The sequence below is a fragment of the Dyella jejuensis genome (assembly GCF_044904675.1).
GTDB classification, from domain to species: domain Bacteria; phylum Pseudomonadota; class Gammaproteobacteria; order Xanthomonadales; family Rhodanobacteraceae; genus Dyella_B; species Dyella_B jejuensis.
In genome coordinates this window covers 173014-229135 of sequence record NZ_JADIKJ010000001.1, presented here as the reverse complement: position 1 = coordinate 229135, position 56122 = coordinate 173014, and the positions used below count along the sequence as shown (strand labels likewise).

Sequence of the window (56122 nt, the reverse complement as noted above, 5' to 3'; positions counted from 1 at the left end):
AAGGCTCAGGCAATTTCCGCCTTGATGCGTGGTGTCGCAAGCGTGGCTTCTCTCCCCCCGCCGTTTCCCGAAGGGGGAAGGAACAGGAACGAGGCGCGCTATCGCACGGCAGTGGATGCACTGCTTGAGGAAGACGGAGGAGGCGGCGCGAAGGGCACGGCAGGGCCCGGAGTTACCTCCTTGCGCCACGCAGCCAGCTGTTGCGCAATGCCTGCGCCGACATCCATCTGTGGTTCCGATGGCGTGAGCTTGCCCTGTTTTTCCCAGTCGGCAATATCGTTCCGTGCGAACTGGAAGGCGTCGACGAAATTATCGGTTTTGTTCAATCCGTCGACCAGCCACGCCTTGCCGAAATAGGTGATGTTGGAATCGCTGCCGCAGCCGAACGAGCTGCGATCGGCGCGCGCCGCCGTGAGCACGAGTGTGCCGGGGCCGCGCAGATCCGGCACAAAGCCGCCGGAATAACACGCATTGACCACCACGACTTTCCATTTGAAGGGGCGCTTCTTGAGGATGCCAGCCAGATCAGGGGCGCCGATCTGGTCCAGCGGCAGCGGGTCCATGTCGACGAGCAGGTTGTGGTCCTCATCGCCGTGCGAGGTCATGTAGAGCAGCAGGATGTCCTGGTCCGGCTTCATGACGCCGGCCAGCTGGTCCAGCGCGGTTTCCAGGTTGCTCCAGTCCGCCAGCGGATGCGACTGCAAGGTAGTGGGATTGTTCTCCAGCACCAAGGCGTGCGTAGTGGCGCCGAAGCGGCGAGTAAATAACTGGGAGGCATACTCGGCTTCGTTGCGGAATACGTCTTCGCCACCGTCGCCGGCAAAGGTGACCACATAGAGATTGGCCTTGTCAGGAACGCGCGGGCTCAGTGCCGACAAAGCCTGCCGCACCATCTGCGGTTGCGCATAAATGACCTGCTCGGGCGAGGGTCCCTGGCTTGGCCAGTTGTCATCGTTATCGCTGTCGTCGTTATCACTGCTGGAACTGGCCGGCGCCGGCGCGGAACTGCTGTTGGCCGCGGTCGCGGCGGGTTCGTTGCGGATCAGCTGGCGGCCGGTGACCAGCAGCATCAACAGCACGCCCGCGGCAAAGGCGAGCAGGGCGGTCAATAAGGTGCGCATGGTTCGGTTCGCTCAGAGCCGGATCGCGTCGAAATCGGCGTAGGCCGGATGCCGGGACTCGGTCGGGATGTCCAGTGGGGGGCGCATAAGCCAACCCGTGCGCAGGCCGGCGGCACCGGCGGCGTCCAATTCTTCGGCAATGTCGGACAGGAACAACACGTGTTCGGGGCGTTCGCCGATGGCTTCAGCGATACGCTGGTAGGAAGCCGTCTCCCGCTTGGGGCCGGTCTCGGTATCGAAATAGCCGGCGAACAGGGGCGAAAGATCGCCAGCCTCGCTGTAGCGAAAGAATAGTTGCTGCGCCGGTACGGAACCGGAGGAATAGACATACAGGCGCAGTCCTTCGCCGCGCCATCCATGCAGGCGGGCGGCGACTTCCGGATACATATGGGCGCGGAACTCGCCGGCTTCGTAACCGTCCTTCCATATCATGCCCTGCAGCGCCTTCAATGCCGTGGATTTGCGGTCTTCATCGATCCAGCGCAGAAGCAGTTCGATGATTTCCTGGCGGCTTGCTTCGATCAAGCCGGCTTCCTTCGCCGCTTCGTGCAGCCAGTGCTGTACGTCGGCGTGATCGGCGTGGGTCTCTACATGGGCCGGCAAGCGCTCGCGCGCGTAGGGAAACAGCACATCCTTGACGAAGCTGATCGAGCTGGTGGTGCCTTCGATGTCGGTAACGATGGCGCGAATGGCGGTCATGGGAGGCCGGAGCAAGGTTGGGTTCCCAAGCTTAACTCGCTGCGGGTCGTGCGCAAGCGAATGCGTTCCCGAATTAGATTTCAAGCGCGGAGAAAACGTGAAGACAAGAACAAAAATGGAAGGCAGGCCGCGGCTTGCATCCTCGCCAGCAACCAGGCCTAGGTAGTTGCCAGCGGATCCATCCTGGGGAACTGTGCGGCGATATCGGAGCCGGTGAAATTCGCGACCCAGCCGTCCTTGTTGGTGAACAGGCGAATCGCGATGAAATAGGGCGATTCGCTCATGTCGAACCAGTGCGGGGTACCATCGGGCACGCCGATCAGGTCACCCTGCTCGCACAGCACGTCGTACACCTTGCCTTGGATGTGCAAGGTGAATTGGCCCGCGCCGGCGACGAAGAAGCGCACTTCATCCTCGCTATGGGTGTGTTCGCTGAGGAATTTCTGACGCAGCATTGCGCGATCCGGATGATCTGGCGTCAGGCTGATCACGTCCACGGATTGATAGCCTTCTTCACGCATCAGTCGATCGATATCGTGACGATAGGCGGCGATCACCTGTTCCTGGCTGGCGCCTGGCGCAACCGGCTGGCTGGCCTCCCATTGCTCGAATCGCACGCCGACCTTGGCCAGTTCACGGGCGATTCCGGCGTGCTCAACGTGCACCGAGGGAGGGTTCTGCGGTTGTTGTGCATCGAAAATACGCAGGCGGCTCATGCGTTCAACCTCTTCAAGTCGAGTTCGCAGCCGAGCAGGAACTCCAGCGCCTCGAGGTGGCGCCGCGCTTCGGCCATGTCATGTCCCCACGTATAGATGCCGTGGCCGTTGATCAAGTAGGCGTGCAAGGGTTTGCCGGCATCGATCCAGGCGTCGACCCTCGCCACCAACTCCGGCATGTGCTGCGTATTGGGAAAAACGGGGATATCGAGCACGCTTTCATGGGTGGCATGGCCACGGATCGCTTTTTGCAGTTCCCACCCTTCCAGCCGGATGACGCCATGCTTGGCGAACAGGCGCGATGCCACGCTTTGCGTGCGCGAGTGGGTATGCAGTACCGCGTTCACCTCGGGCCAGCGGCGGTATGCCTGGGTATGCAGTTCGGTCTCCGCGCTGGGGCGCGCGTCGGTCCCAACGGCTTTGCCATCCATGTCCACCAGCATGATGTCGTTGCGGCCGAGCTTGCCCTTGTCCCGGCCGGAGACCGTGATGGCGGCATGAGCGGCGTCCACGCGCATGGAGAAATTGCTGCTTGTGGCGGGGGTCCAGCCTCGTTGCGCAAGGTCGCGCGCGGCATCGGCGATCGCATCGGCGCGCTCGTGGAACAGCTTAGCGGGAATGGTGGCGGGCAGAACTTGGCTCATGGCAAATGGACGTCCAAACGAGGTGCGACTATAGCATGGGCCAGGCGACCCGAAATGCGAGTTATTCGCGAAGGCGCTCCGGCATATCCGCTCGGGTTAGGATGCCTCGGAGGCCGCGTTCCTGCGGCGCGCAAACCGTGATGAGGATGGATATGCCAGGGTACGAAGATATCGAATCGCGTCGTCGCTTCCTCAAGCTGGCCGCCGGCACTGCCGCGGCGGCGATGGTGGTGGGTGGATTGCCGCGCATCGCGCGCGCCGACGATCTGCCGCATGTTTCCGAATCCGATCCTACCGCCAAGGCGCTGGGCTATGTCGACGACGCCACCACGACCAAGGATCCCAAGCATAAACCCGGCGATGCATGCGCCAACTGCCAGTTCTATTCCGGCGCCGCGACGGGCTACGGTCCTTGCCAGCTGTTCCCCGGCAAGTCGGTGAGTGCGAAAGGCTGGTGTATCTCGCACACGCCAAAGAAAGCCTGACGCGCCGTTTCATGCTTGTCGAGGCCGGCGCATGCCGGCCTTTTTCATGGCGCGCAAAAAAAACGCCTGCGCGAGGCAGGCGTTCGATGAAAAACGAAAGGGGTAATGCTGAAAGTGCTACCCGGACGCGCCAAGCTGAGGAGCTGACTCGCTTGACGCGCCGGGTCGCGATCCGGGGCCCACTGCCAAGTGATCAACCCACGGGCTGATGATGATACTCCGGTTGGTCGAAGTAGGGCGGGCCGGGATTCGAAATTTATATGGCGTAGGATTTTTTCCTTTTTTAATCAAGCAATTACGATGTAAACCAAAAGTGATACATCTGCTTTATTAAAACAAGGTTATACGCATGTTCGATACTGTTCGGCGATCTTGGACGAAGATCACATCCGTTTGCGGACATTCAAGGCTTGTTCGGTTGATTGGCAAGCCGTAGATGACTGTGACGTACTCCATAGGTGAAATAAATCGCAAAGCCCACCAGGGTCCAGGCGGCCATCAGCGCCCAATTGAACCAATCCATGGTGGCCAGTAGCGCCAAGCAGCTGAGCACGCCGGCGATACAGACGAAATGAGCCCATGGCACGCGAAAGGTGCGTGGCAGCTCGGGCGACGTGTGGCGAAGGATCAACACACCTGCGCACACCGCGACGAATGCGATCAGCGTGCCCATCGAGGTGAGGTTCGCCAGCAGGTCGAGTGGAAACACGGCCGCGAGCGCCGCGATGCCGACGCCGGTGATGACGGTATTGAGGTGTGGCGTGCGGTGGCGCGGGTGGATGCGGTTGAATACCTTCGGCAACAAGCCGTCACGCGCCATGATCATGAAGATGCGCGGTTGCGCGATGATCATCACCAGGATCACGGAAGACAAGCCGATCATCGCGCCGATCTCCACGATCAGTCGCAGCCAGCCGAGTTCAGGATGCGCCCGGATCGCCGTTACCACCGGTTCGTCCGTGCCTAGCTGGGTGTAAGGAATAAGGCCGGTGAGCACGGCGGCCATCGCCAGGTACAGCACTGTGCAGATCACCAGCGACACCAGCGTGCCGAACGGCAGATCGCGCTGCGGGTTTTTGCATTCTTGCGCCGCGGTGGAGGTCGCCTCGAAACCGATGTAGGCAAAGAACACCATGGCCGCGCCACGCAGGATGCCGTCCCAGCCGTATTTATCGTTGCCTTGCGGTGCGGGAATGAAAGGGTGCCAGTTCGCCGGGTTCACATAGCGGTAACCCGCGACCACCACCACGATGATCAGGCCCACTTTCAGCAGCACCATGAACAAATTGAGGCCGGCCGATTCGCGGATGCCCACGTAGCACAGCCACGTCAGCGCCAGCACGATCAACACGGCGGGCAGGTTGATCAGGTGTCCCGTCGCGACCAGCGCGCCATTGGTATAAGCAAGTGGCGCGTCGGTAAGCGAAACCGGCAAATCGATGCCGATATGGTCGAGCAGGCTGGTGAAATACCCAGTCCAGCTTGCTGCCACGGCGGAGGCCGAGATGCCGTACTCCAGCACCATGTTCCAGCCGATGAACCAGGCGACAAGTTCGCCTAGCGTGGCGTAGGCGTAGGAATACGAGCTGCCGGAAATCGGAATCAGCGTGGCGAATTCCGCGTAGCAAAGCGCGGTGAAGCCGCTGCAGATCGCCGCGAGAATGAAGGAGATCAGTACCGCCGGGCCGGCATGATCCGCGGCCGCCTGGCCGGTCACCACAAAGATGCCGGTGCCGATCACCGCGCCGATGCCTAGCGCGGTGATACCCCACGGCCCTAGCGTGCGCCGCAGGCTGGGGCCGTGGGAGCTATCGGCGTCTTCCGAGAAATCGGTTTTGCGGGCGAACAACTGCTTGAGCATAGGGCTCCCTGACATGAAGCCGGCACGGTTATTCACCGTGCCGGGCGGGATTCAATCGGTGATGCGAAGCGGCCTCAGGCGGGTTCTGTGCCGTTGGCCAGATGGCTTTTGCGATAACCATACAGCGCGTACACCACCAGGCCGATGATGGCCCAGCCGAAGAACAGTGCCAAGGTATGCACGCCGAGGTTCACGAACAAAAGCAGGCAGCCAAGGATGGCCAGCGGGCAAATCACCCATACGGCAGGCGTGCGGAACGGTCGATGGCGATCCGGCTGGCGTACCCGCAGCACCATCACGCCGAGCGACACCATCATGAACGCGAACAGGGTGCCGGAATTGGTGATGTCGGCCAGCACGCCTACAGGGAATAGTGCCGCGAAAAGGGATACGGCAATGCCGGTGATGATGGTCAGGATGTGCGGCGTGTGGAAGGTGGGATGCAGCCTGGACAGCCTGCCCGGGAGCAGGCCATCGCGCGACATGGTGAAGAAGATGCGGGTCTGGCCATACATCATCACCAGGATCACCGAGGGCAATGCCAGCACTGCGGCCAGGCCGACCAGATTGCCGATCTTTTCAAAGCCAAGCGTGCGCAATACATGCGCCAGCGGTTCCTTGCTGCATACCAGCGCTGCGGAGTGCTTGCATGCGGCTGCCATTTCCGGCGTTCCTGGCTGGAAGGCGATGCCACCCGGTCCCATCATCGGTTGCGAGCCGACCGAGCCGACCGCGCCGTAGCCAACCAGCAGATAGAAGACAGTGCACACCGCCAGCGAACCGATCAGGCCGATCGGTATGTTGCGGTTGGGATTCTTGGTTTCCTCCGCGGCAGTCGACACGGCATCGAAACCCACATACGCGAAGAAGATGGATGCGGCTGCGCCGAGCACGCCGATGCCGCCCAGCGGACTGCCCCAGCCGTTAGGCAGGAACGGCTGGAAGTTCGAGCTCTTCACCGCCGGGATGGCGAGGATGACGAATACAGACAGCGCGACGATCTTGATCGCTACGAGTACGGCGTTGACCTTGGCGGATTTCGAAGTCCCGATGACCAGCAAAAGCATGACGACGAGCGAGATCAGGAAGGCCAGCAGGTTGAACGTGCCGCCATCCCAAGGACCCGTGCGCAGGAATTCAGGAAGCGCGAGCGCGCCGGGCGAGACCAGGCCGAACAGGTCGCTATGCATCAGCAGGCCATTCATATAGCCGGACCAACCGACCGCCACCGTGCCGGAGGCAATGGCATATTCGAGCACCAGCGCCCACCCGACGATCCAGGCGACGCCTTCGCCGAGCACGCCATAGGTATAGGTATAGGCCGAACCGGCGACCGGCACCATGGATGCCAGTTCGGCGTATGACAACGCAGCGAGCGCGCAAACGACGGCGGCGATCACGAAGGCGACCATCATGCCGGGGCCGGCCTTCTGGCCTGCTTCGGCAGTCAATACGAAAATGCCGGTACCGATAATCGCGCCAACGCCCATCAGGGTGAGTTGCAGCGCGCCGAGTTGCCGTTTGAGGCTTTTTTTCTCGGCCGTCGCAATGATCTGGTCGATGGGTTTTACGCGTTTGAATAGCATTGAGTGCTCCCCGTAAAGAACAGATGCCCCGCTCATCGAGAGCGCGACGAAATGAGCGCGACGAGCCGAGGTATCGGCGAACCATAGCCCAGCGGAGGGCGACGGTACAAGCTGCATTGCGGTTAGGCTGGCCGGATCCGTGAATGGATCCGGCACCTTTTCATTCGAAGCCGGATGGCACTTGCATCGAATGGTTTTTTCGTCGCGGTGCGTCTTAGAAAACCATGTTGAAAGCAGCCATTGGCGTGATGAACGCATCGTTGTTGCGTCCGGCAAAACTGAATTGCACGCCACCGATCAGGCCGAAGCGGTCGTTGAAGTTGTATTCCACTGCAGGCGCGAGACTATAGACGTCATGCGAAGCGTCGCGTCGCGCGAACGGCATGGCTGCATTGCCGTGGCCCTGCAGACCCTTGAGTTGCGATGCCGAGGCACGGTTGTAGGCAAGATCCATCGCCAGTACCCATTGCGGATTGATGCTGTATTCGACCGAGGTGGAAATGCCGAGCGCGTTGCCCAGTCGAACGCCGCCGCGGAAATCCTGCGGCGTGCCGTAGGCGCTCAAGCCTTTTACCTCGACGCGGCTCGGCGGCAGGCTATAGGAAGCGACGGCACGGAAGCGCAACGGGCGACCATTGGGCAGCCAGACATATTGCTGCAGCATCAGCGAGAACGTATCGACGTTCGCGCCGTTGCCGGTGGCGTTGAGCGGGTTTTCGTCGAGCTGGTCGTAGGCGCCGGTTGGGAAACGATGCGAATAATTCAGCGATACCGCCGGCTTCTTGCCGTCTTCCCCTGGCGATAAAAGCAGGTACTGCGCGCCGATCGTCGTATCGGTCGAGCCCCAGCCATCGGTGTGCGAGCCGCCGGACATGGCGTGCGCCGCGCCGAAACTGGCCTGCAACTGGAAGCGGTCGGTTATGCCGTAGAACACCGGCACCAGCGTCTGCCACTGGCGCACGCCGGTGGCTTTGGCATGGCGATCGCCCTGCTCGTTATAGGCATCGTCGCTCTTGTAGTACATCAGATAGGGCTCGACCACGAGCGTGCCCTGGGGAACGGTCATCGGATTGGGCGTGAGCAGCGGTCCGGTAAAATTGGCGATGGTGTCCGTTGCCGCGACCTGAGTGCACCACAATAGAGGAGCAAGCAGGCAGGCGAGGGCACCGAGTTTTCGGTTTGAGCGTGTCATGGGCGCGCCTTGTCGTGATGGGGAGAGGCGTCGGCCCGGATAACGCAAGCCGACGTGCACGACTCAAGCTAATGATTGCCCTGAAGCTGATCTATCGTAAAAATCTCAAAAGCCTTGCGGCTGTCATCATGCGCTTTGGACTTTTTCAGTGATCTAAACGATCTATGGAGAATTAGCGCTATCGAATAGCCGGTGTACGATTTTTTCGCCACGCTGCGTGTTTGCAAATCTTGCGTTACATAAAAGGAGTTGCTTGTGGACCTGCATACATCATTACACCACTATGCGCAGCGCCATCCCGGTGATAGTCATGCGCAGGCCTGCCTCGGCTTTCTTGCCGAGGCCGCGCGGCCATTCGATCGCGAGCATGAAGCCGGACATTTCACTGGATCCGCGTGGCTCGTCAGTAAAGATGGGGAACGGGTGTTGCTTACCCACCACCGCAAGTTGAACCGCTGGCTTCAGTTGGGCGGCCATGCGGATGGCGATAGCGATCTGGCGGCGGTCGCGCTACGTGAAGCGCACGAAGAGTCGGGGCTGGCCGGGCTGATGGTCGAACCTGGCATCTTCGATGTGGACCGGCACTGGATTCCGGAACGTGGCAACGAGCCGGGACATTGGCACTACGATGTGCGTTATGTCGTTCGCGCAGGCCAGGACGAGGCGTTCGTGGTGGGCGATGAATCGCTGGACTTGGCCTGGGTGCCGGTCCGCGACCTGGCCGACGCCAGCGCTACCGATGATTCGCTGCGCCGCATGGCGCGCAAATGGCTGGCGCGCACTCAGCCGTAGCGGGCCGGCGCGGGATTGAGGTGGCCACAGGCGGCGCAGGTGCGTTTCTCGCGCGAGGCATAGAAGCGGTCGAACACCGGCGGGAAATCGGCTTCGATGCTTTGCAGAGTGAAATATTCTTCGTATAGCTTGTGGTTGCACTTCTCGCAGAACCACAGCAGGCCGTCTTGTTCGTGGGCGAGCCGGCGCCGCTCGATGACCAGGCCAATCGAATCGGGCATGCGCTGCGGCGAATGCGGCACGCGCGGCGGCAGGTAGAAGATTTCGCCGGCACGGATCGGAATGTCGCGAGCGGCCCCGTCATCTTGCACCTTCAGCACCATCTCGCCTTCGATCTGGTAGAAGAACTCCGGGCCTTCGTCGTGATGATAGTCGGTGCGTGCATTCGGGCCGCCGACGATCATGATGATGAAGTCGCCATCGACGATGCACTTGTTGCCGACGGGCGGCTTGAGCAGGTGACGGTGTTCGTCGATCCAGCGCTGGAGATCGAAGGGCGGCAGCAAGGACATGCGGCAGATCCGATGGAGGCAGGCCGTCACCATAGCGCCGATGCCGCGTTACAGGGAAGACGCGGCGCTGGAGATCTCGCCGACCGGCAGGAATTGCAGGAATTGGCCGCCGAAGAAACTTTGCCCGTAATCGATGACCGAGCGTCGGTATTTTTCCGCGGTGAATTCCGCCACCAGGTCCGTGCGTCCGATCATGGATCCGAACAGGCGCTCGAAGCTGAGATTCTGCACGTCGCCCGCCATGGCGTTAGAGAGCAGCAAGGGTTGTCCGTTGGCAGCTTTGCGCTGCGCCAGCAGCCATGCCGCGATTTCCAGGTTGCGCGCGGCGTTATAGACCCGCTGGGCATCGAGTCCGTCGAGCAGGTAGAGATTACGCTTGCCGCCATGGGCGGTCAGCAACATGTCGCCGAGGCCATAGATAAGCGTGCCGACGCGGTCGCCCTTGAAAGCGGCGTCAAAGGCCAGTTGCACGGCTTTGGTATCGCGCTCTTGCAGGCCAGGCAACGGCAGGTGGTTGTCGACCGCATGGCGCACGTGTGCTTCGGCGGCCTCGCGGCTTGCGGCTCCCTTTTTCCATTCGGATGGATTGCGTTGGTAGAGCTTGTCCATGAGCAAATACAGCGCATTGAGGTTGTCGCGTATTTCCAGGTTCGCCATTCGATTGGAATCGGACTGGATTAACTGGCCTTTGGTGAGACCAGCCTCGGGCACGATGTGTCCGTTGACCGGGGGCGTGGGTTTGCAGCCTGCAGCGGCCACCATTGCCAGCAACAGGAATGGCCATCCATATGCCTTCATACTGAACGCTCTGTTCCTACGCAAAAAAAGCGCCGCTCGGAGCGGCGCGTGTATCGCGAATAGTATGTCAGCAGTGGCGTTCGGCCTTGGCTCCAATCGATGAAGGCGAAAGCTGCTAAACGACTCAGACTTCAAGCGTGGCGAGGTCGCCTTTTTCCTCCAGCCAACTCTTGCGATCGCTGGCGCGCTTCTTGGCAAGCAGCATGTCCATCAGCTTGTTGGTGCCGTCGTTGTCTTCCACCGTTAATTGCACCAGGCGGCGCGTATCCGGATAGATGGTGGATTCGCGCAGCTGCGAGGGGTTCATCTCGCCAAGGCCCTTGAAGCGGGTGACGCTCACCTGGCCTTTGATTTTTTCGCGTTCGATGCGCTGGAGCATGGCCGCCTTTTCATTTTCGTCCAGGCAATAGAACACCTGTTTACCGACGTCGACACGGAACAGCGGCGGCATCGCTACGAATACGTGGCCCTCGCGCACCAATGCCGGGAAGTGGCGCAGGAAGAGCGCGCTGAGCAAGGTGGCGATATGCAGTCCATCGGAATCGGCGTCGGCCAGGATGACTACCTTGCCGTAGCGCAGGCCGCTCAGGTCGTCCTTGCCGGGATCGCAGCCGATTGCCACGGCGAGGTTGTGCACCTCTTCCGAAGCCAGCACCGACGTGGATTCCACTTCCCAGGTGTTGAGGATTTTGCCGCGCAGCGGAAGGATCGCCTGGAAGTCCTTGTCGCGCGCCTGCTTGGCGCTGCCGCCGGCCGAATCGCCTTCGACCAGGAACAGCTCGGTACGGGTGAGGTCGGTAGCGGCGCAATCGGCCAGCTTGCCGGGCAGGGCGGGGCCCTGGGTGATCTTCTTGCGCACCACCTGCTTGGCGGCTTTCAGTCGTGCGCTGGCCCGCTCGATCGCCAATTGCGCGATGCGTTCGCCCAGGTCCACATGTTGATTGAGCCACAGGCTGAAAGCGTCATGCGCCACGCCTTCCACCAGCGCGGCCGCGTTGCGCGAAGAGAGACGTTCCTTGGTCTGGCCGGCGAATTGCGGATCCTGCAGTTTGGCCGAGAGCACGAAGGCCAGCCGTTCCCAAACATCTTCTGGTGCCAGCTTCACGCCACGTGGCAACAGGTTGCGGATATCGCAGAACTCGCGCACGGCATTGGTCAGCCCAGTACGCAGGCCGTTGACGTGCGTGCCGCCCTGCACGGTGGGAATCAGGTTGACGTAGCTTTCCTGTACCAGTTCGCCCTCCGGCAGCCAGGTCAGGGCGACGTCCAGCCCTTCGGTGTCGCGTGCGACGTGATGCACGAACAAGTCGGCCGGCAGGCATTCGGCGCCGTCGAGTTCGCCACGCAGATAATCGCGCAGGCCGTCTTCGTAATACCACTCGCTGACCTCGCCGCTGGCCTCGTCGGTGAGCTTGACGCTAAGCCCCGCGCACAGCACGGCCTTGGCGCGCAGCAGGTGCTTCAGCTTGGAGAGCGATATCTTGGGCGAGTCGAAGTACTTCGGGTCGGCCCAGAAACGCACGGTAGTGCCGGTTTTTTTCTTCGGTACCGAACCGATGGTCTCCAGCGGGCTGGCGCGGTCGCCGTGTTCGAACGCCATGCGGTATTCGTTGCCATCGCGACGGATGGTCACTTCCACCCTGGTCGACAATGCATTCACGACCGACACGCCTACGCCGTGCAGGCCGCCGGAAAAGTTGTAGTTCTTGCCGGAGAACTTGCCGCCCGCGTGCAGCCGGGTAAGGATCAGCTCCACGCCCGGGATGCCTTCTTCCGGATGGATATCCACCGGCATGCCGCGGCCATCGTCGGTGACTTCCACCGAGCCGTCGGTATGCACGATCACCTCGATCGACTTGGCATGGCCGGCCAGCGCTTCATCGACGGAGTTGTCGACCACTTCCTGCGCCAGATGGTTCGGGCGCGTGGTGTCGGTGTACATGCCCGGCCGGCGCTTGACCGGGTCAAGGCCAGAGAGGACTTCGATATCGGCGGCGTTATAGCGACTGCTCATGGGTGGGCGGATGCCAGGGATTGGGGTGGATTAAGCGCGGGAGGATGGTTTGTGGCGGAGTGCTTGGTCAAGGGTTGCCGGATAGTGCGGTAACAGCAGGCCATCCATGCCTTGGTGGCGGTGTCTTTCCATTTGCGCCGCGCAAGCGTGCGCGCTCTATAAAGGCGCGCAATGCTTCTCCAGCCACGCCAGGTCCGCGTCCTCCAGCAGCGGCGCAAGCGCCGCGCGCACCGAAGCATGATAGTCGTCCAGCCACGCTCGCTCTTCCGGATTCAACAGGCCCGGTTCCAGCGCGCGTCGATCGAACGGGCAGAGGGTAAGGGTCTCGAAAGCGTAGAATTCACCGAATTCCGTCCGGTCAGCCTCGACCACCACGGCAAGGTTCTCGTGCCGGATGCCATGGCGCGCCGGTTTGTACAAGCCCGGTTCGATCGAGCTGATCATGCCCGGTTCCAACGGTACGAGCGCGCCGCCGGCAACCGGTGGACGAATACTTTGCGGACCTTCGTGCACGTTGAGGAAGTAGCCCACGCCGTGACCGGTGCCATGGCCGTAATCCATGCCGCAAGCCCACAGCGGCGCACGCGCCAGCGCATCCAGTTGCGGCCCGCTGGCGCCTTTGGGAAAGCGTGCGCGCGACAGCGCAATCATGCCCTTCATCACCATCGTGGCATCGCGGCGCTGTTCGGAAGTAGTCGGCCCCAGGGCGAGTACACGGGTGATATCGGTCGTGCCTCCCAGGTACTGGCCGCCCGAATCCACCAACAGCAAGCCATGGCGTTGCAAGGTGTTGTGCGCTTTCGGGGTGGCGCGGTAGTGCGGCAACGCACCGTTCTCCAGGTAGCCGGCGATGGTGGCGAAACTTTCGCCGACGAAATCGGGCTGGGCCGAACGCTCCTCGCGCAGCAAGGTATCGACATCCAGTTCGGTCTGGGTCATGCCGGCGGCGATCCGCTCTTCCAATCGGCGGAAGGCGCGCACCAGCGCGGCACCATCCCGGCGCATCACCTCGCGGATGTGCGTCAGTTCGGCCTTGCTCTTGCAGGCCTTGAAGGCCGTGGAAGGATTCGGGCCTTCGATTCGCGTCACGTCCTTACCGACCGCCTTCAGCACGGCGCTGACCACGCGGCCCGGATCGAACAGCAGGCTATCGCCGATGCCCAGCTCGCCGAGGGTTTCGCCCAGGGTGGCGTAGCCCGCAAGGCGAATGCCGTCGCTGGCAAGCGCCGCGACCAGGCCATCGCTGAGTTTGTCGCGATCGACGAACAAGGTGGCGTGCCCGGACGTCTCGATCAGCAGGTGGGCGAGAAACACCGGATTGCACTCGACATCGCTGCCGCGCAGATTGGTCAGCCAGGCGATGTCGTCCAGGCTGGAAACCAGGTGATGGGTGGCCTGCTGCTTGCGCAGTGCATGACGCAGCTTCTCGAATTTTTCCGCGCGCGACGTGCCGGCGTAGGCCAGGGCGTGCTCGCGCACCGGGGCGTGAGGAAGCGCGGGCCGTTCCGGCCAGATGGCGCCGGGCAGGTCCAGATCCACGCGCAAGGAAGCGCCGACCGTGCTCAGCAAGCGCTCGATCTGGCGTTGCGTAGCGACCGATACGCTGTCGCCGGCCACTGCAACGCGATCGCCCTGGTGCAGGTGCTGTTGCAGCCAGCTCAAGTGCTCGGGCGCATGCGCAACCCGCTGCTTCATCAAGGCGATACCGCTGCCGGCAAGCTGTTGTTCGGCCTGGGAGAAGTAGCGCGAGTCGGTCCACAGGCCAGCCTCGCTGGCCGTGACCAGCAAGGTGCCGGCCGAACCGTCGAAGCCGGACAGCCATTCGCGCGCCTGCCAATGAGCGGGCAGGTATTCGGAGAGGTGCGGATCGGCCGAAGGAACAAGACAGGCGGCGATGCCATGCCTGGCCATGGTGTCGCGCAGGGCGGCAATGCGGGCGGGAATCGGTGTACTCATCGGCGCATGGTAACGAAGCGCGGCGGCTTGTGGGGTGAGGAGCGAGCAGCTTGGGCGCCAAGGGGGCAAGCGCGCCGGATGCGGACAAGGCCGAAAATAGCGCTCGCCCATCCCTGGCGGATAACGGTGCGCATGGCGGCGTTTCTGCCTGGCGATCCATGCGTTTGATCTGTTATGCAGGGATGCGGTTACGGCGCGGCATTATGTCTCGGACTAGTCACGACTTGCTGCAGCGCGATATCCTATGCAGGCCGTCCCCACGGCAATCCCCATTAGCCGTCCTAAGAGTCGTTCGTGAACAAGCGTTCCCTCGTCTCCGCCTTGCGCTGGTCGTGCGCAGGCTTCGCCGTGTTTCTCGGCGGTTGCAACTTGGAAGTCCTGTCGCCGAAGGGCGATGTGGGCATGCAGGAAAAGTCTCTGATCCTGGTCGCCCTGGGCTTGATGTTGCTCGTCGTGATTCCGGTCATCGTCATGACCGTGGTCTTTGCGTGGCGCTATCGTGCCTCCAATGCCAAGGCCACCTATGTACCGAAATGGTCGCACTCGACGGCGATCGAAGCCGTGGTGTGGACCATCCCGTGCATCATCATCGCCATCCTCGGCGCGATCACGTGGCGGACTTCGCACACGCTCGATCCGTACAAGCCGCTGGATTCGAAGGTGAAGCCGCTGGTGATCCAGGCCGTGTCGCTGGATTGGAAATGGCTCTTCATCTACCCGCAATACGGGGTGGCCAGCGTCAATGAGATCGCGTTCCCGACCGACGTGCCGGTGAAGTTCGAGATCACTTCCGATTCGGTGATGAATGCTTTCTTCATCCCGCAGCTCGGCAGCCAGATCTACGCCATGGCGGGCATGGAGACGCAGCTCAACCTGATCGCGAACGAGCCAGGCACCTTTGCCGGCCTGTCGTCGAATTACAGCGGCGCCGGCTTCTCCGATATGCACTTCGACGCCGTCGCGACCTCGCAACAGGGTTTCGCAGCGTGGATCAAGCAGGCCAGGGCTTCCTCGACCAGCCTGGATGCGCAGAGCTACCACGCCTTGGCGCAGCCGAGCGAGAAGAGCCCGGTGTCGTACTACGCGACGGTCACGCCGGGACTGTTCACCACCATCATCCATCAATACATGGGCGATATGTCGATGGATGCCATCGGCTCGAAGTCGCCCGCGCAAGCGAGCGTCGAGCCTGCGCATTACGATCACGCCAAGGCTGCGGAGTAGGCCATGTTCGGAAAACTTTCCCTGTCGGCGATCCCGTTCGATCAGCCGATCATCATGGGTACGCTGCTGGTGGTGTCCATCGTGGGCCTGGCGCTGCTCGGCACGCTTACCTATACGCGCAAGTGGGGCTACCTGTGGAACGAATGGTTCACCACGGTCGACCATAAGCGTATTGGTGTGATGTACATCATCGTGGCGCTGGTCATGCTGCTGCGCGGCTTTGCCGACGCCATCATGATGCGTTCGCAGCAGGCGATCGCCTCCGCCGATGCGGCCGGCTATCTGCCGCCTCATCACTACGACCAGATTTTCTCCGCGCACGGCGACATCATGATCTTCTTCATGGCGATGCCGTTCATCGTGGGCCTGATGAACCTGGTGGTGCCGCTGCAGATCGGCGCGCGCGACGTCGCCTATCCATTCCTGAACTCGCTGAGCTTCTGGCTGACGGTCGGCGGCGTGGTGCTGATCATGTTGTCGATGTTCATCGGCGACTATTCGACCGCCGGCTGGCTGGCCTATCCGCCGCTGTCGGAGCTCAAATACAGTCCATCGGTAGGCGTCGATTACTACATATGGTCGTTGCAGCTATCCGGCCTGGGTACGACGCTTAGCGGCATCAACTTCGTCGTGACCATCCTGCGCATGCGCACGCCGGGCATGACGCTGATGAAGATGCCGGTGTTCACCTGGACCGCGCTGGTCACCAACATCCTGATCGTCGCCGCATTCCCGATCCTGACCGTCACGCTGGCTTTGCTGGGTGCCGACCGTTACCTGGGCATGCATTTCTTCACGAACGACTTTGGCGGCAACGCCATGATGTACGTGAACCTGATCTGGGTCTGGGGCCATCCCGAGGTTTACATCCTGGTACTGCCGTGCTTCGGTGCATTCTCGGAAATCATCGCCACGTTTTCCGGCAAGCCGCTGTTCGGCTACAAGTCGATGGTGTATGCCACCGCGACGATCGGCGTGCTGTCGTTCCTGGTATGGCTGCATCACTTCTTCACCATGGGCTCGGGCGCCGACGTCAACGGCTTCTTCGGCATCATGACGATGATCATCTCGGTGCCCACCGGCGTGAAGCTGTTCAACTGGCTGTTCACCATGTACCGCGGCCGCGTGCGTTTCACCGTGCCGGTGCTGTGGACGCTCGGCTTCATGATCACCTTCACCATCGGCGGCATGACCGGCGTGCTGCTGGCCGTGCCGGGTGCCGACTTCGTGCTGCACAACAGCCTGTTCCTGATCGCGCACTTCCATAACATGATCATCGGCGGCGTGGTGTTTGGTTGCCTGGCTGCCATGAACTACTGGTGGCCGAAGGCATTCGGCTTCAAGCTGGAAGAACGCTTCGGGCGTTACTCGTTCTGGTGCTGGCTGGTCGGTTTCTATGTCGCCTTCATGCCGCTGTATATCCTCGGCCTCAAGGGCATGACGCGACGCATGAACCACTACGCCAATCCGGAATGGCAGCCTTACCTGATCGTGGCCCTGGTCGGTGCGGTGATTATCATGGCCGGCATTGGCTTCACCATCCTGCAGATCGCCGTGAGCGTGCGCAATCGTGCCGCTAACCGCGACCTGACCGGCGATCCGTGGGGCGGCCGCACGCTCGAATGGGAAACCAGTTCGCCGCCGCCGTTCTACAATTTCGCCGTGCTGCCGCAGGTCGAGGAACTGGACCAGTTCTGGGCCGACAAGGAACACAAGCGTGCCTACCGCCGTCACGCGCACTATGCGGATATCCATATGCCGCGCAATACCGGGGTAGGTGTGTTCATGGGCGCCTTCGGCACGGCGCTGGGTTTTGCGCTGGTGTGGCATATCTGGTGGCTGGCGATGGCCGGCTTGGTCGGCATGGTGGCCTCGTTCATCGTCCGCGCCTACGACACGGATGTGGACTACTACGTGCCCGGCGCCGAGGTCGAGAAGATCGAGCGCGCTCGCCTGGTGCCGCTGCACAAGCTGATCGAAACCGTGGATCCGGCAGCGGCCGGCCAGAAGGTGGCTTAAGTCATGACCAGTTCCACTATTACCGCCAATCACGACGTGATCGCGCATGGCGTCGATCACGAGCATCACGACGATGGCTCCAAGACCCTGCTCGGGTTCTGGATCTACCTGATGAGCGACTGCCTGATCTTCTCGGGCCTGTTCGCCACCTTCGCCGTGCTTTCCCACGCCACTGCGGGCGGCCCGGGCGGCAAGGAGCTGTTCGACCTCAAGTACGTGCTGGGCGAAACCATGCTGCTGCTGGTCAGCAGCTTCACCTTTGGCCTGGCGATGCTGAACCTGCATGCCGGTCGCCGCAACAAGGTGATCGGCTGGCTGTTCGTCACGTTCCTGTTCGGCGCGGGCTTCGTGGCCATGGAAATCCATGAATTCGCCCACCTCGTGCTGGTCGAAGGGGCCGGTCCGGATCGCAGCGCGTTCCTGTCGGCATATTTCACCCTGGTGGGTACGCATGGCCTGCACGTGACCTGCGGCCTGATCTGGATCGCGGTGATGATGCACATGGTGGGTCGCTTCGGCCTGACCGACGTAGTCCAGCGTCGCCTATCCTGCCTGAGCTTGTTCTGGCACTTCCTGGACCTGGTCTGGATATGCGTGTTCAGTTTTGTCTACCTGATGGGAGTGCTCTGAAATGTCGAGCCAACATGGCCACGCCCAGGTGGCGCACAAGCACGACGCGCACGGCAGCTTGAAGTCCTACCTGCTCGGATTCGCGCTCTCCCTCATCCTCACGTTCCTGTCGTTCGGCTGCGTGATGAGCGGCGCGGTGCCGCAGCATCTGGTGGTGCCGGGTATCGTGCTGTTCTGTGTGGTGCAGTTGCTGGTGCAACTGGTGTTCTTCCTGCACATGGGTACGGCGCCGGAGCAGCGCGAGAACCTGACGATCGGCGTCTTCACGATATTGATCATCGCTATCGTGGTGGTGGGCTCCCTGTGGGTGCTGCACAATATGAACGTGAACATGATGCATCCGCTGCCGCTGAGCGGTGCCGACTGATCGGGCCTGCTTGCGCAACTGAAAGATGCGCAAGCTCGGTGTTACGCGAGCCTCTCCCAAGGAGAGGCTTTTTATTTATGCGAACGAAAATCGGATGGGGCGCAGAAGCGAACGGCGCCTATCCTATCGAGCCAGGACTGGCTACGGGCCAGGGCCAGCGTGAGGGTGCGCCAACGGCCAGGAAACCGCTGCATCGCTAAGCGTGCCGGCTCTTCATTGCCGGTGCCGGCAGGAAATTTTTGGCTAATTCCCGGCAAGCATCTCGCGGCAGGAACGATCTCCCGCTAAAATGCTCATTTCCAGCACCGGCTGCTTTCCATGACCCCCCTGATTTTCGTCACTGGCGGTGTGGTGTCCTCGCTTGGCAAGGGCATCGCGGCGGCGTCGCTTGCGTCCATTCTCGAGGCTCGCGGCCTCTCGGTCACCATGATGAAGCTCGATCCCTACATCAATGTGGATCCGGGCACCATGAGTCCCTTCCAGCATGGCGAGGTCTACGTGACCGACGACGGCGCGGAAACCGACCTGGACCTGGGCCATTACGAGCGCTTCGTCCACACGCGCCTTACCGGCAAGAACTCCATCACCACGGGCAAGATCTACGAGTCGGTCATCCGCAAGGAGCGTCGCGGCGACTACCTGGGTGCGACCGTTCAGGTCATTCCGCACATTACCGATGAGATCAAGCATTGCATCCATGAGGCGACGCGCGGTTTCGACGTGGCCCTGGTCGAGATCGGCGGCACGGTGGGCGATATCGAATCCTTGCCGTTCCTGGAGGCCATCCGCCAGTTGCGAATCGAGCACGGTCCCGAAAAGTGCCTGTTCATGCACCTGACCCTGGTGCCGTTCATCAAGGCTGCCGGCGAGATCAAGACCAAGCCGACCCAGCATTCCGTGAAGGAACTGCGCTCCATCGGTATCCAGCCCGACATCCTGTTGTGCCGTTGCGAGCAGCCACTGCCGGACGGCGAGCGCCGCAAGATTGCCCTGTTCACCAACGTACCCGAGCATGCGGTGATCAGCGCGGCCGATGTGGACATCATCTATAAGCAGCCCCTGTGGCTGCACCAGCAGGGCCTGGACACCATCGTCGTGAAGAAGCTGGGCCTGGACGCCAAGCCGGCCGATCTCTCGGGCTGGCAGCGCACGGTGGATGCGGTCGAGCATCCCAGGGACGAGATTACGGTCGCCATCGTCGGCAAATACGTCGAGCACAAGGATGCCTACAAATCGTTGGGCGAGGCGCTGCGCCACGGCGGCATCAAGCAGCAGGCGCGGGTGAACCTGCAATGGATCGACTCGGAGCAGATCGAGGCCGAAGGCGCGGCCAAGGTATTGGGCGGGGTCGATGCGATCCTGGTTCCGGGCGGCTTCGGCAAGCGCGGTTTCGAGGGCAAGATCCTGGCCTCGAAATATGCGCGCGAACATGGCGTGCCGTATTTCGGCATCTGCTACGGCATGCACGCGGCGGTGGTCGACTTCGCCCGTAACGTGGCGGGCCTGACCGATGCCGATTCCAGCGAGAATGATCGCCATACTCCCAACCCGGTCATCGCGCTGATCACCGAATGGACGACCGCAGCCGGCGAAGTCGAGCAGCGCAGTGAGCGTTCGGACCTCGGCGGCACCATGCGCCTGGGTGCGCAGGAGTGCCGGCTCAAGGCTGGCACGCTGGCCCGCCGGCTGTACGGCCAGGACATCGTGCGCGAGCGCCATCGCCATCGCTACGAATTCAATAATCGCTATCGTCAGTCGTTCGAAGACCTGGGCATGGTGATTTCCGGCAAGTCGATGGACGACTTGCTGGTAGAAATCGTCGAGCTGCCGCTGCAGCAGCATCCTTGGTTCCTTGGCTGCCAGGCGCACCCGGAGTTCACCTCCACGCCGCGCGATGGCCATCCGCTGTTCATCGGTTTCGTGCGGGCCGCGCGCGAGTTCAAGGCGGTACGCGATGGCCACAAGCTGGCGCAGGAGTCGGTGGCATGAAGCTGTGCGGTTTCGAAGTCGGCCTGGACAAGCCGCTGTTTTTGATTGCCGGCCCGTGCGTCGTTGAATCCGAGCAGTTGCAGATCGATACCGCTGGCAAATTGAAAGAAATCACCGGCAAGCTCGGCATTCCTTTCATTTTCAAATCCAGCTTCGACAAGGCCAATCGTTCCTCGGGCGACAGCTTTCGCGGCCTAGGCATGGAAGAAGGCCTGCGCATCCTGTCTGAAGTGAAGCGCCAACTGGATGTGCCGTTGCTCACCGATGTGCATGAATACACGCCGATGAACGAAGTGGCGGCGGTGGTGGATGTGCTGCAGACACCGGCCTTCCTCTGCCGCCAGACCAATTTCATCCAGAACGTGGCCCGTGCCGGCAAACCGGTGAATATCAAGAAAGGCCAGTTCCTCGCACCATGGGATATGAAGCACGTGGTCGCCAAGGCCAAAGCGGCCGGCAACGATGCCATCATGGTCTGCGAGCGTGGTGCGAGCTTCGGTTACAACAACCTCGTATCGGATATGCGTTCGTTGAGCGTGATGCGCGACACGGGCTGCCCGGTGGTGTTCGATGCGACCCATTCGGTGCAGTTGCCGGGCGGGCAGGGTGCCAGTTCGGGCGGCCAGCGCGAATTCGTGCCGGTGCTGGCGCGCGCGGCAGTGGCTGTCGGTGTGGCGGGCCTGTTTGCCGAAACGCATCCGGACCCGTCCAAGGCACTGAGCGACGGACCCAATGCGTGGCCGCTTGGCAAGATGGAAGCGTTGCTGCACACCTTGCTCGAGCTGGACGCCGTGACCAAGCGCCACGGTTTCCTCGAACACGCCGTCTGACCTGCTGCGCGTGTAACGTGTGGCGTTCCCTTTTCTCCACCCTTGAACTGGATTGGACATGAGCACCCAAATCACCCGCATCCATGCCCGTGAAATTCTCGATTCCCGCGGCAATCCCACGCTTGAAGCGGAGGTCACGCTGGTTGACGGCGCATTCGGCCGCGCCGCGGTGCCGAGCGGTGCGTCGACCGGTACGCGCGAAGCGGTGGAGCTGCGCGATGGCGACAAGACGCGCTATCTGGGCAAGGGCGTGAAAAAGGCGGTGGCCAACGTCAACGGCGAAATCGCCGCCGCACTGAAAGGTTTCGATGCGGCCGACCAGCAGGGTATCGATGCCAAATTGATTGAGCTGGATGGCACGCCGAACAAAGGCCGGCTGGGTGCGAACGCGCTGCTCGGCGTCTCCATGGCCGCCGCCCATGCGGTGGCTGCGTCACGCGGCGAGCCGCTGTGGAAGTATCTTTCCGACGGCAAGCCGGGTGCGCTGCCGGTGCCGATGATGAATATCATCAACGGCGGCGCCCATGCCGACAATAATGTCGACGTGCAGGAATTCATGGTATTGCCGGTGGGCCTGCCGAACTTTGCCGAAGCGCTGCGTGCCGGTACCGAAATCTTCCATGCGCTCAAGAGCGTGCTCAAAGGCAAGGGGCTGAACACCGCGGTGGGCGATGAAGGCGGTTTCGCGCCGAACCTGCGCTCCAATATCGAGGCGCTGGACACCATCCTCGAAGCGGTGACCAAAAGCGGTTACAAGGTCGGCAGCGAGATCCTGCTCGGTCTCGACGTCGCCAGCTCCGAATTCTTCAAGGACGGCAAGTACGACCTGGAAGGCGAAGGCAAGGCCTATGCCCCGGATCAGTTCGTCGATCTGCTGGCCAGCTGGGCACAGCAGTATCCGATCGTGACCATCGAGGACGGCATGGCCGAAGGCGACTGGGACGGCTGGAAGCTGCTGACCGACAAGATCGGCAACAAGGTGCAACTGGTCGGCGACGATATCTTCGTCACCAACCCCAAGATCTTCCGCGAGGCGATCGACAAGAAAATTGCCAATGCGATCCTGATCAAGGTGAACCAGATCGGCACCCTGTCCGAAACGCTGGAAGCCATTGCCATGGCTGACGCCGCCAAGTACGCAGCGATTGTGTCGCATCGTTCGGGCGAAACCGAGGACACCACCATTTCCGACATCGCCGTCGCCACCACGGCTACCCAGATCAAGACCGGTTCGCTGTGCCGCACCGACCGCGTGGCCAAGTACAACCAGTTGCTGCGCATCGAGGAGCAGTTGGGCGCCGCCGCGCGTTATGCCGGGCGCCATGCGTTTCCAAGCCTGACTCACTTGCCCGGTTGAGGTAAAGCCGCCCATGTTGCGTTGGGTCGCCTTGATCCTGCTGCTCCTATTGATCGGACTGCAGTTCGAACTGTGGTCCAATCACGGCGGCATGGCCGAAGTGACCAGCTTGCGCGTTGCCGTCAAGAAACAGAGCGATGAGAACGACAAGCTTACCCAGCGCAACCAGGCGCTGGCTGCGGACGTCAATGACCTCAAGCATGGCGAACAGGCGGTCGAGGCGCGCGCGCGCAGCGAATTGGGCCTGATCAAGCAAGGCGAGACTTTCTACCAGGTGGTCGAACAGCCGGCGAATGCCGCCAGCGCCACTGCGCCGGCGGCTTCCGGCACGAGCACGAGCCATTGATGACCTCGACCGAATCCGAATTGCCCCGTGCCTACGGCGCGCCGCCCCTGACGGCCGAACTGCGCCGCACGCCCGAGGATTTCCTGGTTGAAGAAATCCTTGGCTATGACGCCGATGGCGAAGGCGAACATGCTTTGCTATGGGTGGAAAAACGCGGTGCCAATACCGACTGGGTTGCCCGCGAACTGGCGCGCTTTGCGGGAGTGCCGCCGCTAAACGTTGGTTATGCCGGCCTGAAGGATCGCCATGCTGTGACGCGCCAGGCTTTCACGGTGCAGTTGGCAGGCAAGGCGGACCCGGACTGGAGCACATTTCCGCATGCCGAAATCAAAGTGCTGGCGAGCACGCGGCACAAACGCAAGCTGAAGCGGGGAGCGTTGCGCGGCAATCGATTCGTATTGGTATTGCGGGACGCGCAAGGCGATCCGGCCCGCGCCGAAGCAACCCTGCAGGCGATCGCCACCCGTGGCGTGCCTAATTATTTCGGTGAACAGCGTTTCGGCCGCGAAGGCGGCAACGTAGCGCAGGCGCGTGCAATGTTTGCGGGTCGGCGCGTGGATCGCGACAAGCGATCGATCCTGCTTTCGGCAGCGCGGTCGCAGATCTTCAATGCCGTGCTGGCTGCCCGGGTCGAAAAGGATGCCTGGGACAAACCGCTGGAAGGCGAGATCTGGTCATTGGCCGGCTCGCGTTCCTGGTTCGGGCCGGAGCCGTTCGACGCCACGCTGGCCGCACGTTTGGCGCAAGGCGACATCCATCCATCGGGCCCCCTGTGGGGACAAGGCGAGCCACCGACAGCGTCGGCGGCTGGCGAGCTGGAGCATGAGGTCGCCGCTGCATACGACGATTTGGCCCTCGGCCTTGCCGCTGCACGCATGGAACAGGAACGCCGGCCATTACGTCTGCTACCGAAAAACTTGCGCTGGCGCTGGCTCGATGGGGAAACGCTGGAGCTTGGTTTCGAACTGCCGGCCGGTGCATACGCCACGGTAGTGGCGCGCGAATTGCTGGCCTAGCCTTTAAGCAGTACCACTACTGCGCCGGTGCCACCCTGCATCGGTCGCGCCGAAGCAAATGCAACGACATCGTCACGCCGGCGCAGCAGACGATCCGTGAGTACTTTCAACACCGGACCAGACGCTTTCGAACGCAAGCCTTTGCCGTGCACGATACGTACACAATGCAGGCCCCGTTCGGCCGCCTGGGCGAGGAAGAGCGCAATCGTGGCTTGTGCCGCCGCGGCATTCATCTGGTGCAGGTCGATGTCGTCCTGCACGCTGAATTGACCACGTTTGAGTTGGCGCAGCAGCTTGGGCGGATAACCGTCGCGCAGGTAGCTGAGTTCCTCGCCGATTTCCAGCAGGGCCGGATCGAAAGCCATATTCAGCAACTCGCCGGGAACGGCGGCTTCGTCGGCTTCCAGCATGTGTGGATGTGGCTCAGGTTTTGCCGTCGCAGGGGGCGGCGCCACGGGATCGAGCCGGCGCACAGTGCCGATCGCATCGCGGAACAGGCGGCTGTCCTCTTCATTGACGGTGGCGGGCTTGTGGCGTTTCATGGCTTTCATCCTAACCAATGACATACTGCCGCAGCGAGGGTCCTGCGCGCGTAAGCACAGACGCAGTGCGGCGGTGAAACCTGTGCTTGGCTCGGTTAGACTCCATGGATTCAGGGCGCGTGCGATAGCGGCAGCCGCACGCCTGCAATCGGTTTGAACGGATCATGATGCGAGTTCTGGTAAGCAACGACGACGGCGTGGATGCTCCGGGCATCCGCGTACTCGCCGAACGCCTTGGCGCGGTCGGCCAGGTGACGGTGGTGGCCCCGGACCGGGATCGCTCCGGCGCCAGCAATTCGCTCACTCTCGATGCCCCGATCCGCGCCCTGCGCATGGACAAAGGTTATTACCGCGTGGCCGGCACGCCCACCGATTGCGTGCACCTGGCGCTGGCCGGCATGCTGGACTACGAGCCGGACATTGTCGTGTCAGGCATCAACAATTCCGCCAACCTCGGCGACGATGTGATTTATTCGGGTACCGTTTCGGCAGCGATGGAAGGTCGTTTCCTCGGCTTGCCGGCGATTGCGGTGTCGCTGGTCAGCCAAGACCACAAGGGCGAACACTACGAGTCGGCGGCCAAAGCGGTGCTGTCTTTGATGGAGCGCCTGCTGGTTGATCCGTTGCCGGCCGATACCATCCTCAATGTCAACGTGCCGGATCGCCCATGGGGTGAGATCCAGGGTTTCGAAGTCACCCGCCTGGGCAAGCGGCACCGCTCGGCGCCTTGCATCAGGCAGACCGATCCGCGCGGCAAGACCATCTGGTGGATCGGCCCGGCCGGTGACGTGGATGATGCCGGCCCGGGTACCGATTTCCACGCCGTGCGGCGCGGCTATATTTCGGTCACGCCCATCCATGTCGACCTCACCCGTTTCCAGGCGCTGGAAAAAGTCAGCACCTGGGTGCGTGCCCTGACCGATGGCATGGGCGACAACACCGACGGCAAGGCCGCGTGAGGTGAACGTGCATCCATTGCCGCCATCCGCATTGAAGGGCGAGGGCATGACCTCGCAGCGCGCTCGCGACCGGCTCGCCGTCAAGTTGAAAGAGGAGGGCATCCACGACCAGCGCGTGATCGATGTCATCCGCCATCTGCCTCGCCATCATTTCATCGACCAGGCCCTGCATTCGCGCGCCTACGAAAACACCGCGTTGCCGATCGGCCATGGGCAAACCATTTCCCAACCGTGGGTGGTGGCACGCATGACCGAGGCGTTGCTCGAACCCTTCGACGCCAAATCCGGGCGGCCCCGGAAAGTCCTGGAAATCGGTACCGGCTCAGGTTACCAGGCGGTGGTGCTGGCCCGGCTGGTGCCGCAGGTCTATACGGTCGAACGGATCGAGGAACTGCTGCGCCAGGCCCGCCGGCGCTTTCGCCAGCTAGGGATCGACAACATCCGTTCGCGCCACGATGACGGCAAGCTTGGCTGGGCGGCCGAAGCGCCGTTCGACGCCATCATCCTTACCGCGGCCGGTGATGCGATTCCCCACCAGGTGCTCGATCAGTTGAGTCCCGATGGCGTGCTGGTCGCGCCGGTCGGCTCCCCCAGCAGTCAAACCCTGATCCGCATGCGCGGCGACGGCCAAGGAGATTTCGTGCAGGAAGAGTTGGCGGCGGTGAGTTTTGTTCCCCTGCTCGGTGGCATCGGCTGATGCGCCTGTTCGGGCGACTTTATGCGCGTGTCCTGGTGTGGGCGCGCGATCCCAGGGCAATCTATTACCTGTGCGGCCTGAGCTTCGTCGAAGCCTTCATCTTTCCGGTCATGCCGGAGGTGATGTTGGCGCCGATGATGCTGGGCAAGCGGCACCGCGCTTTCTTCTACGCCAACATCAGCCTGCTGTTTTCGCTGCTGGGCTCGCTGGTCGGCTACGCCCTGGGCCATTGGGCCTTTCATGCGCTTACGCCGGTGCTGCAGTCGCTGCATCTGTACGAGCAGATCGAGCGAGGCGTCGAGAACCTGCGCAACGAAATGAACCGGCACTGGTTAGAGCTGCTGCTGGTGCTGACCCTCGCGGCGCTGCAACCGGTTGTGCCGATGAAGTTCGTGACCTGGGCCGCCGGTATCGTCGGGGTACCGGTGCTGCCGTTCCTGGCGTGCGTCCTGTTAGGCCGGGGCAAGCGCGTGTGGCTGCTCGCATTGTTGATCCGCCTGTTCGGCGAGCGCGCCGAGCGGATCCTGCACAAGCACATCGAGTGGATCGGATGGGCGGCGCTGGCGGTGCTGGCTGCGCTTGCGGCATGGTGGATACTGAAGCATTGACGATTGGCATTTGGCCACCCGTATGAAAACTCGCCGCGACCCCGTTATGCTCAATGGCATGAATGGATTAATGCGATGGTCCGCGACTATCTCTATGGCATTGCTCATGGCCGGCTGCAGCACGGTCGTAGTGCAACAACCGCCTGGTGAACCCGGTGGTTCGCGCGTTGCGCAGACCGGTAATGTGGTTGGCACGTACACGGTCGCGAAAGGTGACACGCTTTACTCCATTGCGTTTCGCAATGGCACGGATTTTCGCGAAGTTGCCCGGCTAAACGCCATCGCCGCGCCTTATACGATCTGGCCGGGGCAAGTACTGAAGCTGCCGGGGCACGGTCAGCTTTCCCGGCATGCGCCGCCGTCCTCGGTCGCCAAGGCATCGCCATCGTCTTCGCCGCCACCGCCGATGCCTTCGGCACCGGTATTCCAGCCAGAGGAAGCAACGACGGTTGCAGCCAAGGCGCCGCCGCAGGCTCCTGCTCACGCAAGTTCAACGGCCGCGATTGCAACCGCAGTTCCCGCGTCGACAACCGCCGGCCAGCCGCCAGCGTCCGCCACTCCGGCGCCTGCTGCGGCTGCTCCCGCGGTTGCCCCTGCCATCGCCAGCGGTGCTACGCGGGCAGCAGGCGGCATCAAGTGGCGATGGCCGGCTGCTGGCACGGTCGTGGGACGTTTCCAAAGCAATGCCGCCATACCCGGTATCGATATCGCGGGCAAGGAAGGCGACCCGGTCGTGGCGGCTGCCGATGGCGTGGTGGTCTACAGCGGCAATGGCCTGGTAGGTTACGGTGAGCTGGTCATCATCAAGCACAACGACAGCTTCCTGTCCGCATACGGCCACAACCGCAAACGTCTCGTCACCGAAGGGCAGCAGGTCAAGGCCGGGCAGAGGATCGCCGAGATGGGTTCGAGTGGCAGTTCGCGCGACGAACTGGAGTTCCAGATCCGCAAGGACGGCAGTCCCGTCGACCCGCTGGACTATTTGCCGGCGAAGTAGGCGCGGGAACAGGTTGTCCGAAAGCAGGGCATGGCGCGGTTGCGCTTCAAGGCCGCCTTCATGGAAGGATAAATGCGACGACCACCCGTCTTCCTTCGGCGGCAAGCAGGTCATAGGTGCGCGCGGCCGCCGCGTTGTCCATCACTTCAATACCGATGCCGCGACGTAGAAAACCGGCCATGAAAGCGGCTGCCGGAAATTGCTGGCGCACGCCGGTGCCGAGCAGCACCAGTTCCGGCTTCAATGCCAGGATGCTTTCGACATGGTTCTCGTCCAGGGCAAGCGCGCTGGTGACCGGCCAGTTTTGCACCGCGCGTTCTGGCGCAAGCAGGAAGCTGGCGGTCAGCTCACGGTCCACGACTGTGATGGCGCTAGCGGTGACCCGACGAACGAACAGGTAATCGCCAGGCCGGTCCAGCGAAAGATCCATAGTGTGTTCCTCAGCGCGGCAGGGCAAGCCGGGGATCGTCTTCGTTGCGCCGGAACAGCACCACGACATGGCCGATCTGCTGCACGTTCTCGGCACGGGTGCCGTTGATCAGCGTGTCGATCTGCGCTTCGCGCTCTTCCTTGTCGCCACCGGAGAGCTTCACCTTCACCAGCTCGTGGTGCGACAGCGCAAGGTCCAGTTCCTTCACCACCGCTTCGGTCGCGCCCTTGGCGCCCAGCAGGATTACCGGGTGGAGGTCGTGGGCGAGGCTGCGCAGGTAGCGCCGCTGCGAAGGGGAAATGGCCATGCGTTCAGTCTCGGATTCGCGACGAGTGGACCTTAAAGGGTATCATGGTCCCCCCTGTTCCCCGCCGTTGCCGACCATGCCTCGCAGCAAGAGCAGTTCCCGCTGGCTGCGGGAGCATTTCGATGACGTCTACGTCAAAAAAGCCCAGGCCGAGGGCTTGCGGTCGCGCGCGGTGTTCAAGCTCGAAGAATTGATCGAGCGGGACCACTTGCTGAAGCCCGGCATGCGCGTGGTGGACCTTGGTGCAGCCCCCGGCGGCTGGTCGCAGCTGGTCCGGCAGCGGCTGGGCGATAACGGCACGGTCGTGGCTTTGGATATCCTGCCGATGCAGGGCATCGCCGGGGTCGATGTCATGCAGGGTGATTTTCGTGAAGAAAGCGTTCTGAGGGCGCTGGAGTCGCGGCTGGGTGGCCAGAAGCTCGATCTTGTGCTGTCGGACATGGCCCCCAATATGAGTGGTGTAGCACTGGCCGACCAGATCCGTGCCATGGATCTGGCGGAACTGGCGCTTGATTTCGGCAGGCACTGGCTCAAACCGGGCGGAGCGTTTCTAATCAAGCTGTTTCAGGGAACAGGCTTCGACGATTACCTGCGCAGCTTGCGTGCGGAGTTCGCGCGCGTAAGTATGCGTAAACCTAAGGCCTCACGCGCGCGTTCGCGTGAGGTATATGCGCTGGCTACCGGGTTCAGACCTGGCGGCCGGCCAACTGGCGAGAACCGCGCATGAACGAAACATGGAAAACTCTGTTGCTCTGGCTGGTGATCGCAGTGGTCCTGATCACCGTATTCCAGAGCTTCAACCCGCACGGTGGCGCCTCTTCGGACCTGCCATACAGCAGCTTCGTGCAGAGCGTGGATAGCGGCAATGTCGCTACCGCCACGATCAGCGCCGAAAATCCGGCCACCATCAGCGGCAAGCTGAAGGACGGCAGCAATTACCGCACGGTCGCACCGGTGCTCGGCTTCTCCACCAGTTCGGTGGTCAAGCAGATGCAAGATAAGAATGTCACGGTCACCCAGGATTCCGGTACCGGCTTCTCGCTGATCGGCCTGCTGGTGAACTGGCTGCCGGTGATCCTTATCGTGGGCGTGTTCATCTGGTTCATGCGCCAGATGCAGCAGGGCGGCGGCGGGCGCGGCGCGATGAGCTTCGGTCGCTCGCGTGCCAAGCTGCAGGGCGAGGATCAGGTCAAGGTCAATTTCAGCGATGTCGCCGGCTGCGACGAAGCGAAGGAAGAAGTCGGCGAACTGGTCGAGTTCCTGCGCGATCCCGGCAAGTTCCAACGCCTGGGTGGCAAGATACCGCGCGGCGTGCTGATGGTCGGCCCGCCCGGCACCGGCAAGACGCTGCTCGCCAAGGCGATCGCCGGCGAAGCCAAAGTGCCGTTCTTCTCGATTTCCGGTTCCGACTTCGTCGAAATGTTCGTCGGCGTGGGCGCCTCGCGCGTGCGCGACATGTTCGACCAGGCCAAGAAACATGCGCCGTGCATCATCTTCATCGACGAAATCGATGCGGTGGGTCGTCATCGCGGCGCAGGTCTCGGCGGCGGTCATGACGAACGCGAGCAGACGCTCAACCAGCTGCTGGTCGAGATGGATGGTTTCGAAGGTACCGAGGGCATCATTGTCATCGCTGCCACCAACCGTCCGGACGTGCTCGACCCCGCGCTGTTGCGCCCGGGACGATTCGACCGCCAGGTGGTGGTCGGCTTGCCGGACGTGAAGGGCCGCGAGCAGATCCTGAAAGTGCATCTGCGCAAAGTGCCGACCGCCAGCGATGTGGACGCCATGGTGATCGCGCGCGGCACGCCGGGGTTCTCCGGCGCCGACCTTGCCAATCTTGTCAACGAGGCGGCCTTGTTTGCCGCGCGCGAAAACGCCCGCGAAGTGCGTATGACGCACATGGACAAGGCACGCGACAAGATCTTGATGGGCACCGAGCGCCGCTCGATGGCGATGAGCGAGGACGAGAAAAAGCTCACCGCATACCATGAGGCTGGCCATGCCATTGTCGGCCGTCTCGTGCCCGAGCACGATCCGGTCTACAAGGTGACCATCATTCCGCGCGGCCGGGCGTTGGGCGTGACCATGTATTTGCCGGAGGGCGACAAGTACAGCATGAACAAGCTGGCGATCGAATCGCAGCTGTGTTCGCTATATGGCGGTCGCGTGGCGGAAGAGCTGATCTTCGGGAACGACAAGGTCACCACCGGTGCTTCGAACGACATCGAGCGTGCCACCAAGATGGCCCGCAACATGGCGACCAAGTGGGGTCTTTCCGACGAACTGGGTCCGGTCACTTACGGCGAGGAAGAGGACGAGGTGTTCCTGGGCCGCTCGGTGACGCAGCATAAGAACGTTTCCAACGAGACAGCGCGCAAGATCGATGAAGTGGTACGCGAAATCCTCGATCGCGCGTATGCGCGCAGCAAGCAATTGCTGACCGACAACATCGACAAGCTGCATGTCATGGCGGACGCCTTGCTGCAGTATGAGACCATCGACGCACGACAGATCGACGACATCATGTCCGGTCGTGTTCCAGGTCCTCCTGCGGACTGGTCCAAGACTTCATCGCCTGGTTCATCGGTACCGCCGCCGCCGCCACGTGGTGATGCCGGCGCCAAGGTGGGAGATCCGGCGACGCAAAGCCGGATTTGAAACGCTCTCGGATGAAAAAACAGGCCGCCCTTCTCGGGCGGCTTTTTTTTATACCGCAGGACTGGTGCCAGGCACGATGCTGATCTTCGATGCCACTGCCATCCGGTCTCTAGAGAACAGTGAGCACTGCTTCCGGCGGGCGGCCGATAACTGCTTTGTTGTTGGCGACGACGATAGGGCGCTCGATTAATTGCGGATGCTTTGCCATCGCGGCGATCAATGCGTCCTCGGTTAGCGAAACATCATCCAGACCAAGCTCTTGATAGGTAACTTCGCCACGACGAAGCAGCTGGCGCGCTGGCATGTCGAGTTGCCGCAGCAAAGTTTTCAACTCGGCTGCGCTGGGCGGCGTATCCAGATAATGGATGACCTCAAAGGGTACGCCGTGTTGCTCAAGCAAGCTCAACGCGCTGCGCGATTTCGAGCAGCGGCTGTTGTGATAGATGCGGATCATCGGCGGCGCCGGCCGCATGCTCAGCGATTGCCGGAACGGTTACCGCCGCCACCGGGCCGGCCGCCACCGGGCGGTCGGTTGCCACGGCCCTGCGGCCTGCCGCCCTGGCCCTGGCCCGGACGATTGCCCCGATTGCTGCGACCGGCATTGGCACCAGCATTGCCGCCGGCGTTGAAGCCGCTGTAGGGAGCCGCATTGCCGCCGCCACCGCCACCGCGACGATTGCCATAGGCATTCGCGCCGCTGCTGGCGCCGGTGCGACCGCCTTCACGGCTTTCGCCAGCGAACCAGGTGCGTGCCGGCGGCAATTCCTGGCCCGGGCCGATGCCGCGCTTCTTCTTGTGGCCAGCGTTTTTCTGTGGCCGTTCCGGGCGGGCGACGTTGCCGTTCACTTCGCGATTCGGATTGGGTCGGCGGCGTTGCTGCTTGCCGCGTGCGGGCTCTTCGCGGATACGATCGAATGCGCGCAGTTCGCGGGCTTCGTCGTGATAACCGCTGCTCCATGCTGCCCCGGCGCCTTTTTCCGGCCGATATTCGGTGACGTTGCGCGGCGCGCGGCGCTGGTGCAGTACCGGACTGAGGGTGAGCACCGGTTGCGGGGCGCCGAGCCCGGCCGCTTTGCGCAGTTCCTTGACGGACTCCTCGCCCAGCGTTTCGCAATCTCCACGGCGCAGCATGCGCGGCAGTTCGATGCCGCCATAGCGGATGCGCTTGAGGCGGCTGACCAAGAACCCCTGGGAGTCCCACAGCCGGCGCACTTCGCGGTTGCGACCTTCGCGGATCACCACGCGGAACCAGCTATGGCTGCCACCCCGGCTGATGATGGCGATCTCGTCGAAGCGGGCAGGGCCGTCTTCCAGTTCCACGCCTGCCTTGAGCTTTTCGATCACTTCATCGGGTACTTCGCCATGCACGCGGCAAAGGTATTCGCGCTCCAGCCCGCTACGCGGATGCATCAGTGCGTTGGCAAGTTCGCCGTCGGTGGTGAGCAGCAACAGCCCGGTGGTGTTGATGTCCAGGCGGCCTACCGCGACCCAGCGCGCGCCTTTCAGGCGTGGCAGCTGCTCGAACACGGTGGGGCGGCCTTCGGGGTCTTCGCGCGTGGTCACCACGCCTTCGGGCTTGTGATAGACCAGCACCTCGGCGTCGTCACGGTTATCGGTGGCGACGACGAATTGTTTGCTATCGATCGTTATGCGATCACCGGCGCGGACGCTGGCGCCAATGCTGGCAGCGGTGCCGTTGACTTCAACTTCGCCGCCCTGGATGCGCTGCTCCAGCATGCGGCGCGAGCCGAGGCCGGCGTTGGCGAGCACCTTATGCAGGCGCTCTTCGATCGGGGGAACGTTTTCAGGCGACGTGGCGCGCTTGAGACTCAATACGGATTTTTGCGGCGCATTCATGCGCGGTACTCCTCGGTGTCTTGCTCGGCGGAGCCTTCATCGGCATCCGCATGGTCCGCTGCCTCGTCGGCAGTGGAAGGATGGGTTTGGGTGACGACATCCGCATCGGCGCAGTCATCTTGATCGTGATGATGCGCGGCAGAATCGTCGGCCTGGAGCGGTTGCTGCTGGCGGTCGTGGTCGGCTGCGTCGTCATCGGCAGGCTGTTCGTTGCCGGATTCTTCGTGATCGCGCGTCGTGGTGGCGTCAGCCTGCGCATCGTCCGTGTGCGGTTCGCTTTCTTGCTCCACGCCTGCGTGTATCTCGCCGGTAGCGGTATCGCCTTCGCTTTCGACGTCTTCGGCATCCGGATCGATCGGCAGATCACGGATGACGCGCGGCGGGAATGGCTCATCGTCCAGGCGCAGTTGCGGGTCTTCCATATCGCGGATATCGGAGAGCGGCGGCAGCTCGTCCAGCGATTTGAGATTGAAGTAATCGAGGAAGCCCCGCGTAGTGCCGAACAAGGCCGGCTTGCCCGGGACGTCACGATGGCCGACTACCCGGATCCATTCACGTTCTTCCAGCGTCTTGATGATGTTGGACGACACCACCACGCCACGGATCTGTTCGATTTCCGGACGTGTGATCGGCTGCCGGTAGGCGATCAGCGCCAGGGTCTCCAGCAACGCGCGCGAGTAGCGGCTGGGTTTCTCGCTCCACATGCGCGATACCCAGGGATGTACCTCCTGGCGAACCTGATAGCGAAAGCCCGAACCCACTTCCTTCAGTTCCACGCCTCGTCCGCCACAATCCTCGGCCAGCGCTTCCAGTGCCATGGCGACCTGCGCCCGGTCGACTTCGTCTTCCTCGGCAAACAGCTCGCCCAGTTGCGTCACGCTCAGCGGTTGGCTGGCGGCCAGCAGCGCGGCCTCGATAATCGATTTGAGTTGCTCGATCTGCATAGCCTTAGGATCAGGTGTCCATGACAGGTTGCGCGCCTTGCGGCTGCGGATGACCGGTTATTCGCCGCCGGACGCGGCGTGTTGCTCTTCTTCGAATGCATCGTCGTCGGCCGCCAGTTCTGCTTCTTCCTCCGCCGAACTGGCATTGGCCTTCACATAGATTGGTGCCAGCGGTTCTTCCTGCACGATGTTGATCAGGAACTCCTTGGCCAGCTCCAGCATAGCCAGGAAGGTAACGACGACGCCAAGGCGGCCTTCGGTGGCATCGAACAGGCTTTCGAAACGGTGGAACTGATCGCCGTCAAGGCGGCTCAGCAATTCACCCATGCGCTGGCGCACACTCAGCGCTTCGCGCTTGATCGCATGGTGCCCGAATAGTTCGGCCCGATGCAGCACATCCTTGAGCGCCAGCAGCATTTCCTTCAGATCCAGCGGAGGCGGCAACTTGATCACGTTGCGTTCGCCCACGTCGGCCTGCACGGTGACCGTATCGCGTTCCAGCCGGGGCAGGGCGTCGATATCCTCGGCAGCCTTCTTGAAGCGTTCGTATTCCTGCAGGCGCCGGACCAGTTCAGCCCGTGGATCCTCTTCCAGCCCCTCTTCCGTGGGAGGACGTGGCAGCAACAGCCGCGACTTGATCTCGCCGAGGATGGCTGCCATGAGCAGGTACTCCGCGGCCAGCTCCAGGCGCATCACATCGCGCATCATGTCGATGTATTCCATGTATTGCCGGGTAATTTCGGCAATCGGAATATCGAGAATGTCGAGATTCTGTCGACGGATCAGATACAGCAGCAGATCCAGCGGCCCCTCGAATGCCTCAAGGATGACTTCCAGCGCATCCGGCGGGATGTACAAATCCTGCGGCATTTGCAGGATCGGTTCGCCGCGCACGATGGCCAGCGGCATTTCCTGCTGCTGGGGCACCCCGGCGAACGCATCTTGCGCTGCTTGTATAGGCTGAGACTCGGTTGGCTCAGTGCTCATCAATGCATATCGTTGGACCGCTCGGCATCAGCTGGCGGTTCATTCTGTTGACGATCAGAACCTTTCTCCCATTACGTGACCGGAGAATGGTTCATGCCCGGAAGGCCTCACGATTAATCAGGCATTCCCATGAAGCCAATCTGCTCGATGCCCAGCCGGGCGTGCGGTTTTCCCGCGATTGCTGGACCTGATGAAGCCACGCGGCGTGGTTCGGTCAGGTAGGCGGTCGCTGGATGCCGGGTCGGGTAGTGCTGGAAACGATCAGGCAGAAACCATGCGTGACGCCGCTGGCGTCGCCCGCGATTCGTAAGGTCGGCTGAGTACATCGGGTGAAAGCCATTCCAACCGGGGCTCCCGGTGGCCATCCGTGCATGGCTCCACACGCGGGTTACAGATTAGCTGCAGTCCTGCGGCATGTCCAGCGAGTGCTTCAACTGCCGTAGAGGGTGGCAGGACGCGGCGATGCGCGCCATTGCGTGCCGGGGCAGCATGTGACCCGCTGCGTCTGCCGTCGACGCGGGTATCGCTGAAAACAGGCGTGATCGACGAATGAAACGTTGCGGTGGCCGTGGCATGCGGCTTGCTTCATCATACGCGGATATCGGGGCCAATACCGGCGGCTAGTACCGAGGAAGGCGATGGGGCGCGGGTTTCGCTGCGTAGGCCAATCCGGGTGTGAGGCCGTGGTGCGCGGGCAGGGAGTTAAGAAGCATGACGACAATGGGTGACAACGCCACGGACGGTTCCGACAAGGAGCATCTGCGTCCTGCGCGCATGCGCATCAAGACCACGGTCTTGATGAGCCATGGCAACGAATCCTACCCCACCGACCTGATCGACATCTCCGCCACCGGCGTGCTGCTGCGCCGTCCGCGTGAATGGGGCGGCCAGGCCGGCGAAAGCTGGATATTGGACATGATCTTTGGCCAGGACCTGCACATCCACCTCGAAGCCAAAGTGGCGCGTGTCTCGGAACGGCACATCGGCTTCGCCTATACGCACATCCCAGAAGACAAGCAGGTGCCGCTGTGGAACCTGCTGGGTGGCTATGCCGACATCCTGGAAATGTGGCACGACGGCGGGCCGTAAGAAGCGCGGAGCAAGGCCGCCCTGTTTCATCTTTCTCTTCAGCCGGCAACCGCTTGCTTCTTCTCGTCCCGCAGTTCACGGCGCAGGATCTTGCCCACATTGCTCTTGGGTAGTGCATCGCGGAATTCGATGACCTTCGGCCGTTTGTAGCCGGTGAGGTTTTCCCGGCAGAACTCTTTGAGTTGTTCCACCGTAAGGTTCGGATCCTTGCGAACCACGAACAGCTTGACCACCTCGCCGGAATGTTCGTCGGGCACGCCGACCGCCGCCACTTCGGCGACGCCCGGATGTTTCATCACCGTGTCCTCGATCTCGTTGGGATACACGTTGAAGCCGGACACCAGGATCATGTCCTTCTTGCGGTCGACGATATAGACAAAGCCTGCATCGTCCATGCGGCCGATATCGCCGGTACGCAGCCAGCCATCGCTGCTGAGCACCTTGTCGGTTTCGCCCGGCTGATTCCAATAGCCCTTCATGACCTGCGGACCCTGGATACAGATTTCCCCGACTTCGCCGATGCCGAGCTGCCTGCCGTCCTCGTCCTGGATGCTGATGGCCGTGGAAGGAATGGGCAGGCCGATCGAACCGCTGAAATGCGCGCCGTCCACCAGCGGATTGATGGTTGCGACCGGCGAGCTTTCGGTCATGCCATAACCTTCGATCAGCGCACAGCCGGTGACTTTCTCCCACTTCTCCGCTACCGCGCGCTGCACGGCCATGCCGCCACCGAAGCTCATGCGCAAGCTGGAAAAATCGACCTGGTCGAAACCCGGCGTGTTCAACAGGCCATTGAACAAGGTGTTGACGCCAGTGATCGCGGTAAAACGGATTTTGCCAAGCTCCTTCACGAAACCCGCCATATCGCGTGGATTGGTGATCAGGATGCTACGGCCGCCAAAGCGCAGGAAGATGAAGCAATTACAAGTTAGCGCGAAGATATGATACAGCGGCAAGGCCGTAATGATGGTTTCCTCGCCCGGCTTGATCTTTGCACCGAACCAGGCGCCGGCCTGCAACATATTTGCGATCATGTTGGCATGCGTGAGCATGGCACCTTTGGCCACCCCGGTGGTGCCGCCGGTGTATTGCAGGAACGCGATATCGCCATGTGTAACTGTTGGCTTCGGCAGCGCGTAGTTCGTGCCTGCGGCAAGTGCGCTCTTGAAACGTACCGCGTGCGGCAATTGATAGGGCGGCACCATCTTCTTGACATGCTTGAGCGCGAAATTGATCAACGCGCCCTTGGCGCCCAGCAGGTCGCCGATGCCGGTGGTGATGATGTGTTTGACACTTGTCTCGGCGACCACCTGCTGCAGGGTCGACGCGAAATTGTCGAGCACCACGATGGCCTGCGCATCGGCATCGACCAATTGATGCTTGAGTTCGCGCGCGGTGTACATCGGGTTGGTATTGACCACCACCAAGCCGGCGCGCAGGGCCCCGAACAGGGCGATGGGATACTGCAACACATTGGGCAGCATGATCGCGATGCGATCGCCCTTGGAAAGCTTGAGCTCCCCGGTGAGATAGGCGGCGAATTTGCCGCTCAGCGTATCGATGTCGCCATAACTCAGGCTCTGGCCAAAATTGGAAAAAGCGATGCGCTGGCGATAGCGTTCAAATGCCTCTTCCAGCACGGCGACCACCGACGTGTACTGGTTGATGTCGATCTCTGCGGGTACGCCATCCGGATAATGACTCAGCCACGGATGCAGATTGCTCATGTTCGATCCCAAGCTCCAGTAGTGAATGCCGATGGTGGCGATGACATGTATCGGGCATCATGCGGGCGAGGCATTGGAGCATACGCCAGCGTATAGCGGCAAGCCGCGTTGCAGCGAGGTCCAGGTATGCCAAAGAAGGTGCGACGAGCTGGATTTTTTTGCCTGCTGGTGCTGTTGCTTGGCGCCACCGGATGCCGCCGCGCGCCGGACGAAGCGCAGATCCGGCAGGCTATCGAGATGGCCGTGCAAGCCACCGCAAAGGGCGATGCATCGGCAGTGGTGGACCCGCTCACCTCGGATTTTGACGGCAACCATGGCGTAATGAGTCGCGAAGACCTCGGCAATTTGTTGCGGGTGGCCAAATTGCGCGGCGAAACCTTGCATGCGGCAGTTGGAACGATAGACGTCCTGCCGCGCGGCGAACGGTATGTGGCGGACTTCACCGTCACCTTGGCCCGTGGCGGCACATGGCTGCCTGCGCAATGGGACGTGTACAAGGTAGAAACAGCCTGGCGCCGGGAGGGGCGCGATTGGCGATGTTATGAGGCGACCTGGGTGCGGCAGTTCTGAGGTCTGTTCGCACTGTTGGCGTAGCCCGCGTTGGCGCCGCGGCTGTCAGGCGGCGGTGTTTGGCGCAGGCCTGGCGGTTGCCAGGGCGCCGCGCACTGCGGAAGTAAGCGCCGCACGGCGGCGGCGCTTACTTGCGGCGGTATCGAGAGAGCGTCAGGCCGCTTTCTTCCTGGCCAACTGGCGCAGCACGTATTGCAGGATGCCGCCGTGGCGGAAGAACTCGCGTTCCTTGGGCGTCAGCAGCAGCACTTTTACCGTGAAAGTCTTCTCGCCCTTGTCGCTCTTGGCAATCACCTTGGCTTCCTTCGATTCGCCGTCCTTGAGGCCGACGATTTCGAAGGTTTCCTTGCCGGTGAGGCCTAGCGACTGCGCGTTCTCGCCATCCTTGAACTGCAATGGCAGCACGCCCATGCCGACCAGATTGGAGCGATGGATGCGCTCGAAGCTTTCGGCAATCACCGCCTTCACTCCGAGCAGCAAAGTGCCCTTGGCCGCCCAGTCGCGCGAGGAGCCGGTGCCGTATTCCTTGCCGGCGAGCACGATCAGCGGCGTCTTGTCCGCCTTGTACTTCATGGCCGCATCGTAAATGGCCATCTGTTCGCCGCCCGGCACGTACAGCGTATAGCCGCCTTCCACGCCATCCAGCATCAGGTTCTTGATACGGATGTTGGCGAAAGTGCCACGCACCATCACGTCGTCATTGCCGCGGCGTGAGCCGTAGGAATTGAAATCCTTCGGTTCCACGCCCTTGGAAACCAGGAAACGCCCGGCGGGACTGTCCTTCTTGATCGAACCGGCTGGCGAGATATGGTCGGTGGTGATCGAGTCGCCGAAGACGCCCAGGGCGCGGGCGCCATGGATATCCTCGATCTTGCCCGTCTCCATGGTCATGCCGTCGAAGTAGGGCGGATTCTTGATGTAGGTGGAATCGCTCCACGCATAGACCGAACCGTCCGGCGAAGCGATGTGGTTCCAGCGGCTGTCCCCCTTGAACACATCGGCGTAGTTTTTCTCGAACATGGCCGGGCTGATGGCACCGGCAATCACATCGGAGATTTCCTGGTTGCTCGGCCAGATATCCTTCAGGTACACCGGTTTGCCGTCGCTGCCGGTGCCGATCGGATCCTTGGCAAGGTCGACGTCCAGCGAGCCGGCCAGGGCATAGGCCACCACCAGCGGCGGGGAAGCGAGGTAATTCATTTTCACTTCGGGATGCACGCGACCTTCGAAGTTGCGATTGCCGGACAGCACGGAGGCCACGGCGAGGTCGCCGTCGCTGATCGCTTTGCTGATTTCCTGCGGCAACGGACCGGAATTGCCGATGCAGGTGGTGCAGCCGTAGCCGACAATGTAGAAACCGAGCTTTTCCAATTCCTTCAGCAGACCGGTCTTTTCGAGGTAGTCGGTGACCACCAGCGAGCCGGGGCCGATGGAGGTTTTCACCCATGGTTTGGCCTTCAGTCCTTTCGCCGCTGCTTTCCTGGCAAGCAGGCCCGCGCCCAGCATCACCGCCGGATTGGAGGTGTTGGTGCACGATGTGATCGCGGCGATGACCACCGCGCCGTCCTGCAAATGAAAGTTCTCGCCATGCATCGACACATGCTGGCCCTTGCCCAGCGTGCTGGTGTCATGGCCCACGGCAGTGCCGCCGCCTTCACTGGCGAAACGTGCTTCGCTGCCGTTCTTGCGGTTGACGGTGAGCGCGCCCAGGCTGTCATGAAAACTCTTTTTCACGTCTTGCAGCAGTACCCGGTCCTGCGGACGCTTGGGGCCGGCCAACGATGGCCTCACGTCGGCAAGATCGAGTTCCAGCGTAGAGGTGAAATGCGCATGCTGCGTATGTTCGTCGTGCCACAGGCCCTGTGCCTTTGCATAGGCTTCGACCAGCTTGATCTGCTCATCGCTGCGGCCGGAAAGATGCAGGTAATTGAGTGCCTCCTGGTCGATCGGGAAAATGCCGCAGGTCGCACCATATTCCGGCGCCATGTTGCCGATGGTGGCGCGATCGGCCAACGGCAGGTGCTTGAGGCCATCGCCGAAGAATTCGACGAACTTGCCCACTACGCCGAGCTTGCGCAGCACCTGGGTAACAGTAAGCACCAGGTCGGTGGCGGTGACGCCTTCGGACAGCTTGCCGATGAGCTTGAAGCCCACTACCTGCGGAATCAGCATCGAGGATGGCTGTCCCAGCATCGCCGCTTCCGCCTCGATACCGCCCACGCCCCAGCCCAGCACGCCAATCCCGTTGATCATGGTGGTGTGCGAGTCGGTGCCGAACACGGTATCCGGATACAACCACTGCGCACCCTCTTTTTCGCCGGCAAATACCACGCGGGCGAGATGTTCCAGGTTCACCTGGTGCACGATGCCGGTGCGTGGCGGCACTACCTTGAAGTTATTGAAGGCTTTCTGTCCCCAGCGCAGGAAGGAATAGCGTTCCTGGTTGCGTTCGAATTCAATCTCGACATTCTTTTCGAGCGCCGATGCGGAACCGTAGACGTCCACTTGCACCGAATGGTCGATAACCAGTTCGGCTGGCGCCAGCGGATTGATCTGCTTGGCGTCGCCGCCCAGTTTCACTACCGCATCGCGCATCGCGGCCAGGTCGACCACGCACGGCACGCCGGTGAAATCCTGCAGCACCACGCGCGCGGGCATGAAGGAAATCTCGGTATCCGGCTCGGCCTTGGGATCCCAGGTGGCGACCGCTTCGATTTCCTTCTTGGTAACGTTGACCCCGTCCTCGTGGCGCAACAGGTTTTCCAGCAGGATCTTCATCGAATAGGGCAGGTGCTTGAGGTCGAAGCGCTGGCCGAGCTTGGTGAGGCTGGCGATCTGGTACGAGCTGCCGTTGACATCGAGGGTGTCGCGGGTGGCGAATGAATCCAGCATGGGCGTAGCTCCTGTTGCTTGAAGTCGGTCGGATGCGCGTGGCGCAGCCATCGGATGCTAGTGCAGCGAACGTTAGGGGAATTGCAAGAAGCGCCTTGCGTTGGGGAATGCGGCGGAGTTTGGGGCAAATCGCCAGGCGTGCAAGCGGCTTTCGAGCCATTTCAGCACGAGGCGATTGCAAGATTTCGAACGCTGCCGGAAACGCCGTCTCCGATTGCGGTGATTGCGTGGCGACTGGCAAAATACGCGGCTGGAGCAGAGCCCGAAAGCGGCACAGGAGCAGGGTTTTCCCGCCTCCCAGGCCCAGGCAGCGGCCGTGCCGAATCGAATCACCTGGGAGGGCATCCGCAACTGGCGGAAGCACTTCCTTTTTGCCAGCCACAGGACGAGATCACATGCTCAACGCCTATCGCCAACATGCCGCCGAGCGCGCCGCGCTGGGAATTCCCCCGCTGCCGCTGTCGGCCCAGCAGACCGCCGACCTGATCGAACTGCTGAAGAATCCGCCTGCGGGTGAAGCAGCGTTTCTTGTCGACTTGATCACTAACCGCGTGCCGGCTGGCGTGGATGATGCGGCCAAGGTCAAGGCGTCTTATCTGGCGGCCGTAGCATTTGGCACCGAGCGCTGTGCGCTGGTCAGTCGCGAAAAGGCCACCGAGCTGCTGGGCACCATGCTCGGCGGCTACAACATCCAGCCGTTGATCGAACTGCTCGACGACGCGCAAGTAGGCGGCATTGCGGCTGAAGCGTTGAAGAAGACGCTGCTCATGTTCGACGCCTTCCACGATGTAAAGGAAAAGGCGGACAAGGGCAACGCGAATGCCAAATCGGTGCTGCAGAGCTGGGCCGACGCGGAATGGTTCACCAGCCGTCCGCAGGTGCCCGAGAGTCTCACCGTCACGGTGTTCAAGGTGCCGGGCGAAACCAATACCGACGACCTGTCGCCGGCGCCCGATGCCACCACGCGACCGGACATTCCGCTGCACGCGCTGGCGATGCTGAAAAACCAGCGCGACGGCGCGCCATTCCAGCCGGAAGAGGATGGCAAGCGCGGTCCGATCCAGCAGATCCTCGACCTCAAGAACCAGGGCCACCTGGTGGCTTATGTCGGCGATGTGGTCGGTACCGGCTCCAGCCGCAAATCCGCCACCAATTCGGTGCTGTGGTGGACCGGCGAGGATATTCCGTTCATCCCCAACAAGCGCTTCGGCGGCGTATGCCTCGGTTCCAAGATCGCCCCGATCTTCTACAACACGATGGAAGATGCCGGCGCGCTGCCGATCGAGCTGGATGTATCGCAGATGGACATGGGCGACGTGGTCGAGCTGCGTCCCTACGAAGGCAGGGCATTGAAGAACGGCCAGGTGATCGCCGAGTTCCAGGTGAAGTCCGACGTGCTGTTCGACGAAGTGCGCGCCGGCGGCCGCATTCCGCTGATCATCGGCCGCGGCCTCACCGCCAAGGCACGCGAAGCACTCGGACTGCCGCCGTCGAACCTGTTCCGCCTGCCGCAGAATCCGGCCGATAGCGGCAAGGGTTACACGCTGGCGCAGAAGATGGTCGGTCGCGCCTGCGGTCTGCCGGAAGGCAAAGGCGTGCGCCCGGGCACTTACTGCGAGCCGAAGATGACCTCGGTGGGTTCGCAGGACACCACCGGCCCGATGACCCGTGACGAACTGAAGGACCTGGCGTGCCTGGGCTTTTCAGCCGACCTGGTGATGCAGTCGTTCTGCCACACCGCCGCCTATCCCAAGCCGGTAGACGTAAAGACCCACCACGAACTGCCGGGGTTCATTTCCACGCGCGGTGGCATCGCCTTGCGTCCGGGCGATGGCGTGATCCACTCCTGGCTCAACCGCATGCTGCTGCCCGATACGGTCGGCACCGGTGGCGATAGTCATACCCGCTTCCCGATCGGCATCTCCTTCCCGGCCGGTTCCGGCCTGGTGGCGTTCGCTGCCGCCACCGGCGTGATGCCGCTGGATATGCCCGAATCGGTTCTGGTGCGCTTCAAGGGCGAATTGCAGCCGGGCGTGACGCTACGCGACCTGGTCAACGCGATTCCGCTGTATGCCATCAAGCAGGACCTGCTCACCGTGGCCAAGCAGGGCAAGAAGAACATCTTCTCCGGCCGCATCCTGGAAATCGAGGGCTTGCCTAACCTGAAGGTAGAGCAGGCGTTCGAACTCTCCGATGCCTCCGCGGAGCGTTCGGCCGCCGGCTGCACCGTGCATCTCAACAAGGAGCCGATCATCGAGTACTTGAACTCGAACATCACCTTGCTGAAGTACATGATCGCCCAGGGTTACCAGGACGCACGCAGCCTGCAGCGCCGTATCAAGGCCATGGAAGCATGGCTCGCCAACCCCCAGCTGCTGGAACGCGATGCGGACGCCGAATACGCGGCCGTGATCGAGATCGACCTGGCCGACGTGCATGAGCCGATCGTCGCCTGCCCGAACGATCCGGACGACGTGAAGACGCTGTCCGACGTGGCCGGCGCGGCTATCGACGAAGTCTTCATCGGTTCGTGCATGACCAACATCGGCCACTTCCGTGCCGCTTCGAAACTGCTGGAAGGCAAGCGCGATATCCCGACCAAGCTGTGGGTGGCGCCGCCGACCAAGATGGACCAGAAGCAGCTGACCGAGGAAGGCCATTACGGCGTACTCGGCACGGCTGGCGCGCGCATGGAAATGCCCGGTTGCTCGCTGTGCATGGGCAACCAGGCGCAGGTGCGCGAGGGCGCCACCGTGTTCTCCACCTCCACCCGCAACTTCCCCAACCGTCTGGGCAAGAATTCCAACGTGTATTTGGGTTCGGCCGAACTGGCGGCCATCTGCTCGCGTCTTGGCCGTATTCCGACCAAACAGGAGTACATGGCCGACATCGGCGTGATCAACGCCAACGGTGACAAGATCTATCGCTACATGAACTTCGACCAGATTGCCGATTTCAAGGAAATGGCGGACACCGTCGAAGCATAAGTAACTATGCCTCTCCTCCCGGAGAGAGGATCGAGGCGAGGCCTGGCCTGTTCTCGCCTTTATCGAAACGGTGCTTCGACCCTGGCGTTTGCCGCAAGCTTGCTCCGCGTGCCAGCTCTCCCTCGAGGAGAGCTGGCACGCGCGCTGTCGTTTATGCTTGCGCGATGATCTCCACTCAACTCTCGTCAGTGTCATTGCGCGACCTGATCCTGGTTCAGGCCGTGCACCGACATGGAAGCTTCAATAGTGCAGCCAGGGCCATGCACATCAGCCCTTCCGGGCTGTCACACCAGGTGCAGAAGGTGGAGCAGGCACTCGGTACGCCGCTGTTCGAGCGAGGTGGCCGGCGCGTCGTTCCCACGGCGGGCGGGCAGCGCCTGCTGGAGCAGATCGATACGGTGCTGTTGGCAGCCGAGCATCTGCAACAGGCGACACGCGCCGGTGACAAGGCATTCGGCGGCGATCTTCGGCTGGGCGTGCTGGCGACCCTGGGCCCCTATTTGCTACCGCACCTGATCGAACCCTTTCCGCAGCATTTTCCTGGTGCGCGCCTGAGCCTGTCGGAAGGCAAGCCACGTGGATTGCTGCGCCGCCTGCACGAAGGCGAGCTGGATGCCGTGCTGGCGCCGCCGGCATCGCCACCGAGCGGCATCGCCATGCGGTCCTTGTTTTTCGAGCCGTGGGAAGTCTTGTTGCGCGCGGATCATCCGTTATCCGGCAAGCGTGCCATCTCGCTGGACCAACTCAAGACCGACGAGGCCATTCTCATGGCCGAAAGCCATGCCGATGGCGAGGGCTACATACAGGATGTAAGCCTGGAAAGTCTCGCGGCACTGGTCACGCTGCGTGGCGGCCATGCCTTGGTACCGGCGTTGGCCCATGACCGCCTGGCCTCCATGCCGGATATCGTATTGGCGAAGATCAAGGGCCAGGCGCCTGGCCGGGAGATTGCGCTGTACTGGCGCGAGGCGTCGCCGTGGCATGCCGATCTGCAGGCTTTTGCCGATCTGCTGCGCAAGCTTGCCAGGCAACGCCCGGGACTCCAATTGACTGAAACCGCATGAGCTGCTCAGCGGTTATCCAGCGTGGTGCCGGTGAGCAGTCCGCGCGCCAGCATGGTGCACTGGCGCCGATGCAGCAGTAATTGCCATTGCCGGCCGCCGACCTGCCGCCACAATACTGCCGAGCGCACCGCCGCGAGCAGGCTGGCGCGCACCCGTTCCACCATGGCCGGCTGCTGTAGCCACTGCGGATTGCCGGTCACCATGACGCGCGGGCGCAGCGTCGACAGGGTACCGGCATAAAGCTCGGCGAGCCGGCTGAACACCTGCGGCGAATTCAAGCCGAAATGTTCGACCTGGCGCTTGGACGAGACGATGCCCTGCTGCAATGGGTCCAGCAGGTCCCTGCGGCGTGCCAGGCTGCGCTCCAGCCGCATCACGGTTACGGCCATGCGTGTTACCGCCATGTCGCGGCTGCTTTCGTCCAGTTGCCCGATCAGCGTGCGCAAGCCCACGCGCACGCCGGATACATTGCCGAATACGCCGATCACCGATGGCGCGTCGATACGGAACACGCTGGACAGGCTGGCGTCGAGCGCGAGATCGTCGCAGCGGCCTTCGTTGGCGAGCTGGTGTGCCAGGGTGCAAGCCTGGAACAGGCCGGCGAGGGCTAATACACGTTCTTCGTTGATGGCGAAAGCTTTAAACACGCTGTGTCACTCTTTTGCTTGATCCATGGATGCATCTGCAAGTCCGCCGTAGGCAGCGTCCGTAGCCGAAATCACCGCGCCGCCGAGGCATGCCTCGCCGGCATAGAACACTACCGACTGGCCCGGGGTTACGGCACGCTGCGGTGTTTCGAAACGAACTTCTACCTGCGCGGCATCGACGGACACCACACAAGCCTGGTCCTGCTGGCGATAGCGGGTCTTGGCCGTGCAACGGAATTCCGCCGCCGGTGGAGTGCCGGCGATCCAGGTCGGCGATTCGGCGACGAGCCGGTGGGAATGTAGCCATGCATTCTCGCCGCCTTGGGCGACATAGAGCACATTCCTGGCGACATCCTTGCCAACCACATACCACGGTTCGCCGCCCGCATGCTGCCGGCCACCGATACCCAGGCCGTTGCGCTGGCCCAGGGTGTAATACATCACCCCCTGGTGCTCGCCGATCAGGCGACCATCTGGACTACGCATCTCGCCAGGACGGGCCGGGATGTACTGGGTCAAAAACTGACGGAAATCGCGCTCGCCTATAAAACAGATGCCGGTGGAATCTTTTTTCGCGTGGGTTGGCAGGGCAGCCTCGCGCGCCAATTCGCGCACTCGCGATTTTTCGATCTCGCCGACCGGGAACAGGGTGGCCGCCAACTGTCGCTGACCCAGCGCGTGCAGGAAATAGGTCTGGTCCTTGCCTGCATCGACGGCGCGCAGCAGGCGAAAGCGACCCTCCTGGCAATCCACTCGCGCGTAATGGCCAGTCGCGATCTTTTCCGCGCCCAGGGCTCGGGCTTCATCCAGGAAGGTCTTGAACTTGATCTCGCGATTGCAGAGCACGTCCGGATTGGGCGTGCGCCCGGCGCGATATTCGGCCAGGAAGTGCTCGAACACGCCGTCCCAATATTCGGCAGCGAAATTACGTGCATGGAACGGAATGCCGAGCCGGCCACATACCGCCACCGCATCCTTGCGATCCGTATCGGTGGTGCATGGGCCGCTGCGGTTGTCTTCCTCCCAGTTCTGCATGAACAGACCTTGCACTTCATGCCCGGCCTGTTGCAGCAACAGCGCGGCGACCGATGAATCCACTCCGCCGGAGACACCCAGCATGACCCTCATGGCGCCGTACCACCAGTCAGGCTGGTGACTACCGACAAGGGCAGGCGCTGGCCCCCGAGCCAGTCGTCGATGCTCATCAGGATCATCGGGCTGCGCAGGCTCTCGCCCAGGTTTGCGATCTCCTGGCGTGTCATCCACAGGGCCCGGCGCACGCCCGCATCCAAGGGTTGCCGGGGATCGTGGCTCAGGGCGGTGGCGGCAAAGCTGAAACGCACCACCATGTGGCCGTGCTCATGGCTGCGCCACTGGTGCACGCCGATAAGATGGGTCAGTGCCACGGTCCAGCCGGTTTCTTCACGTGTTTCGCGCACGGCCGCGTGTTGCAGGCTTTCGAAATCATCCAGGTGGCCGGCAGGCTGGTTGTAGGCGATACGGCCATTGACCTCCTCTTCAACCATGAGATAGCGGTCGCCATCGGCCACCACGCAAGCAACGGTAACGTGCGGACGCCACACGTCGGTAATGGAACGATCAGGTTCGGTCATTTGCTGGCCAAGGAGCCTTGGGGGGCACTGGAAATAGCGTTATTGTGCCATTACCTCAAGCGTACCCGCCGAGGAGCACAATGTGCCTGGGCGTATACTGCAACCGAACAGGCACGATCCCGAACCGATGGCGAACGAATCCGAACAAGAACACCGCGGCGGTCATGGGCTGACCGTCGAAGTATCCAAGCCCGAGGTGGCTCGTCCGCCTTTGTTTCAGGTACTGCTGCTGAACGACGATTTCACACCGATGGATTTCGTGGTCGAGGTGTTGCGCAGTTTCTTTGGCATGGACCAGGAAAAGGCCGTACAGATCATGTTGCACGTACATACCCGTGGTAGGGGTGTGTGCGGGGTGTTCACCCGCGAAGTGGCGGAAACCAAGGTCACCCAGGTGAACGAATATTCACGCGCCAACCAGCATCCTCTGTTGTGCACGATGGAAAAGGTTTGAAGTCCATTCAAGATTTCAGCATCACAGGCGATATGTTGAGATATTGATCCGGCTCTTTTTGGCCCCCATCTTGCATCTATCGCGGTACGACCGCCAACATCGCAGTGGAGTAGGTCCGGATGTTCAGCAAGGATCTCGAAGTCACCATCGGCCAGTGCTACAAGCAGGCCCGCGAGCAGCGCCACGAGTTCATGACTGTGGAGCACCTCCTGCTCGCGCTCACTGAAAACCAGTCGGCGCTGGGTGCCTTGCGCGCCTGCGGCGCGGACCTTCCGCGACTGACCCACGAGCTGGAAAAAATCATCGCCGAGACTGTGCCGGTACTGCCGCACGGCGACGAGCGCGATACCCAGCCTACGCTGGGCTTCCAGCGCGTGCTGCAGCGCGCGGTCTACCACGTGCAGTCTTCGGGTCGCAAGGAAGTCACCGGCGCGAACGTGCTGGTGGCCATCTTCGGCGAAAAAGATTCGCATGCCGTGTATTTCCTGCATCAGCAGGAGATAACCCGCCTCGACGTGGTCAACTACATTTCGCATGGCATCGCCAAGATTGGCGACGAGCCGGCCAGCGGCCTGCCTGGCGGTGAGCGGGATGCCGAAGAAGCCGGCGAGGGCAAAGGCAATCCGCTCAGCGAATACGCTTCCAACCTCAATGAACTGGCGCTCGAAGGCAAGATCGATCCGCTGATCGGCCGCCAGGACGAAATCGAGCGCACCATCCAGGTACTGTGCCGTCGCCGCAAGAACAATCCGCTTTATGTGGGTGAAGCAGGCGTAGGCAAGACGGCGCTTGCCGAAGGCCTGGCCAAGCGCATCGTCGACGGCGAAGTGCCCGAGGTACTGGAAAACGCCACCATCTGGGCGCTTGACCTGGGCGCGCTGGTGGCCGGCACCAAGTATCGCGGCGATTTCGAAAAACGCCTGAAGGCGGTCATCGGCCAGTTGAAGAAGCAGCCCGGGGCGGTGCTCTTCATCGACGAAATTCATACCATCATTGGCGCGGGATCCGCCTCTGGCGGGACCATGGACGCGAGCAACCTGATCAAACCGATGCTTGCCTCGGGCGAGCTGCGCTGTATCGGTTCCACCACGTTCCAGGAATTCCGCGGCATTTTCGAAAAGGACCGCGCTCTGGCCCGTCGCTTCCAGAAGATCGACGTGATCGAGCCCAGCGTGGTCGAAAGCTTCGAGATTCTCAAGGGCCTGAAGTCGCGCTTCGAGGAGCATCACAACGTGTCCTACACGGTGGAAGCCCTCAAGGCGGCGGTGGATCTTTCGGTGAAGCATATTCCGGACCGCCTGCTGCCCGACAAGGCCATCGACGTGATTGACGAAGCTGGCGCCCGTCAGCGCCTGCTGCCGGTAGAGCAGCGCTCGGGCAAAGTCGACGTTACCGAGGTGGAATACATCGTGGCCAAGATGGCCCGCATTCCGGCCAAGCAGGTGTCTGCTTCCGATCGTGACGTGCTGAAGAACCTGGAGCGTAATCTCAAGATGGTGGTATTCGGCCAGGATCCTGCGATCGAGGCACTGGCCGCGTCCATCAAGATGGCGCGTTCCGGTCTGGCCGATCCTTCCAAGCCCATCGGCTGCTTCCTGCTTGCCGGCCCTACCGGCGTGGGCAAGACCGAGGTCACCAAGCAACTGGCGATGCAACTGGGCATCGAGATGATCCGCTTCGACATGTCCGAATACATGGAGGCGCATTCCGTGTCGCGCCTGGTCGGTGCCCCTCCGGGCTATGTCGGGTTTGACCAAGGCGGCTTGCTTACCGAAGCGGTGACCAAGCACCCGCACGCCGTGCTGCTATTGGATGAAATCGAGAAGGCGCATCCGGACGTATTCAATATCCTGCTGCAGGTGATGGATCGCGGCGTGCTCACCGATACCAACGGTCGCGAGGCTAACTTCAAGAATGTGGTCGTCGTGATGACCACCAATGCGGGTGCGCAACAGGCATCGCGTCGCGGCATTGGTTTTGTGAAGCAGAACCATGCGATGGATGCGATGGAAGTGATTCGCCGCTCCTTTACCCCGGAGTTCCGCAACCGCCTCGATGCGATCATCCAGTTCAACGCACTGGACTTCGATCACATCCTGCGCGTGGTCGACAAGTTCCTGATCGAGCTGGAATCGCAGCTCAGCGAGAAACATGTCGGCCTGGATGTCGATGCCGATGCCCGCCGCTGGCTGGCCGAACACGGCTTCGATCCGCAGATGGGCGCTCGCCCGATGGCTCGCGTGATCCAGGAGAAGGTCAAGCGGGTGCTGGCCGACGAGTTGTTGTTCGGCAAGCTGGCCGATGGCGGCAAGGTAATGCTGAGCGTGCGCGACGGCGAGCTGCAGGTGAATACCGAGGCGGCCGAGCCGGTGCCGGCCACCGTATCCTGAAACCGGCTTTTGCCTGGGAAATAAAAAAGCCGCGCGAATGCGCGGCTTTTCGTTGGCCGACGCCGAGCGCCTGCCAATGTTTCGTGCTTTATTTCATGCGATAGGTAATGCGGCCCTTGGTCAGGTCGTAAGGCGTCATTTCCACCTTGACCTTGTCACCCGTAAGGATGCGGATGTAATGCTTGCGCATGCGACCCGAAATATGGGCGATGACTATGTGGCCGTTTTCCAGCTGCACACGAAACATGGTGTTAGGCAGGGTTTCCACCACCGTGCCTTCCATTTCAATGACGTCGTCTTTGGCCATGCGTTCCGGGTTCGCGCAAGCCACCATGGCTGCGTAAGCCATCGATTATGCCACGGATCGGGGGGCGGGCAAATAAGGCCCGGATTTGCGCCCGCACGGCTTGATCGCCGCAGAGCGAGCGTAGCGAGGCGTAACAGGCGCTTGGGAGTTCAGCTGAAATGCTCGTCCAGCTTGCGCCGGATTTCCTGCTCGATCATGCCCTTGAGCGGAGCGAACAGCATGCCGAGCTGGGCGCTCACATGGATTTCATCGCCAGCAATCACGATGCTGCCGCTGATGCCAGACCGCTCGAAGACCAGTGTTTCGTCCTCCCACCGGGTCTTGACCTCGAATTTTTCCCGCATGCGGGCGGCCACTTTGTCAATGACCTCGCGCGCCCCGGCGGGCGAAAGGCGGTGCGGCCGGCGGATGTCGATGCTGGGCATGGCGGAACTCGTGGCAATGGACCGCCCATCATAAAGCGTGTTTTCGCCGATAGTTCCTACGCATCTGATAGAGTCGCGCCGTCACGCCGTTGGTCATTTCATGCGCATTGAGTTTCCTCATTCCACCAGGGCGGTCTTCCATTGGAGCCAGGCGCAATTGCGCATTGGCAGCGAGCCCGACAACGACCTGATCCTCGCGGCCGGCCAAGCTGCGCCCCATCATCTGCGCATCCATCTGGACCGTCGCGGCTGGGTGCTGGAAGTGCTGCCGGAGGCCAATCGCATTTATGTCAATGCGCGGCCGGTACGTGAGCGCGCGATCTTGCGGGCCGGTGACGTAATCAGTGTGGGCGACTGCCGCATGCTGTTGTGCGCCGACCAGATGCCGGCCGGGCGCGCGTTGCCTGCCTTGGCGGAGCAGGAACAGTGTACGGTCGCGCTGCGCGCCGTTGCCGGGCCGTTATCGGGCCAGGTGTTGCCGCTGGTGGATCGCCTGGAGCTGGGACCGCAAGGACGCCTGCCGCTGGACCTCCCGCAGGGCGAGACCACCAGCGTGGCGATTTTCTGGCGTGACGGCCAGTTGTGCCTGGAAGCCGGCCAAGTGATCGAGTCGCGTTATCCGGTGCGTATAAACGGAACTGCCCTACGTCAGGCCACGCTGTTGCCTGGCGATCAGATCGGCGTGGGCATGCACCGTTTCATCGTCGATGCCCCTGGTCTCGAACCCGAGCCTGAATTCACCATGCCGCCACCGCCGGAGCCCCTGCCGGAAGACGTAGCCGGTCCGCGTGGTGAAGTCTGGTGGCTGATCGCCACGGCGGCGGTACTCGCGCTGGGCATCGCGTTGCTCTTGCTGCTGCATTCCTGAATTCCGCGCTGGCGGTTCCCGTTGACGGCATGTTGCTGCGTCGCGGCATAATGCCTCGATCATCCATGACGGGAATCATTGCGTGAGCAGGGTATGGAATTTCAGTGCGGGGCCGGCGGCGCTGCCGCTGCCGGTACTTGAGCGCGCGCAGCGCGAGCTGCTGGATTGGAACGGCAGCGGCGCATCGGTGATGGAGCAATCCCATCGCGGCAAGCGCTTCATGGCCATGGCCGCGCAAGTTGAAGCCGACCTGCGCGAATTGCTGGATATTCCCGACGATTACGCCGTACTGTTCGAGCAAGGCGGCGCCACCCAGCATTTCGCGCAAATTCCCATGAACCTGGCGGGCGAGGGTGATAGTGCTGACTACATCGTCACCGGTCACTGGAGCGAAAAGGCCGCGAGCGAAGCCGCGCCCTATGTCCGTGTGAACGTGGCCGCGACCAGCAAGGCGGATGGCTATCTGCGCATGCCGGCGCGCGCGACCTGGAACCTCGCATCCGCCGCGTCCTATGTCCATATGGCGACCAACGAAACCATCCACGGCGTGCAGTTTCAGGATGTTCCCGAGGTCGGCGACGTGCCGCTGGTCGCGGACATGTCTTCCGATATTCTTTCCGGACCGATCGATGTCCGTCGTTTTGGACTGATCTACGCGGGCGCGCAGAAGAACATCGGCCCATCGGGGCTGGTGCTCATCATTATCCGTCGCGATCTGTTGCAGCGGCCGGGAAGGCCGATGGCGCGGATTTTCCGGTATGCCGAACACGCCGCCAGTGACTCGATGCTCAACACGCCCAACACGTGGGGTTGGTACTTGGCAGGCCTTACCTTCCAGTGGCTGAAGGAAGGCGGCGGCTTGGCGGCGATGGCCGAACGCAATCGAGAAAAGGCGAGTCTGCTGTACTCGGCCATCGACGGCTCTGGCGGCTTCTATCGCAACCCGATCGATCCGGCCGTGCGCTCGCGCATGAATGTGCCGTTCACCCTGCACGACAGCGCGCTCGATGCGAGCTTCCTGCAGGAATCGGAAGCGGCCGGACTGCTTGCGCTCAAAGGCCACAAGGCCCTGGGCGGCATGCGTGCTTCGCTCTATAACGCCGTGCCGCTCCAAGCCGTGCAGGCCCTGGTTGGCTTCATGCGGGATTTTGCCCGCCGGCATGGCTGAGGTCGCTGGCGGGTACGGACAATCCAGCCCGTTTCGGGCACTATGTATATTCGGACTTCTTTACGCTTGGACATCCATGGCATGAACGACCCCAAGTCATCGCTGACGCAAGTGCGGGAGCGCATCGACAGCATCGACCGGCAGATCCAGGAGTTGATCTCCGAACGCGCCAACTGGGCCCGCGAAGTGGCCCGCGTGAAAGGCGAGGGGCTTTCGGCGATCGACTATTACCGTCCCGAACGCGAGGCGCATGTATTGCGCATGGTGGTCGACCGCAACCAGGGCCCGCTTTCCGACACGGAAATGGTGCGGCTGTTTCGCGAAATCATGTCCTCGTGTCTTGCCCAGGAAGACCCGCTCAAGGTCGGCTATCTCGGCCCGGAAGGTACCTTCAGCGAACAGGCGGTGCGCAAACATTTCGGCCATGCCGCCTATGGCCTGCCGCTGGGCAGCATCGAGGAAGTGTTCCAGGAGGTCGCCGCCGGGCATGCCGATTTCGGCGTGGTGCCGGTGGAAAACTCCGGGCAGGGCATGATCCAGATCACGCTGGACCTGTTTCTCACGTCCGAAGCCCGCATTTGCGGGGAAGTGGAATTGCGCGTGCACCAATGCCTGCTCTCGCAGCGAGAAGCGCTGGATGGCATCAAGCGCGTCTACGGGCATGCCCAATCGTTGCAGCAATGCAAGACCTGGCTGCGCGTGAACCTTCCCGAGGCCGAATGCATCGCCGTGCACAGCAATGCCGAAGGCGCGCGCCTGGCTCGCCACGCGGATGATGCGGCCGCCATCGCTGGCGCCATCGCCGGCAAGGTATATGGTCTTAAAACCGTCGCCCACGCGATCGAGGATCGCGCCGACAACACGACCCGCTTCCTGGTGATCGGGCGTTCGCTGTTTCCGCCGTCCGGCAACGACCGCACCTCGCTGCTGATCACCGTCAACGACAAGCCGGGCGCGCTCTACGATGTGTTGAGCCCATTTGCCAAGCATGACGTAAGCATGAATCGCATCGAGTCACGTCCGGCGCACACCGGCAAATGGCAGTACGCCTTTTTCATCGACGTGTCCGGCCACATCGATGACGCGCCCTTGCAGGCCGCCCTTAAAGATATGGGGCCGGTCGCGACGCAAGTGCGTGTGCTCGGGTCGTATCCGGTAGCGCTGCCGTGAGCGGCGCACAGCGCCTGGATTGGGTCAGCCAGCCCATCGCTTCCCTGCACGGCGATGTCGTGGTGCCCGGCGATAAATCGGTTTCGCATCGCTCGATGATGCTGTCGGCCATTGCCGAAGGCACCTCGCATATCCGCGGCTTCCTGGAAGGCGAAGACACGCGCGCCACGGCCGCCGTACTGGCTCAGCTGGGCGTGTCGATCGAAGCGCCTTCGGCAGGCGAGCGCATCGTTCGTGGCGTGGGCCTGCATGGCCTGCGCGGTTCGGACAAGCCGCTCGATTGCGGCAATGCCGGTACGGGCATGCGCCTGCTCACCGGCCTGCTGGCGGGGCAGGCCTTCGATAGCATCCTGGTCGGCGACGATTCCCTATCCAGGCGCCCCATGCGGCGCGTGACCGGTCCGCTTGCTGACATGGGCGCGCGGATCGACAGCCAGGACGGCTTGCCACCGTTGCACGTACACGGCGGACGTGCCTTGCATGGCATCCGTTACGAGCTACCGGTTGCCAGCGCACAAGTAAAATCCGCCCTATTGCTGGCTGGCTTGTATGCGCAAGGCAGTACGGAAGTGATCGAGCCGCATCCCACCCGCGACTACACCGAGCGCATGCTGGCGGCTTTCGGTTGGCCCATCGTCTTCTCGCCCGGCTTCGCGAAGCTCGACGGCGGCCACCGCCTCCGGGCCACGGACGTAGCCGTACCGGCAGATTTTTCCTCGGCGGCCTTTTTCCTGGTTGCGGCCAGCATCGTGCCCGGTTCGATGCTGCGCTTGCCGGCCGTGGGCCTGAATCCACGGCGCACCGGCCTGCTGGAGGCGCTGCAATTGATGGGCGCCGATATCCGCATCGAGAAACGCGGTGAAAGTGGTGGCGAAGCGGTGGGCGACCTGGTGGTGCGTCACGCGCCGCTGCACGGCATTGAATTGCCCGAAACGCTGGTGCCCGACATGATCGACGAGTTTCCCGCGCTGTTTATCGCGGCGGCGATGGCGAGGGGCCGCACAGTGGTGCGAGGTGCGGCAGAGCTGCGGGTCAAGGAGTCGGACCGCATCGCCACCATGGCGGCGGGCATGCGCGCGCTAGGCGTTCGCATCGAGGAAACGCCGGATGGCGCGATCATCGATGGTGGGGCGATCGCCGCGGGCGGCGTGGACAGCCATGGCGACCATCGCATTGCGATGAGCTTTGCCGTGGCGGGCTTGGTTGCGCAGGGTGCGGTGACCATTCGCGATTGCGCCAATGTGGCTACTTCCTTCCCGGGTTTCCTCGACCTGGCCAACGGGTGCGGATTCGCGTTGCGTTGATCCGTTCGTTTCCCTGATAACCTTTTCCCTTCGAAGGAAGCGTTCAAGTCGCGAGTTGTCCATGCCTGCTGCGTTGAATTTCATCGTCGCCATTCCCGCTCGCTACGGCTCCACCCGTCTGCCGGGCAAACCGTTGCGCATGATCGCGGGCGTTCCCATGGTAGTCCGCGTGGCGCAGCAGGCACTGCAAGCCGGAGCGGCGCAGGTCGTGGTCGCCACCGATGACGCGCGCATCGTCGACGCGCTCCCCGAGCAAGGCGTGGATGTGTGCATGACTCGCAGTGACCACGCTTCCGGCAGCGAT

General features: G+C 62.1%; 53 protein-coding genes (1 of these 53 cut by a window edge). 28 read left to right on the top strand and 25 right to left on the bottom strand.

The window, feature by feature from the left end:
• Positions 1-98: 98 nt before the first annotated feature.
• The 4 genes from ISP15_RS00915 to ISP15_RS00900 form a co-directional block, all read right to left on the bottom strand.
• A complete protein-coding gene (locus ISP15_RS00915) occupies positions 99-1121 on the bottom strand; it encodes a C13 family peptidase (RefSeq protein WP_404544039.1) in 1023 nt (340 codons plus the stop codon).
• Between the two features lie 12 nt (positions 1122-1133).
• Positions 1134-1820, bottom strand: coding sequence for an acireductone synthase (gene mtnC, locus ISP15_RS00910; protein ID WP_404544036.1), 687 nt, complete (start codon positions 1818-1820; stop codon positions 1134-1136).
• Positions 1821-1978: 158 nt separating this feature from the next.
• Positions 1979-2536: a 1,2-dihydroxy-3-keto-5-methylthiopentene dioxygenase gene (locus ISP15_RS00905; RefSeq protein WP_404544033.1), complete on the bottom strand. Its 558-nt coding sequence runs from the start codon at positions 2534-2536 to the stop codon at positions 1979-1981.
• Positions 2533-3180, bottom strand: a complete 648-nt coding sequence (locus ISP15_RS00900) for a methylthioribulose 1-phosphate dehydratase (protein WP_404544030.1) — start codon at positions 3178-3180, stop codon at positions 2533-2535. Before ISP15_RS00900 ends, ISP15_RS00905 begins: the two co-directional genes overlap by 4 nt.
• A 152-nt stretch (positions 3181-3332) precedes the next feature.
• Between ISP15_RS00900 and ISP15_RS00895 the strand changes: the two genes are divergently transcribed.
• Positions 3333-3665 (top strand): high-potential iron-sulfur protein, encoded by a 333-nt coding sequence (locus ISP15_RS00895; protein ID WP_404544028.1) that lies wholly within the window; start codon positions 3333-3335, stop codon positions 3663-3665.
• A gap of 403 nt (positions 3666-4068) precedes the next feature.
• Here ISP15_RS00895 and ISP15_RS00890 read toward each other — a convergent pair whose 3' ends face one another.
• The 3 genes from ISP15_RS00890 to ISP15_RS00880 all read right to left on the bottom strand — a co-directional run bounded on the left by ISP15_RS00890 (position 4069) and on the right by ISP15_RS00880 (position 8304).
• Complete coding sequence (locus tag ISP15_RS00890; protein ID WP_404544025.1) at positions 4069-5526, bottom strand: amino acid permease; 1458 nt, start codon at positions 5524-5526, stop codon at positions 4069-4071.
• 74 nt (positions 5527-5600) lie between these two features.
• The gene (locus ISP15_RS00885; RefSeq protein ID WP_404544023.1) at positions 5601-7112 is read right to left on the bottom strand and encodes an amino acid permease; all 1512 of its coding nucleotides are present in this window, start codon (positions 7110-7112) and stop codon (positions 5601-5603) included.
• 214 nt (positions 7113-7326) lie between these two features.
• A complete protein-coding gene (locus ISP15_RS00880) occupies positions 7327-8304 on the bottom strand; it encodes a transporter (RefSeq protein WP_404544021.1) in 978 nt (325 codons plus the stop codon).
• Between the two features lie 255 nt (positions 8305-8559).
• On the opposite strand from ISP15_RS00880, the gene ISP15_RS00875 reads away from it, so the two are divergent.
• The gene (locus ISP15_RS00875; protein ID WP_404544018.1) at positions 8560-9096 is read left to right on the top strand and encodes an NUDIX hydrolase; all 537 of its coding nucleotides are present in this window, start codon (positions 8560-8562) and stop codon (positions 9094-9096) included.
• Here the strand turns inward: ISP15_RS00875 and ISP15_RS00870 are convergent.
• From ISP15_RS00870 to ISP15_RS00855, 4 genes are all read right to left on the bottom strand, one after another.
• On the bottom strand, positions 9087-9608 hold the full coding sequence (locus tag ISP15_RS00870; protein WP_404544016.1) for a 3-hydroxyanthranilate 3,4-dioxygenase: 522 nt from the start codon (positions 9606-9608) through the stop codon (positions 9087-9089). The two genes, ISP15_RS00875 and ISP15_RS00870, sit on opposite strands and share 10 nt — an antisense overlap.
• 48 nt (positions 9609-9656) lie before the next feature.
• Complete coding sequence (locus ISP15_RS00865) at positions 9657-10406, bottom strand: hypothetical protein (protein ID WP_404544015.1); 750 nt, start codon at positions 10404-10406, stop codon at positions 9657-9659.
• A gap of 124 nt (positions 10407-10530) precedes the next feature.
• Positions 10531-12420 carry a DNA topoisomerase IV subunit B gene (parE, locus tag ISP15_RS00860; protein WP_404544011.1) on the bottom strand — a complete coding sequence of 630 codons (1890 nt, stop codon included), beginning with the start codon at positions 12418-12420 and terminating at the stop codon, positions 10531-10533.
• A gap of 156 nt (positions 12421-12576) precedes the next feature.
• Positions 12577-14376 carry an aminopeptidase P family protein gene (locus ISP15_RS00855; protein WP_404544009.1) on the bottom strand — a complete coding sequence of 600 codons (1800 nt, stop codon included), beginning with the start codon at positions 14374-14376 and terminating at the stop codon, positions 12577-12579.
• 294 nt (positions 14377-14670) lie between these two features.
• Between ISP15_RS00855 and cyoA the strand changes: the two genes are divergently transcribed.
• The 9 genes from cyoA to truD all read left to right on the top strand — a co-directional run bounded on the left by cyoA (position 14671) and on the right by truD (position 24154).
• Positions 14671-15600, top strand: coding sequence for a ubiquinol oxidase subunit II (gene cyoA / locus ISP15_RS00850; RefSeq protein WP_404544007.1), 930 nt, complete (start codon positions 14671-14673; stop codon positions 15598-15600).
• Positions 15601-15603: 3 nt separating this feature from the next.
• Positions 15604-17619 carry a cytochrome o ubiquinol oxidase subunit I gene (cyoB, locus tag ISP15_RS00845; protein WP_404544005.1) on the top strand — a complete coding sequence of 672 codons (2016 nt, stop codon included), beginning with the start codon at positions 15604-15606 and terminating at the stop codon, positions 17617-17619.
• Positions 17620-17622: 3 nt separating this feature from the next.
• A complete protein-coding gene (gene cyoC, locus ISP15_RS00840) occupies positions 17623-18249 on the top strand; it encodes a cytochrome o ubiquinol oxidase subunit III (RefSeq protein ID WP_404544002.1) in 627 nt (208 codons plus the stop codon).
• Between the two features lies 1 nt (position 18250).
• Positions 18251-18616 (top strand): cytochrome o ubiquinol oxidase subunit IV, encoded by a 366-nt coding sequence (cyoD, locus tag ISP15_RS00835; protein ID WP_404544000.1) that lies wholly within the window; start codon positions 18251-18253, stop codon positions 18614-18616.
• Positions 18617-18934: 318 nt separating this feature from the next.
• Positions 18935-20605, top strand: coding sequence for a CTP synthase (locus tag ISP15_RS00830; RefSeq protein WP_404543997.1), 1671 nt, complete (start codon positions 18935-18937; stop codon positions 20603-20605).
• Positions 20602-21435, top strand: a complete 834-nt coding sequence (kdsA, locus tag ISP15_RS00825; RefSeq protein ID WP_404543996.1) for a 3-deoxy-8-phosphooctulonate synthase — start codon at positions 20602-20604, stop codon at positions 21433-21435. Before ISP15_RS00830 ends, kdsA begins: the two co-directional genes overlap by 4 nt.
• A gap of 58 nt (positions 21436-21493) precedes the next feature.
• Positions 21494-22792 carry a phosphopyruvate hydratase gene (gene eno / locus ISP15_RS00820; protein WP_404543993.1) on the top strand — a complete coding sequence of 433 codons (1299 nt, stop codon included), beginning with the start codon at positions 21494-21496 and terminating at the stop codon, positions 22790-22792.
• Between the two features lie 13 nt (positions 22793-22805).
• The gene (gene ftsB / locus ISP15_RS00815; RefSeq protein ID WP_404543990.1) at positions 22806-23138 is read left to right on the top strand and encodes a cell division protein FtsB; all 333 of its coding nucleotides are present in this window, start codon (positions 22806-22808) and stop codon (positions 23136-23138) included.
• The gene (gene truD / locus ISP15_RS00810; protein WP_404543988.1) at positions 23138-24154 is read left to right on the top strand and encodes a tRNA pseudouridine(13) synthase TruD; all 1017 of its coding nucleotides are present in this window, start codon (positions 23138-23140) and stop codon (positions 24152-24154) included. The genes ftsB and truD overlap by 1 nt, the downstream gene beginning before the upstream one ends.
• Here the strand turns inward: truD and ISP15_RS00805 are convergent.
• The gene (locus ISP15_RS00805; protein ID WP_404543986.1) at positions 24151-24696 is read right to left on the bottom strand and encodes a Smr/MutS family protein; all 546 of its coding nucleotides are present in this window, start codon (positions 24694-24696) and stop codon (positions 24151-24153) included. The genes truD and ISP15_RS00805 overlap by 4 nt on opposite strands.
• Positions 24697-24863: 167 nt before the next feature.
• On the opposite strand from ISP15_RS00805, the gene surE reads away from it, so the two are divergent.
• The 4 genes from surE (at position 24864) to ISP15_RS00785 (ending at position 27957) form a co-directional block, all read left to right on the top strand.
• Positions 24864-25655, top strand: a complete 792-nt coding sequence (gene surE / locus ISP15_RS00800) for a 5'/3'-nucleotidase SurE (protein ID WP_404544358.1) — start codon at positions 24864-24866, stop codon at positions 25653-25655.
• A 46-nt stretch (positions 25656-25701) separates the two neighbouring features.
• A complete protein-coding gene (locus ISP15_RS00795) occupies positions 25702-26352 on the top strand; it encodes a protein-L-isoaspartate(D-aspartate) O-methyltransferase (RefSeq protein WP_404544356.1) in 651 nt (216 codons plus the stop codon).
• The gene (locus tag ISP15_RS00790; protein WP_404543984.1) at positions 26352-26960 is read left to right on the top strand and encodes a YqaA family protein; all 609 of its coding nucleotides are present in this window, start codon (positions 26352-26354) and stop codon (positions 26958-26960) included. The genes ISP15_RS00795 and ISP15_RS00790 overlap by 1 nt, the downstream gene beginning before the upstream one ends.
• A 106-nt stretch (positions 26961-27066) precedes the next feature.
• Positions 27067-27957: a peptidoglycan DD-metalloendopeptidase family protein gene (locus ISP15_RS00785; protein WP_404543983.1), complete on the top strand. Its 891-nt coding sequence runs from the start codon at positions 27067-27069 to the stop codon at positions 27955-27957.
• A gap of 58 nt (positions 27958-28015) precedes the next feature.
• On the opposite strand, the gene ISP15_RS00780 is transcribed toward ISP15_RS00785, so the two are convergent.
• Together ISP15_RS00780 and yhbY are read right to left on the bottom strand one after the other, a co-directional pair.
• The gene (locus ISP15_RS00780; RefSeq protein ID WP_404543981.1) at positions 28016-28387 is read right to left on the bottom strand and encodes an Mth938-like domain-containing protein; all 372 of its coding nucleotides are present in this window, start codon (positions 28385-28387) and stop codon (positions 28016-28018) included.
• A gap of 10 nt (positions 28388-28397) precedes the next feature.
• On the bottom strand, positions 28398-28694 hold the full coding sequence (gene yhbY, locus ISP15_RS00775; protein WP_404543978.1) for a ribosome assembly RNA-binding protein YhbY: 297 nt from the start codon (positions 28692-28694) through the stop codon (positions 28398-28400).
• Between the two features lie 76 nt (positions 28695-28770).
• Between yhbY and rlmE the strand changes: the two genes are divergently transcribed.
• Positions 28771-29421, top strand: coding sequence for a 23S rRNA (uridine(2552)-2'-O)-methyltransferase RlmE (gene rlmE / locus ISP15_RS00770; protein ID WP_404543976.1), 651 nt, complete (start codon positions 28771-28773; stop codon positions 29419-29421).
• Positions 29418-31355 (top strand): ATP-dependent zinc metalloprotease FtsH, encoded by a 1938-nt coding sequence (gene ftsH / locus ISP15_RS00765; protein WP_404543972.1) that lies wholly within the window; start codon positions 29418-29420, stop codon positions 31353-31355. The genes rlmE and ftsH overlap by 4 nt, the downstream gene beginning before the upstream one ends.
• 109 nt (positions 31356-31464) lie before the next feature.
• On the opposite strand, the gene arsC is transcribed toward ftsH, so the two are convergent.
• Genes arsC through ISP15_RS00745 form a run of 4 tightly spaced genes read right to left on the bottom strand, consistent with a single transcriptional unit; the run spans position 31465 to position 35143 of the window.
• Positions 31465-31809: an arsenate reductase (glutaredoxin) gene (gene arsC, locus ISP15_RS00760; protein ID WP_404543969.1), complete on the bottom strand. Its 345-nt coding sequence runs from the start codon at positions 31807-31809 to the stop codon at positions 31465-31467.
• A gap of 20 nt (positions 31810-31829) precedes the next feature.
• Positions 31830-33212 (bottom strand): pseudouridine synthase, encoded by a 1383-nt coding sequence (locus ISP15_RS00755; protein WP_404543967.1) that lies wholly within the window; start codon positions 33210-33212, stop codon positions 31830-31832.
• The gene (gene scpB, locus ISP15_RS00750) at positions 33209-34156 is read right to left on the bottom strand and encodes an SMC-Scp complex subunit ScpB (protein WP_404543964.1); all 948 of its coding nucleotides are present in this window, start codon (positions 34154-34156) and stop codon (positions 33209-33211) included. Before scpB ends, ISP15_RS00755 begins: the two co-directional genes overlap by 4 nt.
• Before the next feature lie 57 nt (positions 34157-34213).
• Complete coding sequence (locus tag ISP15_RS00745) at positions 34214-35143, bottom strand: segregation and condensation protein A (protein WP_404543961.1); 930 nt, start codon at positions 35141-35143, stop codon at positions 34214-34216.
• A 711-nt stretch (positions 35144-35854) separates the two neighbouring features.
• Here ISP15_RS00745 and ISP15_RS00740 point away from each other — a divergent pair.
• A complete protein-coding gene (locus tag ISP15_RS00740; RefSeq protein WP_404543958.1) occupies positions 35855-36232 on the top strand; it encodes a PilZ domain-containing protein in 378 nt (125 codons plus the stop codon).
• A gap of 38 nt (positions 36233-36270) precedes the next feature.
• On the opposite strand, the gene ISP15_RS00735 is transcribed toward ISP15_RS00740, so the two are convergent.
• Complete coding sequence (locus ISP15_RS00735; protein WP_404543956.1) at positions 36271-37959, bottom strand: long-chain-fatty-acid--CoA ligase; 1689 nt, start codon at positions 37957-37959, stop codon at positions 36271-36273.
• Between the two features lie 126 nt (positions 37960-38085).
• Here ISP15_RS00735 and ISP15_RS00730 point away from each other — a divergent pair, with 126 nt between their 5' ends.
• Positions 38086-38529: a hypothetical protein gene (locus ISP15_RS00730; RefSeq protein ID WP_404543954.1), complete on the top strand. Its 444-nt coding sequence runs from the start codon at positions 38086-38088 to the stop codon at positions 38527-38529.
• Between the two features lie 153 nt (positions 38530-38682).
• Here ISP15_RS00730 and acnA read toward each other — a convergent pair whose 3' ends face one another.
• Positions 38683-41421, bottom strand: a complete 2739-nt coding sequence (gene acnA / locus ISP15_RS00725) for an aconitate hydratase AcnA (protein ID WP_404543952.1) — start codon at positions 41419-41421, stop codon at positions 38683-38685.
• Positions 41422-41816: 395 nt separating this feature from the next.
• Between acnA and acnB the strand changes: the two genes are divergently transcribed.
• On the top strand, positions 41817-44408 hold the full coding sequence (gene acnB, locus ISP15_RS00720) for a bifunctional aconitate hydratase 2/2-methylisocitrate dehydratase (protein ID WP_404543949.1): 2592 nt from the start codon (positions 41817-41819) through the stop codon (positions 44406-44408).
• A 164-nt stretch (positions 44409-44572) separates the two neighbouring features.
• Positions 44573-45472, top strand: a complete 900-nt coding sequence (locus ISP15_RS00715) for a LysR family transcriptional regulator (protein WP_404543947.1) — start codon at positions 44573-44575, stop codon at positions 45470-45472.
• Positions 45473-45477: 5 nt separating this feature from the next.
• Here the strand turns inward: ISP15_RS00715 and hflD are convergent, their stop codons facing one another.
• Genes hflD through ISP15_RS00700 form a run of 3 tightly spaced genes read right to left on the bottom strand, consistent with a single transcriptional unit; the run spans position 45478 to position 47732 of the window.
• On the bottom strand, positions 45478-46101 hold the full coding sequence (hflD, locus tag ISP15_RS00710; protein ID WP_404544355.1) for a high frequency lysogenization protein HflD: 624 nt from the start codon (positions 46099-46101) through the stop codon (positions 45478-45480).
• Positions 46102-46125: 24 nt separating this feature from the next.
• Entirely contained in the window at positions 46126-47247 is a 1122-nt protein-coding gene (mnmA, locus tag ISP15_RS00705) for a tRNA 2-thiouridine(34) synthase MnmA (protein ID WP_404543945.1), read from the bottom strand.
• Positions 47244-47732, bottom strand: coding sequence for an NUDIX hydrolase (locus ISP15_RS00700; protein WP_404543943.1), 489 nt, complete (start codon positions 47730-47732; stop codon positions 47244-47246). The genes mnmA and ISP15_RS00700 overlap by 4 nt, the downstream gene beginning before the upstream one ends.
• Before the next feature lie 127 nt (positions 47733-47859).
• Here ISP15_RS00700 and clpS point away from each other — a divergent pair, with 127 nt between their 5' ends.
• Together clpS and clpA are read left to right on the top strand one after the other, a co-directional pair.
• On the top strand, positions 47860-48186 hold the full coding sequence (clpS, locus tag ISP15_RS00695; protein ID WP_404543940.1) for an ATP-dependent Clp protease adapter ClpS: 327 nt from the start codon (positions 47860-47862) through the stop codon (positions 48184-48186).
• Positions 48187-48305: 119 nt separating this feature from the next.
• Positions 48306-50576, top strand: coding sequence for an ATP-dependent Clp protease ATP-binding subunit ClpA (gene clpA, locus ISP15_RS00690; RefSeq protein WP_404543938.1), 2271 nt, complete (start codon positions 48306-48308; stop codon positions 50574-50576).
• An 88-nt stretch (positions 50577-50664) separates the two neighbouring features.
• Here clpA and infA read toward each other — a convergent pair whose 3' ends face one another.
• Both infA and ISP15_RS00680 read right to left on the bottom strand, forming a co-directional pair.
• Complete coding sequence (infA, locus tag ISP15_RS00685) at positions 50665-50883, bottom strand: translation initiation factor IF-1 (RefSeq protein WP_115476254.1); 219 nt, start codon at positions 50881-50883, stop codon at positions 50665-50667.
• A 149-nt stretch (positions 50884-51032) separates the two neighbouring features.
• On the bottom strand, positions 51033-51308 hold the full coding sequence (locus ISP15_RS00680; protein WP_404543936.1) for a polyhydroxyalkanoic acid system family protein: 276 nt from the start codon (positions 51306-51308) through the stop codon (positions 51033-51035).
• Positions 51309-51408: 100 nt separating this feature from the next.
• On the opposite strand from ISP15_RS00680, the gene ISP15_RS00675 reads away from it, so the two are divergent.
• The 5 genes from ISP15_RS00675 to kdsB all read left to right on the top strand — a co-directional run.
• On the top strand, positions 51409-52176 hold the full coding sequence (locus ISP15_RS00675; protein WP_404543934.1) for an FHA domain-containing protein: 768 nt from the start codon (positions 51409-51411) through the stop codon (positions 52174-52176).
• 82 nt (positions 52177-52258) lie between these two features.
• Entirely contained in the window at positions 52259-53344 is a 1086-nt protein-coding gene (gene serC, locus ISP15_RS00670) for a 3-phosphoserine/phosphohydroxythreonine transaminase (RefSeq protein WP_404543931.1), read from the top strand.
• Positions 53345-53425: 81 nt separating this feature from the next.
• Positions 53426-54514: a prephenate dehydratase gene (pheA, locus tag ISP15_RS00665; RefSeq protein WP_404543929.1), complete on the top strand. Its 1089-nt coding sequence runs from the start codon at positions 53426-53428 to the stop codon at positions 54512-54514.
• Positions 54511-55818, top strand: coding sequence for a 3-phosphoshikimate 1-carboxyvinyltransferase (aroA, locus tag ISP15_RS00660; protein WP_404543927.1), 1308 nt, complete (start codon positions 54511-54513; stop codon positions 55816-55818). The genes pheA and aroA overlap by 4 nt, the downstream gene beginning before the upstream one ends.
• Before the next feature lie 61 nt (positions 55819-55879).
• A protein-coding gene (gene kdsB / locus ISP15_RS00655) for a 3-deoxy-manno-octulosonate cytidylyltransferase (protein ID WP_404543924.1) crosses the window boundary here: on the top strand, positions 55880-56122 show its 5' portion. It continues 534 nt past the right edge of the window; only the first 243 of its 777 coding nucleotides appear in the window; it begins with the start codon at positions 55880-55882; its stop codon lies beyond the right edge, outside the window.

Excerpts from the sequence above, each read along its gene's own strand:
- eno (WP_404543993.1), top strand. The coding sequence starts at position 21,494 with ATGAGCACCCAAATCACCCGCATCCATGCCCGTGAAATTCTCGATTCC.
- arsC (WP_404543969.1), bottom strand. The coding sequence starts at position 31,809 with ATGATCCGCATCTATCACAACAGCCGCTGCTCGAAATCGCGCAGCGCG.
- acnB (WP_404543949.1), top strand. The coding sequence starts at position 41,817 with ATGCTCAACGCCTATCGCCAACATGCCGCCGAGCGCGCCGCGCTGGGA.
- ISP15_RS00785 (WP_404543983.1), top strand. The coding sequence starts at position 27,067 with ATGGCCGGCTGCAGCACGGTCGTAGTGCAACAACCGCCTGGTGAACCC.
- kdsA (WP_404543996.1), top strand. The coding sequence starts at position 20,602 with ATGAAGCTGTGCGGTTTCGAAGTCGGCCTGGACAAGCCGCTGTTTTTG.
- cyoD (WP_404544000.1), top strand. The coding sequence starts at position 18,251 with ATGTCGAGCCAACATGGCCACGCCCAGGTGGCGCACAAGCACGACGCG.
- ISP15_RS00890 (WP_404544025.1), bottom strand. The coding sequence starts at position 5,526 with ATGCTCAAGCAGTTGTTCGCCCGCAAAACCGATTTCTCGGAAGACGCC.
- ISP15_RS00795 (WP_404544356.1), top strand. The coding sequence starts at position 25,702 with ATGACCTCGCAGCGCGCTCGCGACCGGCTCGCCGTCAAGTTGAAAGAG.
- ISP15_RS00805 (WP_404543986.1), bottom strand. The coding sequence starts at position 24,696 with ATGAAACGCCACAAGCCCGCCACCGTCAATGAAGAGGACAGCCGCCTG.
- ISP15_RS00895 (WP_404544028.1), top strand. The coding sequence starts at position 3,333 with ATGCCAGGGTACGAAGATATCGAATCGCGTCGTCGCTTCCTCAAGCTG.
- parE (WP_404544011.1), bottom strand. The coding sequence starts at position 12,420 with ATGAGCAGTCGCTATAACGCCGCCGATATCGAAGTCCTCTCTGGCCTT.
- clpS (WP_404543940.1), top strand. The coding sequence starts at position 47,860 with ATGGCGAACGAATCCGAACAAGAACACCGCGGCGGTCATGGGCTGACC.
- acnA (WP_404543952.1), bottom strand. The coding sequence starts at position 41,421 with ATGCTGGATTCATTCGCCACCCGCGACACCCTCGATGTCAACGGCAGC.
- ISP15_RS00700 (WP_404543943.1), bottom strand. The coding sequence starts at position 47,732 with ATGACCGAACCTGATCGTTCCATTACCGACGTGTGGCGTCCGCACGTT.
- rlmE (WP_404543976.1), top strand. The coding sequence starts at position 28,771 with ATGCCTCGCAGCAAGAGCAGTTCCCGCTGGCTGCGGGAGCATTTCGAT.
- ISP15_RS00870 (WP_404544016.1), bottom strand. The coding sequence starts at position 9,608 with ATGTCCTTGCTGCCGCCCTTCGATCTCCAGCGCTGGATCGACGAACAC.
- ISP15_RS00715 (WP_404543947.1), top strand. The coding sequence starts at position 44,573 with ATGATCTCCACTCAACTCTCGTCAGTGTCATTGCGCGACCTGATCCTG.
- ISP15_RS00745 (WP_404543961.1), bottom strand. The coding sequence starts at position 35,143 with ATGAGCACTGAGCCAACCGAGTCTCAGCCTATACAAGCAGCGCAAGAT.
- mnmA (WP_404543945.1), bottom strand. The coding sequence starts at position 47,247 with ATGAGGGTCATGCTGGGTGTCTCCGGCGGAGTGGATTCATCGGTCGCC.
- surE (WP_404544358.1), top strand. The coding sequence starts at position 24,864 with ATGCGAGTTCTGGTAAGCAACGACGACGGCGTGGATGCTCCGGGCATC.
- infA (WP_115476254.1), bottom strand. The coding sequence starts at position 50,883 with ATGGCCAAAGACGACGTCATTGAAATGGAAGGCACGGTGGTGGAAACC.
- cyoC (WP_404544002.1), top strand. The coding sequence starts at position 17,623 with ATGACCAGTTCCACTATTACCGCCAATCACGACGTGATCGCGCATGGC.
- scpB (WP_404543964.1), bottom strand. The coding sequence starts at position 34,156 with ATGCAGATCGAGCAACTCAAATCGATTATCGAGGCCGCGCTGCTGGCC.
- ftsH (WP_404543972.1), top strand. The coding sequence starts at position 29,418 with ATGAACGAAACATGGAAAACTCTGTTGCTCTGGCTGGTGATCGCAGTG.
- yhbY (WP_404543978.1), bottom strand. The coding sequence starts at position 28,694 with ATGGCCATTTCCCCTTCGCAGCGGCGCTACCTGCGCAGCCTCGCCCAC.
- ISP15_RS00680 (WP_404543936.1), bottom strand. The coding sequence starts at position 51,308 with ATGCCCAGCATCGACATCCGCCGGCCGCACCGCCTTTCGCCCGCCGGG.
- ISP15_RS00830 (WP_404543997.1), top strand. The coding sequence starts at position 18,935 with ATGACCCCCCTGATTTTCGTCACTGGCGGTGTGGTGTCCTCGCTTGGC.
- ISP15_RS00915 (WP_404544039.1), bottom strand. The coding sequence starts at position 1,121 with ATGCGCACCTTATTGACCGCCCTGCTCGCCTTTGCCGCGGGCGTGCTG.
- ISP15_RS00755 (WP_404543967.1), bottom strand. The coding sequence starts at position 33,212 with ATGAATGCGCCGCAAAAATCCGTATTGAGTCTCAAGCGCGCCACGTCG.
- ISP15_RS00865 (WP_404544015.1), bottom strand. The coding sequence starts at position 10,406 with ATGAAGGCATATGGATGGCCATTCCTGTTGCTGGCAATGGTGGCCGCT.
- ISP15_RS00730 (WP_404543954.1), top strand. The coding sequence starts at position 38,086 with ATGCCAAAGAAGGTGCGACGAGCTGGATTTTTTTGCCTGCTGGTGCTG.
- ISP15_RS00900 (WP_404544030.1), bottom strand. The coding sequence starts at position 3,180 with ATGAGCCAAGTTCTGCCCGCCACCATTCCCGCTAAGCTGTTCCACGAG.
- cyoB (WP_404544005.1), top strand. The coding sequence starts at position 15,604 with ATGTTCGGAAAACTTTCCCTGTCGGCGATCCCGTTCGATCAGCCGATC.
- ISP15_RS00790 (WP_404543984.1), top strand. The coding sequence starts at position 26,352 with ATGCGCCTGTTCGGGCGACTTTATGCGCGTGTCCTGGTGTGGGCGCGC.
- clpA (WP_404543938.1), top strand. The coding sequence starts at position 48,306 with ATGTTCAGCAAGGATCTCGAAGTCACCATCGGCCAGTGCTACAAGCAG.
- ISP15_RS00905 (WP_404544033.1), bottom strand. The coding sequence starts at position 2,536 with ATGAGCCGCCTGCGTATTTTCGATGCACAACAACCGCAGAACCCTCCC.
- ISP15_RS00780 (WP_404543981.1), bottom strand. The coding sequence starts at position 28,387 with ATGGATCTTTCGCTGGACCGGCCTGGCGATTACCTGTTCGTTCGTCGG.
- ISP15_RS00740 (WP_404543958.1), top strand. The coding sequence starts at position 35,855 with ATGACGACAATGGGTGACAACGCCACGGACGGTTCCGACAAGGAGCAT.
- truD (WP_404543988.1), top strand. The coding sequence starts at position 23,138 with ATGACCTCGACCGAATCCGAATTGCCCCGTGCCTACGGCGCGCCGCCC.
- mtnC (WP_404544036.1), bottom strand. The coding sequence starts at position 1,820 with ATGACCGCCATTCGCGCCATCGTTACCGACATCGAAGGCACCACCAGC.
- ISP15_RS00885 (WP_404544023.1), bottom strand. The coding sequence starts at position 7,112 with ATGCTATTCAAACGCGTAAAACCCATCGACCAGATCATTGCGACGGCC.
- ISP15_RS00880 (WP_404544021.1), bottom strand. The coding sequence starts at position 8,304 with ATGACACGCTCAAACCGAAAACTCGGTGCCCTCGCCTGCCTGCTTGCT.
- ISP15_RS00855 (WP_404544009.1), bottom strand. The coding sequence starts at position 14,376 with ATGAGTACACCGATTCCCGCCCGCATTGCCGCCCTGCGCGACACCATG.
- ISP15_RS00735 (WP_404543956.1), bottom strand. The coding sequence starts at position 37,959 with ATGAGCAATCTGCATCCGTGGCTGAGTCATTATCCGGATGGCGTACCC.
- ftsB (WP_404543990.1), top strand. The coding sequence starts at position 22,806 with ATGTTGCGTTGGGTCGCCTTGATCCTGCTGCTCCTATTGATCGGACTG.
- pheA (WP_404543929.1), top strand. The coding sequence starts at position 53,426 with ATGAACGACCCCAAGTCATCGCTGACGCAAGTGCGGGAGCGCATCGAC.
- ISP15_RS00675 (WP_404543934.1), top strand. The coding sequence starts at position 51,409 with ATGCGCATTGAGTTTCCTCATTCCACCAGGGCGGTCTTCCATTGGAGC.